Consider the following 57671-nt stretch of genomic DNA (forward strand, 5'->3'; position numbering starts at 1 on the left):
TGCGGAAGCTGCACCACCCGGGCCACCCCCAACGGGTGGGCGATGGCGAGGTTCTTCGGCACCAGTTCGCCGAACACCATGGTGGCCAGCGTCACGAGCACCAGCGCGATGGTCAGGGAAATCCCGCTCACCGCCCCGTCGCCGACGCCGACCGCGGTGAGCGGGGCGTGCAGCAGCTTGGCCACAGCAGGCTCGGCCAGCCAGCCGACGGCGAGGTTGGTGACGGTGATACCGATCTGGGCGCTGGACAGGTGGGTGGAGAGGTTCGGGAGGGCGGCTTCGAGGCTCCGTGCACCCTTCATCCCGGCCTCGGCGGCCCGCTGGACCGCGGGTCGGCTAACCGTCACCAGCGAGAACTCCGCGGCGACGAAGACACCACAGACCAGGATGAGAAGGACGGACGCCGCCACCAGCAGGGCGGTCAGCATATGTATGTCACCAGCGCTTCGCTGCCGGGCCGGCGGTCGGACGGATGTCGGTACGCCGCTCCGGCGGAGCGTTGTGAACCTGCCATGTCTCCTGTCCAGTGGACGGTGGTCGTCGGTGCGCGCCGGTGGCGGTCGGGCCCGGGGGCGGGCCCCGGCGTCCGCGGTCGGCCGCAGCCGCCGAGCCTACCCGCGCCGGAGCGGGTCCGCTTCCCGGAGGGACGGGAGGCTTCCCGGCTGACGCCTCGCCGGGCCCGACGGCCCAGGTCAGGGCGGGTCAGGACGGGGCGGGTCAGGACGGGGCGGGTCAGGACGGGGCGGGTCAGGACGGGGCGTGCCGGTCGAGGAAGGTGTAGACGTCGGTCTCGTCCACGCCCGGGAAGTTTCCGGTCGGCAGTGCGGCGAGCACGTGTGAGTGCGCCCGCGCCGACGGCCAGGCCGCGCCCTCCCAGCGGGCGCTGAGTTCGGGCGGCGGCAGGGAGCAGCACGGGCCGGTCGGGCAGCGCGACGTCGCGCGGTTGGCGGTCTCCCGGCCGCGGAACCACCGCGACTGTTCGTACGCCACGCCCAGGGTGACCGCGAAGTGGCGTTCCCGGCCGGGGTCGATGTGGGAGACGCACCAGTGTGTGCCGTCCGGGGTGTCGGTGTACTGGTAGTACGCGGAGAACCTGTCCGGCGCGACGAAGACCCGACGGCCGGCCCAGCGGCGGCACATCCGCTGGCCCTCGATCGCACCCGTCGGGTCCGCCGGAAACAACAGCCCGTCGTTCTCGTACGCCTTGTAGATCGTCCCGGCCTCGTCGTTGCGGACGAAGTGGCACCGCAGGTCGAGGTGGCGGGTGGCGAGGTTGGTGAACCGGTGCGCGGCCATCTCGTACGACACCGAGAACACGTCCCGCAGATCCTCCACGGCGAGGTCGCGATCCGCCTTCGCCTGTTGGAGAAACGGCACCGCCTGCTGTTCGGGTACGAGAACCGCGGCGGCGAAGTAGTTGGCCTCCACCCGCTGGCGCAGGAAGTCGGCGAAATCGCGCGGCTGCTCGTGCCCGAGGACGAAGTGGCCGACGGTCTGCAACAGGATGCCGCGGTGGGTGTGCATCCCGAGCGACTCCCGCCGCAGGTAGATGCGGTTGTTGCGCAGGTCGGTGACCGACCGGACCGAGCGCGGCAGGTCCTCGGCGTACCGCACCTGGAATCCGCAGTGCATCACGATCGCGGCCGCCAGCGCGTCCGACAGCGTGCCACCGCGATAGCCGACCGCCGTCAGCGTTTCCACCGCGAGGCGTTCGACGTCGGGGAAGTAGTTGCCGCGGTCCCGCATTCGCCGACGCAACTCCGCGTTGGCGGCGCGTGCGTCCTCCGGAGTGGCGGTGGGTTTGGTGTCGCGGCGTCTGAGTTCCTCGTAGAGCGCGGTGAGGTGTTCGAGTACCTCCGTGGGCACCCGCGGCCCGACGCGCAGCAGCGGCAGATCGAGTTGTTTGTAAAGGGATTCGCGTTGCGCCTCCTCCAGAGCAATCTCCAGTTGCGCGCGCCTGCTCGGCGGTGTCGGGGACAGCAGATCGTCGACGGACACGTCCAGAGCCTGGGCAAGTGCGGTGATCAGGGAGAGTTTGGGCTCGCGCCGGCCGTTCTCCAGCAGGGACAGCTGGGAGGGCGCACGGCCCACCCGTTCGCCGAGCTCGGCCAGTGTCAACTGTCGGTTGCGTCGTAGATGGCGCAGTCGCTGCCCGAATGTGGGCAGATGAAGGTCTGCCGGCACGATCTTGGACTCCTCTTCGACTCCCCCGGCCCGAAGAAAGCACTGCTTTCATCGTAGGAGAAGAACCGCGGATGTTTCCCCCGACGAACTCCTCCGCCGGCCCGTCCAGCGTCCGACACTCAGGTCGGAAGCACCCATCCGACGGAGGGGGAGCATGATGCGACCGAGCGAGACGACTCCGCGCGGGCAGGAAGATGCCGCGCCGGAGGAGCCTGCGCCCAAGCCCGAGCGGACCAGGACCGGCCGGGACACTCCAGCGCGGACCACGGCTGACCAGGGCGAAACCAACCCGATGAGCACAACCCAGCACAGTAGGCACAACAGGGCGGACCAGACCATCCCCTCGCCTCGCGAAGCCGCGGAGCAGCACAGCCCGAACGGCGACCGGCCGGTCGAGCGGCGGATCCGCGCAGCGGCACACGAACTGCGGCAGGTCTGGGAACGCGACCCGCGCTGGGCCAACGTCCGACGCGACTACACCGCCGAGGACGTCGTACGCCTGCGCGGCTCCGTGCCCGAGGAACACACCCTCGCCCGCGTCGGTGCGGAGCGGCTGTGGGAGCTGCTGCACGAGCGTGACTACGTGGCCGCGCTCGGCGCGCTGACCGGGAACCAGGCCGTCCAGCAGGTACGGGCCGGTTTGGAGGCCATCTACCTGTCCGGCTGGCAGGTTGCCGCCGACGCGAATCTCGCCGGCCAGACCTACCCGGACCAGAGCCTGTACCCCGCGAACTCCGTACCCCAGGTGGTTCGCCGGATCAACAACGCGCTCCAGCGGGCCGACCAGATCACCTGGGCAGAAGGCAACGCGGACGCGCCGTACTGGCTGGCACCGATCGTGGCCGACGCGGAGGCCGGCTTCGGCGGCGTGCTGAACGCGTTCGAGCTGATGAAGGCGATGATCGCGGCCGGTGCGGCCGGGGTGCACTGGGAAGACCAGCTGGCCTCGGAGAAGAAGTGCGGCCACCTCGGCGGCAAGGTGCTGATCCCCACCGGACAGCACATCCGCACGCTCAACGCGGCCCGGCTGGCGGCCGACGTGTCCGGCGTACCGTCGCTGATCATCGCGCGTACGGACGCCCAGGCGGCGACGCTGGTGACCAGCGACGTCGACGAACGCGACCGGGTGTTCGTCACCGGCGAGCGGACCGCGGAGGGCTTCTACCGCGTCACCAACGGACTGGCCGCGTGCGTGTCCCGGGGACTCGCCTACGCGCCGTACTCCGATCTGTTGTGGATGGAGACGTCCAAGCCGGATCTGGGGGTGGCGCGGGAGTTTGCCGAGGCGATCAAGGCGGAGTATCCGGACCAGATGCTCGCCTACAACTGCTCGCCGTCGTTCAACTGGAAGCAGCACCTGGACGACGGGACGATCGCGAAGTTCCAGCGCGAGCTGGGCGAGATGGGGTACGCATTCCAGTTCATCACGCTGGCGGGGTTCCACGCGCTGAACGAGTCGATGTTCGAGCTCGCCAAGGGGTACGCACGCGAGGGCATGACGGCGTACGTCGCCCTGCAGGAACGCGAGTTCGCCGCCGAACGCGACGGTTACACCGCCACCAGGCACCAGCGCGAGGTGGGCACCGGCTACTTCGACCTGGTGAGCACGGCCATCTCGCCGCAGTCGGCGACGACGGCACTCACCGGCTCCACGGAGGAGGAGCAGTTCGCCCCTGGCCGGTGAGAACCGACCGACCACACGAGGGGGTCGGGGCCGCCGCGGGACGTCCGGTCGACGTTCCGCGGCGGCCCTCTTACGTTGGCCGGCCACCTGGCCGACGTCGACAGGCATCATGGCCGTCGTACTTTCTGGTGCGGGTCCACCCACTCCGGTGGGATGTACTCGGGGTGGCCGTGGTCACCCATCCGTACCTGCCATCCTCGGTGGTGGACGAACGTGTGGTCCGCCCCAGCAGGCGTACGTCGTCGGGGTTACGTCGCTTGGACCAGGCGATCAGGTATTCCTCGGCCTTCACCCGTTGTTCAACACCGACGTAGGCGGGTAGGTCCTTGACCGCGAACGCGATCACCTGCGCATGCTTCAACGACAACTCACCCCGCGCCAGCGCGGCGGCGGTCAACGTGACCGTACGGTCCAGGTCCCGGGCCAGGCCGACGGTGGCGGACGCCTCGGTCTTCGACATCCGCTGCGCAGTACGCAACCACCCCGCCGTCGTCGCAGCACCCGTCGTCTTCCCCACATCACACGCCTCGGCCTGACGAACCCAGGCCAGGGTGAGCGCGTCGGTCCGTGCCTTCTCCGCCTCCAGTTCACCGATCAGCGCCCCCAGCTCACCGACCTCCACCCACGTGGTCGGCGTCGACAAAGCCTCCTCCACCCCGGCGCGGATCGTGGCCAGCGCAGCCCTCAACCGGGCGACGGCGCCACTGCCACCGGTGCCGGGAAGGTCCTGCGTCGTCGAATGCATGTTCGAAGCCTAGAGGCCGCCGCGGCTGCGAGATCCGTTGTCCACAAGGAGACCCGAGGCCCAACCGATCCGCCACCTGTGGACAAAAACGCGGTTCGAGCCAACCAGAGCCGACCAATCGGAGCCGACTGCTCAGACCCGGGCCTGGCGGCTGCCGGCGAGGCGGGTCAGTGCGGGACCGACCAGGTCGGCGTACCCACGTTGTCCGGGCCGGTTGGGGTGGTAGGACTCGGCGACCGGATTGGACAGGCCGTTGATCCATTCCGCGTCCGCGCACACCGAGTGCCCGGTGAACGGCCCCCTCGCGTCGGCGTAGCCGAACCCGTGTGCGGCCGCCCGCGCCGCGATCGTCGTGGCCAACAGGTCGGCGGTGGCGTTCAGCGCCCGCTGCTCGCTGGAACTTATCCGGGACGCGAGATTGCACTCACGGCCGTTGAAGAGCCGTGGGTATCCGACCACCAGCACCCGGGCGTGCGGGGCGGCCGCCCGGATCGCGGCGTACAACCCGTCCAGCCGAGCCGGCAGGACTGTACGGATGACGGTGTTCGCGTGGTCGATCTGGTCCCAGCAGGTCAGCGGCCACGGCAGCGCGCACCGCAACAGCACGTTGCTGAACCCCGCGTCGTTGCCGCCGGCGGAGACGGTCACCAGCGTCGCACCGGAAGGGATGTCGCCGACCTGGCCGCGCACACCCGCGACGGTCGCGCCCGCGCAGGCGAGGAACGTCAGCCTGGCGCCCATCCGGGCCGCGTCCAGCACGGGGTAGCTGTACGGCGAGCGGTAGCAGGATCCGCTGTCGGGATAGTACGAGCGGGTACCGAGCCCGGAGGAGTAGGAGTCCCCGAGGGCGGCGTAGGCCGGTGGGGCCGCCTGCGCCGGCGCGGCGAACACCAGTGAACCGGACGCGAATCCCAACAGGACAAGGATGGTGCGCAACCGCTGCCGTACGACGTTCATGTCCCGGACCCCTTTGCCGCCCGCAGGTCACGGGTCGCGCCCCGGCGTGGTGCTCGGGGCGCGCCTCGATGTGCCCACAGCGTGGCGGCGTGGGTGGGTTCGGGGCAATAGCCGAAGCTGTACTACTTATCGTGGCATCGGACACTTCCGTACGACACGAACTCCGGAAGGGATCTCAGCGGCTAAAACGGCGCCGCAGTGCGGCGCGAGATCCCCGGATCCATCCCGGGACGAGGCAGTCAGGCGGGTGGTCGATCCGCCTCAGCCAGAGGAGGAAAGTCGGGGCCGCGCCTCAGCCGGCCGTGCCGGACGCGCTCTCACCGTCGGCCGGCTGTGACGCGACGGCCTCGATCGTCCCGTCGGCGGTCACGGCGTACGAAGGAACCACAGGTGCGGCGAAGCTCAGCCGGGCGAACGCCAGCGCCTCCACCAGGTCGGCCTCCCGCTCCGTACGACCGGTGGCCTTGCGGGTGTTGACTTCCAGCACGATGCTGCCGGTGAAGCCGCGGCGGGCGAGGAGTTCGAGTACGTCGGAACAGCGCTGGCTGCCGCGTCCGGGCACCAGGTGCTCGTCCTTGTTGGAGCCGCTGCCGTCGGCGAGGTGGATGTGGGTGAGCCGGTCGCCGAGGTCGTAGGCCATTTGGTACGCGTCCACGCCGGCGGTCGCGGTGTGGGACAGGTCGAGCGTCACCTCGGCGTACTCGAAGTCCCGCGGATCCCAGCCGGGCAGGTAGGCCTGGACGCCCTGACCCGCGGCCTTCCACGGAAACATGTTCTCCACCGCGAGGCTGACCCCGGACTCCGCCTGACGACGGGCGATCCCGGCCACGAAGTCGCGGGCATAGTCGCGCTGCCACCGAAACGGCGGGTGCACGACCACCACGGACGCGCCCAGTGCCTTCGCGGCTTCGGCGCTGCGGTCGATCTTGCCCCACGGGTCGGTCCCCCAGACCCGTTGCGTGATGAGGAGGGTCGGCGCATGGATCGACACGATCGGCACCTGGTGGTAGTCGCTGATCCGGCGCAGGGCGTCGACGTCCTGGCTCAGCGGGTCGGCGCCCACCATGACCTCCACCCCGTCGAACCCGAGCCGGGCGGCCAGCTCGAACGCGGTGGCCGTCGACTCCGGATAGACCGATGCCGTGGACAGGGCGATCCGGGCGTCCGGCACGCGCACGACGGCGTCCTTGCCGCGCACGTGGGTCGAGGGCACAACGGGCTGCACGGCCCCCAGCGTACGGCTCGCGTCGCCCACCGACGCGCCGAGTGCGGATTGCCCGGCGAATACCCGGTGATCACCTGGTGTTCGCCCCGGGGATCTCCCGGCCGGGCCGGGCGTTGGTCACGCCGCGGCCGGGTCGGGGTGTCCGGGGTGTCCGGGGTCGGGGTGCACGGGCTGCGCTGGGTGGGTCACCACGCTGGCCAGGTGGGGTACGTCACTTCCGGCGGCCAGCCGGGCGGCACCGGTCATCGATCCGCCGGCCGGAGCCCGCAGAGCGGCGGCCGGGCAGGACGCGGCGAGTTCGGCGGCGAACGCCTCGAAGACGACCCGGGCGCCCAGTACGCCACCCGCCCAGGAGACCGGGACACTCCCTCCGGGCGCGTCCGGAAACGCCCGCCCGGCCGCGGTGGCCGCGCTGGTGCCGAGGTCTCCGCCCGCCCGCAGGCACAGCGCCCGGGCCACGGGGTCGTCCTCGGGCGGCCCGGCCGCCTGCGTGACCTGCGCGGAGAACGCCGCGACGTCGGCGACCAGGGATGACGAGGCGTACCACCGCTTGATCGCCAGCCGCAGCGGTGAGCCGACGAGGCGCTCGGCGCGTTCGGTGAGTACGGTCGCCGGCCCGCGGCCCTCGTAGCCCTCGAGCGCGGCCCGCATCCCGGCCAGCCCGATCGAGAAGCCTCCGCCCGCGTCGCCGAACAGGTAGCCGAGCCCGTCGACGTTGAGGAGCTCGCCACCTGCGGTGACCGCGAGGCAGGCGACGCCGGTGCCCGCGGCGATCACCACGCCGGGTGCGCCGGCCAGCACGCCGAGGTGGGTGGTCACGTCGTCACCGGTGAGCAGAACGCGACGGGCACCGAGCTGTCGGGCCACCAGCGGTGCGAGGCGCCGCCGGCTGTCCGGGTCGGACGCGCCGCCGGCCAGACCGAGGGCCACCACGTCGACCGGCGCGGGCCGGCCAAGCGCCTCCCAGGCGGCCTCCACCCGTCGGCACTGCTGCTCGACCGGGTCCTCCCCCAGCGTCCACTGGAAGCCCGGGACCGACACCTGCCGGACGAACGCGGGGTCGGCCACCTCGGAGTCGCCGGCGTCGGCGAGCAGGCCCATCCGCAGCATGGTCTGGCCGCCGTCGACGGCGAGCCGGACACTTCCGCTCACCGGACGGGTCCGCTCACGCGAAGTCCTCCGGCGGCATGGTGTCGAGGTGGCGGAGGATCACTCCCTCACGAAGTGCCCAGGGGCAGATCTCCAGCTCCTCCACCTCGAGGATGTCCATCGCCGCCTCGGCCACGAGAGCGCCGGCCAGCAACTGCGGAGCGCGGCCGGCCGAGACACCGGGCAACTGGGCGCGCTCGGAGCTCCGCATCGCGGCCAGCTTGGGTATCCACTGGTGCAGAACCTCCCGTGTCAAGGTTCGCTTGACATAGGGGCCCTCGGCGGAGGGTGCCGCACCACAGACCCGGGCGAGCTGCCGGAAGGTCTTCGACGTACCCACCACATGGTCGGGCGCACCGAACCTCAGCACCTGCCCGGCGTACTTCGCGATCTCCGCGCGGGCGTACTTCCGCAGCTCCTTCACCTCCCCCCGGGAGGGCGGGTCGGCGGTGAACCAGCCGCGGGTCAGCCGACCGGCGCCGAGCGGCACCGACAACCCGGCGTCCGGGTCCTCGTCCACACCGGTGGCGATCTCCAGCGAGCCGCCGCCGATGTCCAGCACCAGCAGCCGGCGCGAGGACCAGCCGAACCACCGGCGTACGGCGAGGAACGTCAGCCGGGCCTCCTGGTCGCCGCTGAGCACTCCGAGGTGGACGCCGGTGGACGCGTCCACCGAGGCCAGCACGCCGTCGCCGTTGGTGGCCTCCCGGACCGCGGAGGTGGCGAACGCCAGGACGGACTGGCAACCCTTGTCCTCGCCGATCTCCAGCGCCTCGCCGACCAGATCCTCCAGCGCCGAGACGCCCTCCGGCGAGATCGCGCCGTCGTCGTCGAGATGCTCGGCGAGCCGGAGTTCGGTCTTGTGGGAGAACGCCGGCAGCGGGCGGGCGCCCGGCCGCGCGTCGACCACCAGCAGGTGGACGGTGTTGGAGCCCACGTCTAGTACACCGAGCCGCATGCCCCGACGCTACCGGTTGGCGGGCTCAGACTCTCGCCGTGTCCGACACAATTCGGTACGTACGCCCCGACGGGCGCAGAGTGTGTCCCGAGCCAGGTCCCCGACACTCCGCCCGCGCGGTCGATCCACCGGGGGTCCCACGGGAGGCACCCGCCGGGGCGTAGGGTTCCGGGCGTGCCCGAGGTATCACTCGACTTTCCCCGCGCGTGGGTGGAGTTCACCGACCCGGCGGACGCCGACCAGGTCGTCCGCGCCGACCTGACCTGGCTCACGTCCAGGTACAACTGCATCTTCGGTGCCGGCTGTCCCGGCATCTTCCACGACGAGCCGGATGCCGGCTGCTGCGTACTTGGTGCCCATTTCGCCGACAAGGCGGACGAGAAGCGGGTGCGCGGCTACGCCAAGAAGCTCACGGCGGAGGACTGGCAGTACCGCGCCGAGGGACGCCGCAACGGCTTCGTCGAACTCGACGAGGACGGCGACCGCAAGACCCGCGTCGTCGACGGTGCGTGCATCTTCCACAACCGCGAGGGCTTCGCCGGCGGCACCGGCTGTGCCCTGCACCGTTACGCGCTGCGCATCGGGGTCCACCCGCTGCAGACCAAACCCGACGTGTGCTGGCAGCTGCCGATCCGGCGGCTCTACCGCGACGTCGAGCTGACCGACGGGACGACGTACACCGAGGTCACGATCACCGAGTACGACCGTCGCGGCTGGGGTCCGGGCGGACACGACTTCGAGTGGTACTGCACCGGCAACACCGAGGCGCACAACGCGCCCGAGCCGGTCTACCTCAACAGCCGCGCCGAGCTGGTCGAACTGCTCGGCCAGGAGGCCTACGACGAGCTGGTCAAGCACTGCGAGGCGCACCTGGCCACCAAACGGCCAGTCGCCCGCCACCCCGCCGACCCCGCGCGGGCGAAGGGGTCGGGCAAGCCACCCCGCAAGCTCCCCTCCACCCAGCAGCCGCTGGTCGACGAGGCCAAGTCGTAGGGACCCGTGCCCCGCATCGCCACCGGCGCCACTCCGAGCCCCAACATCTGGAACAACCCCGCGACGTACGAGCTGGAGAACGCCGCGGTCGATCCCGACGGAGTCCTCGAACGTGCGATGTCCGAGCGCCGGACCTGGGCCGGTGCACGGGTCCTCGACGTGGGCTGCGGCACCGGCTACCACCTGCCCAGGTTCGCCGCCGAGGCCGCGGGAGTGATCGGCGTCGAGCCGCACCGCCGCCTGGCCGAGCAGGCCCGCAGGCGTTGCGCCGCGCTGGCGAACGTCGAGGTCAGGCAGGGCTCCGCGCAGGCGCTGCCCGTCCCGGACGCCTCCGTGGACGTGGTGCACGCGCGCTGGGCGTACTTCTTCGGCCCCGGATGCGAGCCGGGACTCGCCGAACTGTCCCGCGTCGTGCGGCGCGGCGGAGCGGCGTTCGTGATCGACAACGACGCCACCCGGAGCACGTTCGGCGGGTGGTTCCGGGCGGCATTTCCGGCGTACGACCCCGAAGCGGTCCAGCGCTTCTGGACCGTTCGCGGCTGGTCGCGCACCCCCCTGGACATCCGGTGGAGGTTCGAGCGGCGAGCCGACTTCGAGGCCGTGGTCCGGATCGAGTTCCGGCCCGAGGTGGCCGAACGCGTGATCGCCGAACACGCCGGCGTCGAGGTCGACTACGCCGTCAACCTGTGGTGGCGGACGTTCTGAGCGGGCCGCCCGGGGTGTGGACCCGGGGGTTCGGGCCGGTCGTTCGGACAGGTCGTCAGGAGTAGCTGCTCATCAGCTGCCGGGTCCAGGCCGGCTCTCGGACCTGGCCTCGCGGGCCGTACTCCTCGAAGTACGGCTTGACGTCCAGCACGGGCGTACCGTCCACCGCGTCCAGCCCGCGCACGGTCAGCTCCAGGCCGTTGACCGCGAGCAGTTCGCACCGGGAGACCCCGAGGTGGTTGAGCCGGTGCTGCGTACGGTCGGCGAGGATGCCGACCCGCGGCCAGTGCGGGTTGCTGCGTGGGTGGGCCGCCCCGGATCTGACCCGGGTCGACCGGTGAAAGTGGAAGATCACCTCAAGATGGGAGAACGCCCCGAGCCCCTGCGTGGCCGACGGCTCCAGCAGGTCGGCATCGAGAACGATCCTCGCCGTCTCCTGGTCCCAGCTGTCGTCGCGGATCTCCTGCCGCCCACCCCGGACGTACCCGATGGGTACGAGGGTGATCTGTGCGCTCAGTGCGCTCCGTGTGCTCACGTTCGAACTGGTCTCGGTGCTCACATCTACCGAGCGTAGAACCCCGGGCGCGGTCCACCCAAGGATTTGCGGTCGGGTCGGCGCGCCTGTCCGCAACCTGCCGCCGGACCGGCGGAGTCCGGCCGCACCGCGACCCGCGCGTGACGAAAGCGTGACCGAAACTCGATCTTGCGCGCCGCACCCTCGTGCTGTCGGGCGGTTGGTTCCGGTTGCCAGCCTTTGCCAGGTGGTTGTCGGGTGGTTTGTCGGTGGTGACCTCTAGCCTCGCGGGCATGGCGAAAACGTCGACGTCTCGTGCCCTGCGCCCCTCCTACCGTTGCGGCGAGTGCGGCTGGCAGACCACCAAGTGGGTCGGCCGGTGCGGTGAGTGCCAGGCCTGGGGCACGGTCGAGGAGTCCGGGGTCGGCGCGGCCCGGGTGACGGTGACCAGCGCGCAGCCGGTCACCCAGCCGGCCGTCCCCATCGACGAGGTCGACGTCGAGGCCGCGCGCGCCGAGCCCACCCGGATCGGCGAGCTCGACCGGGTGCTCGGCGGCGGGCTGGTGCCCGGCGCGGTGGTCCTGGTGGCCGGCGAGCCCGGCGTCGGCAAGTCCACCTTGCTGCTGGAGACCGCGGCCGAGCGGGCGCGCGCGGGAGGGCGGAGTCTCTACGTCTCCGGTGAGGAGTCCGCCGCCCAGGTGCGGCTGCGGGCAGAGCGGGTCAACGCTCTCGCGCCGCGGCTCTTCCTGACCGCCGAGACCGACCTGGGCGCGGTGCTCGGCCAGATCGACGCCGTACGCCCCGACCTGATCGTGCTCGACTCCGTCCAGACGGTGGCGTCGGCCCAGGTCGACGGCGCGCCGGGTGGGGTCACGCAGGTACGCGAGGTCGCCGGGGCGCTGATCCGGGTGGCCAAGGAACGCAACATCGCCACGATCGTCGTCGGCCACGTGACCAAGGACGGCTCCATCGCGGGCCCGCGCGCCCTGGAGCACCTGGTCGACGTGGTGCTGCACTTCGAGGGCGAGCGGCACTCCCGGCTGCGGCTGGTCCGGGCGGTGAAGAACCGCTACGGCCCGACCGACGAGGTGGGCTGCTTCGACTTCGCCGACGGCGGCCTGCAGAGCCTGCCCGACCCCAGCGGCCTCTTCCTCACCCGCCGGGCGGTCCCGGTGTCCGGCAGTTGCGTCACGGTGACACTGGAGGGCAAGCGGCCGCTGCTGGCCGAGGTGCAGTCGCTGGTGGCGGCCAGCGCCCTGGGCACGCCCCGGCGAGCCACCTCCGGGCTGGACTCCAGCCGGATGGCGATGATCCTCGCCGTGCTCGAACGCCGCTGCAACCTGCGCATCGGCAACCAGGACGTCTACGCCTCCACCGTGGGCGGGGTGAAGCTGCGCGAGCCGGCATCCGATCTGGCGGTCGCGGTCGCGGTGGCCAGCGCCACCATCGACCAGCCGTTGCCTCCGTACATGATCGCGATCGGCGAGGTCGGCCTGGGCGGCGACATCCGCCGGGTGACCGGTGTCGAACGCCGGCTGTCGGAGGCGATGCGGCTGGGGTTCACGGACGCGATCGTCCCGCCCGACAGCGGCACCCCGCCCGAGGGCATCCGTGCCTGGGAGGCGAGCAACGTGAGCGAGGCGCTGCGCGCGGTCAGCCGGTTGGTCAAGGTGGTCCGCCTCGAGCAACCGGACGAGCCGAAGGAGCACTGGGAGCCACAGGAGCCGCAGGAGCCGTGGGAGAAGTGGTAAGCGCCGCGACCGACGCGACCCGGGGCTGGTCAGGACTCCAGGGTGTGCCGCCCCGGCCCGCACTCCTCCACCAGGTGCCCGCCGCCGGACGTGGGGACGTGCACCTCGGCGGTCACTCCCGGCGGCAGATCCACCCGGACGCTGTAGCCGGCGCCGCGACGTTCCCAGCCTGCGGTCACACGTCCGCGCACGGTGTCCAGATCGACCCGGGCCCGGCCGAGTTCGCTCGGCGGCAACGGCCGCATCCGTAGCCGGGTGAAGCCGGGCTCGGCCGGGGTGACCCCCACCAGGTCCTCGATGAACCACTGGTCCACGTGGCCGAAGAAGTGGTGGTTGCGGGACCGCGAGTCGGCCTGCCAGTGCTCGTACAGCGACGTCGCGCCCTGCTCGATCCAGAAACCGTAGCCGGGGTAGGTCCGCTGCGTCGCCACGGTGAACGCCAGGTCGGCCAGCCCGTTGCGGCTGAGCAGCGGCAGCAGGAACTTCGTGCCGATGACGCCGGTGTCCAGGTGGTCCTCGCGCTCGTGGATGTCGGCGACAAGCCGATCCAGGACCTGGTGGTACCTCTCCTGCGGGACCAGCCCGAAGGCGAGCGCGACCACGTTGGCCGACTGCCGGTATTCCGTGGGGCGTTCACCGTGGTAGGTCCCGGACTTCGCGTCGTAGAACGCGCGGTCGAAGCCGGCGGCGAGCCGAGCGCGGAGTTCGGCGTACCCCGCGAGGTCCTCCTCCCGGCCGACCACCCGCGCGATCCGGTCGAGCAGGTCCACGAACCGCACCGTGTAGGCGGTCTCGTAGATGCCCGGCCCCTCCGGCGGCATTCCGTGCGAGCCCGGGGGCAGCCAGTCACCCAGGCCGGCGAGCACGATGTCGTCGTTCAGGTAACCGTCGACGAGGAAGTCGAGGTAGCGCCGAGCCGGGTCGTAGTGCCGGCGCAGGATCCGTTCGTCGCCGTAGTGCTGGTACATCACCCAGGGGATCTCGACGTACGCGACGTCCCATGCCGGGATCGGCCCGACGATGCCGGCCTCGGTGTCGTGGTGGTAGCCCCAGCCGGCGGTCGGCACGATCGGCGGGAATTCACCGCTCGGCAGTTGCGCGTCAACCCAGTCTTGCAGCCACTTGGTGTAGAAGCGTGGCATGTGGAAGTTGTAGGCGGCGACGTCCGCGGTGAGGTGAGCGTCACCGGTCCAGCCGTTCTTCTCGAACACCGGGGTGTCGGTCGGGATGCCGTGCAGGTTGTTCAGCACCGCCCACCGGGTCGCCGTGTGCAGCCGGTTGACGATCGGGTGGTCGGTGTCGAGTTCGGCGGTGGACGCGACGGCGGTGTGCACGACGACCCCGCGCAGGTCGCCGAGCTCCGGCCGACCGGGGTGTCCGTCGATCTGTACGTACTGGAAACCCTTGTAGGAGAAGGAGGGTTCGAACGCCTCCGTACCCTCACCTGCCAGTGTGAAGAAGTCGGTCTGGATGTCGCCGTCAATGTGAACCTGACGGATGTCGACGGTGCCGTCGGGAAGCAGCCGCTCGCCGTGACGCAGCCGTACGGTCGCTCCGGCGGGACCCGTGACGTGCAGCCGTGCCCATCCGGTGACCTGCTGGCCGAGGTCGTAGACGTACACACCTGGCTGGGGTTCGGAAAGGCCGACCGGCTCCAACTCCCCGATCACCTCGATCGGCTCCAGTTGCTGCGAGCGCAACTGCCCGCGTGGCGGGGTCGCCGCCACGACCTCCGGCCAGTCGCTGTCGTCGAAGTCGACGGTCGTCCAGCCGCGGCGGGCGTGCCGGGCGTCGTAGTGCTCCCCGGAGTACAACGAGTCCGACCGGGTGGGCCCGTCCACGCCACGCCAGGTCAGGTCGCTGACCACCCGGACGACCCGGCCGTCGGTGTAGGTCACCGCCAGGTGGGCCAGCAGCTTGGGGTGGTCCCACCAGGGCGCCTTCTGCCAGTACCACACGTTCGGTGTGGGGTCGCCGTAGCGCCCGCGGCCGAGCGCCGCGGCCAGCACGTGGTCGGTGTCGGAGGCGCCGGCCCGGACCTGTGCGGTCAGGTCGTACGTCGAGTACAGAACGGTCGCGTCGTAGTTGGTCGGCGCCGGGTCGAGCACCGACCGGCCGATCCGCTCGCCGTCCAGGAAGAAGTCGCCGTAGCCGAGGCCGCTGACGTACAGGCGGGCGTGCGCGACGTCGCCGGTAGGCAGCCGGAACACCTTGCGCAGCAGGGGCGCCGGGGGCTGGCCGTCGGTCTGCAGGGCCGCGGCCTGCCCGATCCACATCGCACCGCCCCAGCCCTGCGGGTCCGCCGGGGCCGTGACGAAGGTGACCGGCTCGGCCCAGTCCGACACCTGGCCGGAACCGTCCCAGACCCGGACAGTCCACACGTGTCCGGTGTCGGGAGCCAGCGCCTCACCGACGTACTCCACCTGGCCGGTACGCCCGGACTCCACCCGCCCGGAGTCCCAGACCGGTCCGCGCCCGGCGTCCAGGTCGGCCAGGTCGGTGGCCACGATCACCTGGTAGGCAGTCTGCGCCGCGGCCGCGCCGGACAGGTCGGACCCGGAAGCACTGGAGCCGGAAGCACTGGAGCCGGAAGCGCCGGAGCCGGAAGCCCCGGACGACTCCTGCGGGGCCGGGCGGAGCAACCAGGACAGTCGCGGCCGGGGTTCCTCCACGCCGAGCGGGTTCTCGGCGTACTCGGTGCGGAGGGCGTACGGGATCAGGACACCGGTGGCACTGGCGGCACTCATGCGGGGCGTACTCCACTAGGGTTCGGCGATGCCGGCGCGAACAACCCGCCAAATACCGGGAACGCCGCGCCAACGGGGACGGACTGCACCACAATTGCGTGTCACACCCGATCTGCCTATACCCAGGTGGCGTCACACCGTCCGCAAGCGGTCACATCCAGCGATCCCGGGGGCTGGCCGTGCCGGCTTCGACGTCCAATCGGGCGATTCCGCGCCGGGGAGCAGTGCATGGCGCGTGGCGCGTCCCGGATTCCGGGACCGTAGACTTTGCTGCCGAGCAAGCTGACCATCCCAGGAGAGTTGTGGCTGCAAGTGACAAGGGCCCGGACGCGAAGTTCCGGGCCACGCTCGCCGCGGTCGCGCCAGGTACCTCTCTGCGCGACGGGCTCGAGCGTGTCCTCCGGGGGCGCACGGGCGCGCTCATCGTCCTCGGATACGACCGTACGGTGGAAAGCCTGTGCACCGGCGGGTTCACCCTCGACGTGGAGTTCAGCGCCACCGGGCTGCGCGAGCTCGCCAAGATGGACGGCGCGATCGTCGTCGACCGGGAGTGCACGCGCATCGTCCGGGCCGCCGTCCATCTGATGCCCGATCCCTCCATCCCCACGGTCGAGACCGGCACCCGGCACCGGACCGCCGAGCGGGTCGCCAAGCAGTCCGGTTTCCCGGTGGTGTCGGTGTCGCAGTCGATGCGGATCATCGGCCTGTACGTCGACGACATCCGGTACGTCCTGGAGGACACCGGGCAGATCCTTTCCCGCGCCAACCAGGCTCTGGCCACCCTGGAGCGTTACAAGCTTCGCCTCGACGAGGTGTCCGGCACGCTCTCCGCGCTGGAGATCGAGGACCTCGTGACCGTCCGCGACGTCGCCCAGGTGGCGCAGCGGCTGGAGATGGTCCGCCGGATCGCCAACGAGATCCACGGGTACGTCGTCGAGCTGGGCGTCGACGGCCGGCTGCTGTCGCTGCAACTCGACGAGCTCGTCGCCGGGGTCGACCCCGAACGCAACCTCGTCGCCCGCGACTATCTCCCCCAGGTTCCCGGCCGGCGCGTACGCGGCGTCGACGAAGTGCTGGAGGAGCTCGACGCGCTGTCCGCCTCCGACCTGCTCGACGTCGGTGCGGTGGCCCGCGCGCTCGGTCACGGCGGCGACACACTGGACGCCGCGGTCAGCCCGCGCGGCTACCGCCTGCTGGCGAAGGTGCCGCGGCTGCCGGGCACGGTCATCGACCGGTTGGTCGACCACTTCGGCAGCCTGCAGAAGCTCCTCGCCGCCAGCATCGACGACCTGCAGGCCGTCGGCGGCGTCGGCGAGAACCGCGCGCGTTCGGTCCGCGAGGGCCTGTCCCGGCTGGCCGAGTCGAGCATCCTCGAACGCTACGTCTGAGCCGCCGCCGACCGAACGGCCCAACCACCGAAGAGCGCCGCCGACCGAACGGCTGGTCCGTGCCGTCCGGTCGGCGGCGGCTTCGGAGTCGTGCCCCGAAGTCGGGCCCGGCCGACGTCGGCCGACCCCGACCTCAGGCCTGGTCGTCGAAGTACGCCGTGACCTCCGAGGCGACCTCGGGCACGCGTACCGGCTTGCTCCCCGACCGCAGCGACTCAGCACCCGCGCACCCGGCCGCCACCGCGTAGCGCGCGGCAACCGGCGAGGTGTCGGTCTGCCCGCCCTCGCGGACGTAGCGCAGGAACTCCGCCACGATCCGCGGGTCCGCGCCGCCGTGCCCACCGGTCTCCTCGCCGAGGGACACCTCGTGGTCGCCCTGGGCGGCGTAGTCGTGGCGCTGGTTCCACAACCGGATCACGGTGCCGGGCTCGCCGTTGCCGAAGTTCTCGATCCGGCCCTCGGTGCCGATGATCGTGTAGTTGCGCCAGTAGTCGGGCGTGAAGTGACACTGCTCGTACGACGCCAGGATGCCGTTCTGCAGCCGCATCGTCATCATCGAGACGTCCTCGACGTCCATCTTCGGGTTGAGCCCGGTGAGCGACTTCGGCGGCCAGCGCTTGAGGTTGCGCTCGCCCTGCCACCACGGGTCCTCCTCGCCGCCCTGGTCGGCGCCGTAGACCATCCGGTCGCCCATCGCGGTGACCTCGCTGGCGTAGGAGCCACACAGCCAGTGCAGGACGTCGAGGTCGTGCGCACCCTTCTGCAGCAGCAGGCTGGTGCCGTACTTGCGCTCGGCGTGCCAGTCGCCGAAGTAGAAGTCGCCGCCGTTGCCGACGAAGTGCCGGCACCACGCGACCTTCGGCTCACCGATCGCGCCGGAGTCGATCAGCTTCTTCATCTCCCGGACGAACGGCATGTGCCGCATGTTGTGGCCGAGGTAGAGGCGGCCGCCGTTCTTCTGCGCGGCTCGCAGCAGCCGGTCGCAGCCCTCGGTGGTGATCGCCATCGGCTTCTCGAGGTAGACCGGGATGCCGGCGTCGAGCAGGGCGAGAGCGTGTTCCTCGTGCAGGAAGTCGGGGCTGAGCACGAACGCCGCGTCGAGGTCGAGCTTGAGGAACTCGTCCAGGTCGGTCGTGGCGGCGAGGTCCGCGCCGAACGCCTCGCGGAACCGCTGATGTGCCGCGACGTCCGGGTCGTACACCGCGACCAGCTTCGAGCCTTCGCCGGGCCGGTGCGCGTGCCGTGCCAGGCTGCCCCGCAGCCCGTAGCCGATCACGCCGATCGCAAGGTCCGCCATGCTGTGCCACTCCGTTCGTTGTCCCCGGCCGATGCGCCCGCTCGCCGAGAAGTCTCACCACCGCCCCGAGCGGCTTGCGCAAAGCTGTGCGGAACGGCGGAACGACAGGCGAATTTGTGCAGGCGCTGATGGGCACGCTAGTACCCCGCACCCGCAGTGTCACGAGCGCGTCAGGGCAATCTCAGGAACCGGTCGCCCACGACAGCCGCTCTGAACGTCGGCTTCGGACAGCGCTCGGCGAAGAATCGGCCGGCGAAGAACTTGCCGGCCAGGCAGACCCCTAGCTGAGGCGGAAGCGCGTACGGACCGGGCCCACCCCGCCGACGGTGACGGCCGCCGCGTAGTAGCCGGGCTTCGCCGCGGGTTGCCCGCTCGGGCAGCCCGCGCGGGAGCGCACTCCCGGCCAGCGCACGGCGAGGTTGCGCTCCTCCTTCGCCTTCAGGACGACCGGCACCTCGGGCAGACCGCGGCAGTCGGCGGTGTCCCAGATGTGGTCGCTGCCGGAGGTGACGAGCACGCGCAGCGTCGTGGAGTCGATCGTCAGCCGGCACGGGTCCGATCCGCTGTTGAGCAGTCGTACGGTGACCACCACCGGCTTGCCGGCCTCGACCGGGCTCTGGTTCACCTCGGCCTTCACACCGAGCCAACCCGGCTCACAGGCGACCGGCCGGGCGGACTTGCCGGGTGTGGGCTTCGGGCTCGCCTCGCGGGTCGGTGTCTCCGACGGCTTCGGAGACGTCGAGGCGGTTGGTGACGGCGAGGGCGTCTCGGACGGCTTGCCGTTCGACGCCGGCGTACGCTCCACCTGGCCACCCTTGTCCGCGCCGCCGGTAGGCCCGATCGTCGGTCCCGGCGACGGCGTGGGACCGGCCGTCGGTGCGCCCTGCGCGGTGCCACGACTCGGCCCGTCCGGAGTGAACAACGCCACCAGCGCCCACACCAGCGCAACGACCACGGCGAGCAGGACACCGCGCCGAAGCCAGTACGCCGAAGCAGGCAACGGCCCGACAGGACGTAGCAGCGGGCGGATCATAGGCGGAGGCTAACTGCCGGCCGCGGGATGTCCGGGTTCCCACGCCGCGTCGACGTGACCGGGTACCGCGGGCGGGTACGGCCGGCAGGTACGGCTGCCGTACCCGTGGCAGGATCGGAACCGCCATGCCGAAGTCGCCGCTGCACACTCCCGTTCTCGCGTGGTACGCCACCAACGCCCGTGACCTTCCCTGGCGCCGGCCGGACGCCTCGCCGTGGTCGGTGCTGGTCAGCGAGGTGATGCTGCAGCAGACGCCGGTAAGTCGCGTGCTGCCGGCGCACGCCGCGTGGCTCGGTCGCTGGCCGACGCCGCGCGCGCAGGCCGCGGACCAGCCCGGTGAGGCCGTACGCCAGTGGGGCCGGCTCGGCTACCCGCGCCGCGCCCTGCGACTGCACGCCGCAGCGACCACGATCAGCCGGCGGCACGGCGGCGAGGTTCCCTCCGACTACGACGAGCTTCGCGACCTGCCCGGCATCGGCGACTACACCGCCGCCGCGGTCGCGTCGTTCGCGTTCGGCCGCCGGCACGTCGTCCTGGACACCAACGTGCGCAGGGTGTTCGCCCGGGCGGTCGACGGCGTGCAGTACCCGCCCACCGCGACCACCGCCGTCGAACGCCGCACCGCGCTCACCCTGCTGCCCGACGAACCCGCGACCGCCGCCCGATGGGCGGTGGCCACGATGGAGCTCGGCGCGCTGGTGTGCACCGCGGCCGGCCCGCGGTGCGCGGACTGCCCGATCCGGCGCCAGTGCGCATGGCGGCTCGCCGGTCAGCCGGCGTACGACGGACCGCCCCGCCGCCGGCAGTCCTACGACGGGACGGACCGGCAGTGCCGTGGCCGGCTGCTGCGGGTGCTGCGCGAGGCCAGCGGGCCGGTCACCCGATCTGACCTGGAGGCCGTCTGGTCCGCGGCACCCCAACGCGAACGCGCCCTCGACACACTGGTCGCCGACGGACTGGTGGAGCCGTTGGCGGACGGGACGTTCCGGCTCCCGGTCAGCGCGCCGGTGTTCCCGCCCACGCCCTGACGCCCACGCCCTGACGCCCTCGCACACGCCCTGACGCCCGGGTTCTGACTCTGACGCCTGGCGGTTTTCGGTCGACCGATCTCGCCCGGTTTCCTTCACTTCGTCCACATCCGCGCCTAGACACGAAGGTCGTCCAGGTCGAGCCACCGGCTCGCCGACGCTCCGAACGACGAACGGAGACCGACCTTGAACGACGCGGGAAACCCCGAGAGTCCCCGGCACGTCCCGTTGTCCCGACGACATGCGCTCCACCTCGGCGCGCTCCTCGCCGGTACGGGCCTGATGGGCCTGGGGAGCGCCCACCCGGCCCGGGCCGGCACCACCGCGGCGGATGGGGCCTCGGCCACCGTCGCTGCCGTCACGGCCGCCGGCGCCGCGCAATCGGCCGCCGCCGACGACGACTTCGCCCGGATGCGCGCCCAGTGGCGGGCTGCCTACGTGGGCAGCGACTACGACCCGGCAGACCCGGCGATCGCCCCCGGCCTCGCCCAACTCGCCGCGGAAGCGCACCAGTGGTGGTCGACGATGGAAACCGGGGCGGACCGGGCGTACCTGTGGCCGGACGCCCGGCTCGAGGTGCAGATCTCGTTCGCCATCTCGATCTCGTTCGGCCGACTGTCCCGGATGGCGCTCGGCTGGGCCACCCCCGGCACCGACACCTACGGCGACCCGAAGCTGCTCGCCGACGTGATCGCCGCGATGGACTGGATGGTCGCGCACTATTACCGCGAGGACGGGCAGATCATCGGCAACTGGTTCGAGTGGATGATCTCGGGGCCGCAGCCCTTCAACCTCGCGGCGGTGCTGGTCTACGACCACCTGAGCGCGGACCAGATCGGCGCCTACACCCGGGCGGTGGCCAACTACACGCCCGAGCCCATCGCCACCGCGGCCAACCGGGTGCTCACCGCCGACGTGGTGATCGGCCGCGGCATCCTCGCCGGGGACGCCGCGGCGGTGCGGCTCGGGGTGGACGGGCTGGCGCCGGTGCTGGCGTACGCCGACTCAGGCGACGGCTTCCACCGCGACGGGTCGTTCATCCAGCACGACCACTACCCCTACAACGGCTCCTACGGCGTCGGCCTGGTGGCCACGCTGCCGGGCATCTTCCAGCGGGTCGCGGGTACGCCGTTCGCGGTCAGCGACCCGATCGTGTACGAGTGGATCCGGGACGCCTACGACCCGCTGATCTGGCACGGCGGGCTGATGGACCTGGCCAGCGGCCGGGTCATCGCCCGCTACAACGAGCAGGACCACCACGCCGGGCACGCCGCGGTCGACGCGGCTCTGGGCCTGTGGGTGGCCGCGCCGGCCGGGACCAGGGCCTGGCTCGGGCCGATGCTGAAGGAGTGGATCCTGGCCGACACCCAGGACGACCCGCTGGCCGGGCGCAGCGTCCCGGCCCTCCTGCAGGCGCGCACGCTCCTCGCCGACGAGTCCGTGCCCCGACGTGGGCCGCTGGTGACCAGCCACGTCTTCGCCGCCATGGACCGGGTGGTGCACCGGCGTACGAACTGGGCGTACGGCATCTCGATGTACTCCCGGCGGATCGCGAACTTCGAGTCCATCAACGACGAGAATCTCCGCGGCTGGCTCACCGCGGACGGCGCCACCTACCTCTACGACCACCAGGTCGACCACTACAACGACGCGTTCTGGCCCACGGTGGACCCCTACCGGATCCCCGGCACGACCGTCGACGTGCGCGAACGGACCCCGATGGAGGGCCGCGGCTACCTCAACCCGCAGGACTGGGTGGGCGGCACCACGCTCGCCGACCGCTACACCGCGGCCGGGATGTGGCTGCGCTCGCAGGGCAGCTCGCTGGTCTCGCGGAGGTCGTGGTTCTGTTTCGACGACGAGGTGGTCGCGCTGGGCACCGGCATCACCGCACACGACGGCCGCCGGGTGGAGACGGTGGTGGAGAACCGCCGGCTGGCGACCGGGACCGAGGCGGTGGTGGTGAACGGCACGACCGCGGTGCCCGGCCTCGGCGACGAGACCACGGTGCCGGCCGCCCGGTGGGTCCACCTCGCCGGAACGGGCGGGTACGTCTTCCCCGACGGTGTCCGGGCGCACCTGAAACGCGAGCACCGGGTGGGCCGCTGGTCCGACATCACCCAGCACCCGTCCTGGAAGGACGACACCCCGCTCCCCCGCGACTACTTCACGCTCTGGCTCGACCACGGTGTGGATCCCGACGAGGCAGCCTACGCCTACGTCCTGCTGCCGACCGCCGACGCGGGGACGACCAGTCGGTACGCCGAACGGCCCGGGACCGCGGTGATCGCGAACACCTCCCGCGTCCAGGCCGTACGAGCGCTGGACTCCGGCGTGCTCGGCGTGAACGTGTGGGCGCCACTCGGCGCCGCGTCGATCGTGTCCACCAGGGCACCGGCCGGCGTGGTGGTGCAGGAGGGTGACGAGGAGGTCGGGCTCGCGGTGTCCGATCCGACCCGCTCCGTCGCGAAGGCCTGGGTCAGCGTGGGGGTGCCGGCGAGCAGGGTGCTGGCCGCGGACGAGGGCGTACGGGTGATCTCGCTGGACCCGCTGACCGTCGAGGTGACCCTCAGCGGAGCCAACGGCACCAGCCGCGGCCTGCGGGCCGCCTACCGCCCCTGGAGCGTCCCGGACCTGCAGCGGGTCCTGGCCGGGATGGACGCGACCGAGGTGGCGCCGAACGCCCGGAATGCCCTGAGCCAGGCCCTGGAGTCCCTCGCGGACCTGGCCGAACGCGACCGCCCGGCTCACGCCCAGCTGTGGGCCCTGCGGCGCAAGATCGCCGCTCTGCGCGGCCACGGTGTCAGCCCTGAGGCGGCCACCGTGCTGGACGACGGAGCGCAGCGGCTGTTCGCCCGCCTGCGCCCCTGAAACCCGTCCGAGCCGACCCGCTTGCGGACACACGAAGGGGGCGGCCGCTGTGCGCGGCCGCCCCCTTCGATGCCCGTGGAGCGGTTACTCGGTGCTGCCTACCCGCTTGCTACTCGGTGCTGGCCTCGATCGTCGGCAGGTCGGGGACCGGAGCCTTGGACGTACCCGTGAAGGTGAACGTCGCCTCCTTGCCCTCGCCCTGGACGTCGACGAGCACGATCTGGCCGGGAGTGAGCTCGCCGTACAGCAGCTTCTCCGCCAGCGTGTCCTCGATCTCGCGCTGCAGCGTCCGCCGCAGCGGCCGGGCGCCGAGCACCGGGTCGTAGCCGCGCTTGGCGAGCAGGAGCTTGGCGGGCTGCGTCAGCTCGATGCCCATGTCCTTGTCGCGCAGCCGCTCCTCGACCTTCGCGATCAGCAGGTCGACGATGTCGACGAGCTGCTCCTCGGTCAACGGCGGGAAGACGATGATGTCGTCGACCCGGTTGAGGAACTCCGGCCGGAAGTGCTGCTTGAGCTCTTCCTGGACCTTCGACTTCATCCGCTCGTAGGAGCCGCCGGCGTCCTTCGACTGAGTGAAGCCGAGGTTGACGCCCTTGGCGATGTCCTTCGTGCCGAGGTTGGTGGTCATGATGATCACGGTGTTCTTGAAGTCGACCACCCGACCCTGCGCGTCGGTGAGCCGGCCTTCCTCGAGGATCTGCAACAGGGAGTTGAAGATCTCCGGGTGGGCCTTCTCCACCTCGTCGAAGAGCACGACGGAGAACGGCTTGCGGCGCACCTTCTCGGTGAGCTGTCCGCCCTCGTCGTAGCCGACGTAGCCAGGCGGGGAACCGAACAGCCGCGAGACGGTGTGCTTCTCGGAGTACTCGCTCATGTCCAGCTGGATGAGCGCGTTCTCGTCACCGAACAGGAACTCCGTCAGCGCCTTGGACAGCTCGGTCTTACCGACTCCGGACGGGCCGGCGAAGATGAACGATCCACCGGGACGCTTCGGGTCCTTCAGACCGGCACGGGTACGCCGGATCGCCTTGGACAGCGCGCGAACCGCGTCCTCCTGGCCGATGTAGCGCTTGTGCAGCTCGTCCTCCATGCGGAGCAGGCGCTGCGATTCCTCCTCGGTCAGCTTGAAGACCGGGATGCCGGTCGCGGTGGACAGGACCTCCGCGATCAGCTCCTCGTCGACCTCGGCGACGACGTCCATGTCGCCGGCCTTCCACTGCTTCTCCCGCTCGGCCTTCTGCGCGATGAGCTTCTTCTCCTCGTCACGCAGCGACGCGGCCCGCTCGAAGTCCTGAGCGTCGATGGCCGCTTCCTTGTCGCGGCGGACGTTGGCGATCCGCTCGTCGAACTCGCGCAGGTCCGGCGGTGCCGTCATCCGGCGGATGCGCAGCCGCGAACCGGCCTCGTCGATGAGGTCGATGGCCTTGTCCGGCAGGAACCGGTCGGAGATGTAGCGGTCGGAAAGCTGTGCAGCCGCCACGATCGCCGCGTCGGTGATCGTCACGCGGTGGTGTGCCTCGTAACGGTCGCGCTGGCCCTTCAGCATCTCGATGGTGAGCGCCATCGAGGGCTCCTGGACGTGGATCGGCTGGAAGCGGCGTTCCAGCGCGGCGTCCTTCTCGAGGTACTTCCGGTACTCGTCGAGCGTGGTGGCGCCGACGGTCTGCAGCTCACCCCGGGCCAGCATCGGCTTGAGGATGCTCGCCGCGTCGATCGCGCCTTCGGCCGCGCCGGCACCCACCAGGGTGTGCAACTCGTCGATGAAGAGCACGATGTCACCGCGGGTGCGGATCTCCTTGAGCACCTTCTTCAGGCGTTCCTCGAAGTCACCGCGGTAGCGCGAGCCCGCGACCAGGGCACCCAGGTCGAGGGTGTAGATCTGCTTGTCCTTGAGCGTCTCGGGCACGTCTCCGCGCACGATCGCCTGGGCGAGACCCTCGACGATGGCGGTCTTGCCTACGCCGGGCTCGCCGATGAGCACGGGGTTGTTCTTGGTGCGGCGGGACAGCACCTGCATGACCCGCTCGATCTCCTTCTCGCGCCCGATCACCGGGTCGAGCTTGCCCTCGCGCGCACCCTGGGTGAGGTTGCGCCCGAACTGGTCGAGAACGAGCGATCCCTGCGGCGAACCCTCGCCACTGGCACCGGCTGCCGCGCCTGCGGTCTCCTTGCCCTGGTAACCGGACAGCAGCTGGATCACCTGCTGCCGGACCCGGCCGAGGTCGGCGCCGAGCTTCACCAGCACCTGGGCGGCCACGCCCTCACCCTCGCGGATGAGACCGAGCAGGATGTGTTCGGTGCCGATGTAGTTGTGACCGAGCTGGAGGGCCTCACGCAACGACAGCTCGAGGACCTTCTTGGCCCTCGGCGTGAACGGGATGTGCCCGCTGGGTGCCTGCTGACCCTGGCCGATGATCTCCTCGACCTGGGCGCGCACAGCCTCCAGCGAGATACCGAGGCTCTCGAGCGCCTTGGCGGCGACGCCCTCACCCTCGTGGATGAGGCCCAAGAGGATGTGCTCGGTCCCGATGTAGTTGTGGCTGAGCATCCGGGCCTCTTCTTGGGCCAGGACGACAACCCGCCTCGCGCGGTCGGTGAACCTTTCGAACATCTTTCGCTCCCCGGGCTGGAGACGGCGTGGGAGTCCGGATCTACCCGGCCCCTGCGTTTCATGCTAGTCCCCGCTCCCGACACAGCCTCCTCCCACCATGTTGCGAGTGGGGATCGAACTGCCGGCGAGCGGTGAGCAGTACGTAACTGTGTAACTCGTCGACCTACCACTGTGTTCCATGCCGGGCCCGCTGGCGAGGCGTTACGCCCGAAGCGAACGCCGGGAATGGGGCGGACCGGCCATACCGCAACGGGCGGGTCCTGGTCCGGCCCGGGCATGGCCTCATGTGGCCGGGCTCGGACGGACCCTACCCGGGCCCCGGCACGGAACACCCACGGGACCGTCCGGAACGAGTGCCCGTGGGGAGTCCCACGGAAGGCCCCGGACGGAGTGCCGGAAGTAGGGCGAACAGAAGAGGACGAACCAGGCGACGGTACGTGACGACCTGTCACTGTCCGAAACAGGCGGAAGCGACCGTGGCAGGCAGTCGGCAGGCGGGCCGCAGCCGGACTCGGATCGACACGCACGACGAGACCCCCGGGGACGAATCCCCGGGGGTCTGCGCCGAGAGCCGGGCTCGGAGCCAGTGCGGCACACCTACACCGACGGCGTACCTGAGGACCGTGGCGACATGGTCATCGACGGTGTGGTGCGGTCGGCTGGTGGCGGATCATGCCTGCTCGTCCGGCCTGAACGGCCCGAGCCGGCGGGAGCCGCCGTCGCCGGACTAGCGCCGGCCCTTCTGGTAGGCCTCGATGATCTCGGCCGGGATGCGGCCGCGATCGCTGACGTCGTATCCCTGGTCACGCGCCCACGCCCGGATCTCGGCGGTCTCCGGCTTGCGGGCCGATCCGCCGGCCGGACGGCCGGCCCGACCGCGGGCGGCGCGGCCACCGACCCGACGAGCCGAACCCACATAGGTGGCGAAGGCGTTACGCAACTTGGTCGCATTTTTGGTGGACAGGTCAATTTCGTAGGACACACCGTCCAGGCCGAACTTCACGCTCTCCTCGGCCTCGGAACCATCGAGGTCGTCGATGAGAACGACGTTGGTCTTCGTCGCCACTGCTGTTCCCTTCTCAGAATTTAGGGGGCTGGTGACAACAATAGAGCCAAGCGACCTGCCCGGGCAAACATGGAATAAGCGCCAGTTGCGCAAAAGTCAGTTGCTCACGCCGCGCCACGCCGCAATCGCAGCGGGCACCGCCAATGAAGACCTGGCGAACACCGGGGCAGAGACGTAGCCGAGTACGAACAGAGACCGAGCAGAGTACGACCGGATAGCAGCGTAGTGCGGGCACAGTAGTGCGGGCTCAGTACTGCCGACCTGGCCTACTGCCGGCGCCCAACCGGACTGCCAACCGCGCCTTGCGTATTGCCCTGCACGGTTGGCGTCACGACTCACACGTCGGGCTTCACCAGAGGGAAGAGGATGGTGTCGCGAATGGAGCGGACACCGGTGAGGAGCATGACCAGCCGGTCGATTCCCATCCCCATCCCACCGGTCGGCGGCATGCCGTATTCGAGGGCGCGGAGGAAATCCTCATCGAGTTGCATCGCGTCGACGTCTCCGCCGGCCGCGCGTACGGACTGCTCGACCAGCCGCTCGCGTTGTTCGACGGGATCGACCAACTCCGAATAGGCCGGGGACAACTCGACGCCGGCGGCGACGAGGTCGAACGCCTCTGCCAATCGGGGATCCTTGCGGTGCGGGCGGGCCAGCGGACGAACCTCTGCGGGATAGTCGCACACAAATGTGGGCTCGATCAGCGTGTGCTCGACCAACTTCTCGAAGAGTTCGAGCACGACCTCGCCTGCCCCCCACCCCGGCTGCAACTCGACGTCGAAACGAGCGGCGTGGTCGCGGAGTTCCTTTTCGGTGGTGTCCGGCGTCACTTCTGTTCCGACCGCCGCGGAGACCGCCTCGTGAATGGGCAGCCAGTGCCACTGGGCTTCCAGGTCGATCTCACCGCCACGTCCGTCCGGTACGACGGTCGACCCCAGCGCCCTGGCCGCGTCGACGACGAGAGTACGGACGAGCTCGGCCATCGTGTGGTAATCGCCGTAGGCCTCGTAGGCCTCCAGCATCGTGAACTCCGGGGAGTGCGTGGAGTCGATGCCTTCGTTCCGGAAATTGCGGCCGATCTCGAAGACCTTGTGGGCGCCGCCGACAACCAGCCGCTTGAGGTAGAGCTCGATGGCGATGCGGAGGTAGTACTCCCGGTCGAAGGCGTTGAAGTGCGTGGCGAACGGGCGCGCGGCCGCACCGCCGTGGATCGCCTGCAGGATCGGGGTTTCGACCTCGAGATAACCGCGATCGATCAAGGTGCGCCGAATCGAGGTGACCACGGTCGAGCGGGCCAGCATCAGTTCGCGCGCACGCGGGCGCTGGATGAGGTCGAGATAACGCTGGCGAACCCGGGACTCGTCGGAGAGGTCCTTGTGCTCGACTGGAAGCGGGCGCAACGCCTTGGAAACCACGAACCACCGGGTGGCCGCGACCGAGAGCTCACCCCGGCGGCTGGTGACGACCTCGCCCTCGACGCCCACGTGGTCGCCGATGTCGACGGTGGCCTTCCAGTCGGCGAGGGAATCCTCGCCCACCCGGTCGAGGGAGATCATCGCCTGGACCTCGGTGCCGTCACCGTCACGCAGTCTGGCGAAACACAACTTGCCGGCGATCCGCGAGAAAATGACCCGGCCCACGATCGTCACCGTGTCACCGGTGGCGTGGTCGACCGGAAGGTCGGGGTAGGCCGAACGCAACTCGGCAAGGGTGTGGCTTCGGGTTACCGAGACCGGATAGGGGTCGACCCCGCGACCGATCAGGCGCTCACGCTTCTCCCGCCTAATCCGCATCTGCTCGGGAAGATCGTCTTCCTCTCGGGCGGGGTTTGTCGCCGGTGTCTCGGTCATGGCTCACAAGATTATGGGGTGCGGGGGTTCTCCCCTTTGTTGGGGTGCCGGCAAAAAGTTCGTCTCCGACGACGGGTCACCCGCGGGCCTTCCGGTCCCGTCGCGACGTTCCGTGAGAGGCTCCGATACACCCAGGTACACCGTTCGTACGCATCTCACCGAACGCCGAACGACGAACGAATCCGAACGGACAGGACGGACGCAGTGACCTTCACGCTCATCGGACACCGCGGGGCCATGGGCCTCGAACCCGAGAACACCCTGCGATCATTTCGCCGCGCGGTCGCCGAAGGTGCCGACGCCATCGAACTCGACCTGTGGGTCAGCCGCGACGGCCACCTGGTGATCCTGCACGACGGAGACGTGAGCCGGACCACCGACGGAAACGGCAACGTCGCCGACCTGACATTGGCCGAACTCAAGGAACTCGACGCCGGCCTGGGAGAAACCATCCCGACCTTCGACGAGGTCCTCGATGCGGTGGACATACCGATTCAGGCCGAGATCAAGGCGTTCGCTGCGGGCCGTGCCGCCGTGGACACAATTCGCGACCGGAAACTGCTGGACCGGGTTACCGTCACCTCATTCTCCGTCGACGTCATCGCCGACGTCCGGGACTACTTTTCCGGCGTACGCACCGGACTCATCTCCTCCCGCGCACCACAGGATTTCCTCGACAAGGCCCGCGAAGTCGGTGTCGAAGTACTCTGCCTCGGCCTGGCCCACCTCGACGCGGAATTCGTCGGCGAGTGCGATCGGCGGGGACTCGAGGTCATCGGCTGGCCGGCCAACGACGCCGACCGCCTGCTGCACGCGCTGCGACTCGGGATCGCCAGCGTCACCTCCGACTTTCCCGACCTGCTCCGTACGTCCCTCGCCGAGGTTCCGGAGGTGGCCGACCTCCTGGCCGCGCGCCCGGCGGCTCGCTGACTCCGGCGCCTCGGTCGTCCGTCGTAGCGTGGTGGGCAGGGGGTGCCTGCCGACTGCCGGGAGGAGGTACGAAACCCCATGGGCGACATCGAGATCCACGACCACGGAGACCGGGAGATCCTGGTCCATCTGCATGGCCGGATCGACCAGGCGCTCCGCCCGCGGCTGGACGTGGGGGTCGAGGAGATCGCATTGCTCGTCGACATCGACGGCCACGACCGGGTGATAGTGGACGTCCGGGAGGTGACGGCTCTGGAAGACGCCGGCCTGTGCTTCCTGTCCGCCCTGGTCCGCCAGGGTGAGCGGCGGGGCCACGACGTAGCACTGGCCATGGTCAACGAGCAGACCAGGCGGGCGCTGGAGGCCGCGCACTGGCCGCACCAGCCGATCATGTCCGGCTCGCGGTGACCAGCCGGGGAAGGATCAGCCGGGGAAGGATCAGCCGGCGGGCTGGTTGCGGTCGAAGACCAGCCGCAGGCCGTGCAGCGTGAGCCACGGCTCGTGTGCGTTCACCGTGTGGCACTGCTCGACCACGACCGGAGCCAGTCCTCCGGTGGCCACCACCGTGACGGCCTCCGGGTCGAGACCGAGCTCGTCGATCATGCGGGTCACCAGCCCGTCGACCTGGCCGGCGAAGCCGTAGACGGCACCGGACTGCAGCGCCTCGACCGTGTTCTTGGCGATGACCGTGCGCGGGCGGAGGAGCTCGACCCGGCGCAGTTGCGCGCCCCGGCGGCCCAGCGCCTCCAGCGAGATCTCGATCCCGGGAGAGATCGCCCCGCCGACGTACTCCCCGCGTTCGCTCACCACGTCGAACGTCGTGGCGGTGCCGAAGTCGACGACGATGGCGGCGGTGCCGAACTGCTCGTACACCGCGAGCGCGTTCACGATCCGGTCCGCGCCCACCTCGCGGGGGTTGTCCATCAGGACGGGTACGCCAGTTCGTACGCCCGGCTCGACGATGACGCTCGGTACCTCGCCGTAGTAACGCGCGACCATCTCCCGGAGCTCGTGCAGGACCGTCGGCACGGTCGAACAGACCGCGACCCCCGTCACGCCCTCCTCACCGGTGTGCCCGGCGAGCAGCCCGGCAACGAGCACCGCGAGCTCGTCGGCGGTCCGCCGGTCCTCGGTGGACACCCGCCAGTGCTCGACCAGCCGGGTACCGGCGAACAGGCCGAGCACGGTGTGGGTGTTGCCCACGTCGACAGCGAGCAGCATGGGCCGGGCCTCTCCGTCCTCGATGATCCGCGGCGATTCGGTGGCGATTCGGTAGGGATCCGGTGTCGATTCCGTCGCGGTTCCATGGCGATTCCGCGGCGTCGCCGGGAGTTCGTACGAGACCGGTTCCGCGGCGTGGCCAGCGTACTGGTGGCGTACAGGCGTATCCGTACTCATCCGTCACTCATCCCGGCCTGTGTAGGCCGTGGTCACCACACCCCTGCCGAACGGCCGGGAGCGACGTAACCTGATCCAAGATCGCACCGCACGGGCAGCGGGGCCTCGAAGCCGCCGAGGGGGGCGCATGAACCACTGGCACACGATGCGCGCGTCCGACGCCGACCGTGAGCGCGCGGCGGACATCCTCAAGGCGGCGTTCGCCGAGGGCCGCCTCAACCCCACCGAGCACCGCACCCGTCTGGACGCGGTCATGCGGTCCCAGACCTACGGCGAGATTCAGCGCCAGGTGGCCGACCTTCCGGCCGGGCCGGCGCCGTTCATGCCACCCTCCTTCGACGCCGCCAACCAGGCGCTCCAGGCCAACCCGTGGGGAACGAACGCGATCGTCCCGACGCGGCGGACCGAGCCACTGGCCAAGGCGTCCCTGATCATGGGGGCGGTCGCGCCGCTGACCTGCGGCCTGTCCGCCATCCCCGCCATCGTCACCGGCCACCTCGCCCTGGGCCGCATCGCCAACTCCGGCGACGAGGGCCGCGGGATGGCCATCGGCGGGCTGGTCCTGGGCTACCTCCAGGCCGTCGGCGGCACGTTGTTCATCCTGGCGGGGATCATCGCCGGCCTCGGCCACTGACGACCTGCCAGGCCACCGGACCCGACCGTCCAACCGTCCCGAACCGTTCAAATCTCCCCGGCGACACCACGCGTCCCGGGGCATTCGGGAGCTACGGGGAACGACCGACCTCACGGGCGGTCTGGATGAGAGAGCGGCCATTCCCCGGATCCGGCGGCACAATGGCGAGAGGGGAAGGTACGCCGGGCCGCCTCCAGCGTGGGCCGGCTCCCAGAGGCTGGGGGTGACATGAGCACCGACTGGCACTCGATGCGGGCGTCCGACGCCGACCGGGAACGCGCGGCCGACGTGCTCAAGGCAGCCCTCGCAGAAGGCCGGCTCGACTGGGGTGAGCACCACGACCGCGTCGATGCTGTGATGGAAGCCCGTACGTACGGCGAACTCGCCGAGCTCATCGCCGACCTCCCCGTCGGTCCCACCCCGTTCCCGATTCCCCAGCAGCAGTCGGCGGAGCAGCTGCCGGCCGCGCAACCGGCCCAGGCGATCCCGCCGACGATGCCGTTCGGCGGGATCGGCCAGCACCCCGGGCAGCCCCGGCTGCCAGGCGTACGCGGCATGTATCCCGGTGCGCTTCCGGGCGCGCTCCCCGGCACGCACCCGGTCAACCCCGGCTATCCCGCGAACCGGCTGCCGCCCGCACCACCCGCACCCCTGGCCAACCCGTGGGCCAACTACGTGCCCGCGCCGGTACGCGCGACCGAGCCGCTGGCGAAGGTGTCCGTCGCCTGCGCGGTCCTTGGGCTGTGCACCACCGGCATGAGCGCCGTACCGGCCATCGTCACCGGGCATCTCGCCCTGGCCCGCATCCGGCGGACCAACGGCGACGGCATCGGGCTCGCGGTCACCGGCCTGATCCTGGGTTACCTCGAACTCGCCGTCGTGGCGCTGGTGTTCGTGCTGTCGGTGGTGCTGGGCCTCGGCCGCTGAACCCCTGAGCTGCCGGCTCGTCCTTCCGCCTCACTCGGTGCCGATCGCGGCGGCCGGGGGCACCCGTACCGCACGTCGCGCCGGCAGCACCGACGCGGCCAGCCCGGCCGCCAGCGCGACCGCCGCCACCAGCACCAGCCGGGCGAACGGAACGCCGAGCTCGATGTGCGAGGTCACCTCGCCCAGCAGAATCCGCGTACCCGCGAAGCCGTACGCGGTGCCGAGCACCAGCCCCGCGACCACCGCGGCCGCGGCGATCAGCAACGCCTCACCGGCTAGCATCGCCCGCAGCTGGCCCCGGGTGAGCCCGAGTGCGCGCAGCATCGCCTGTTCGCGGGTGCGTTCGAGCACCGACAGGCTGAGCGTGTTGCCCACGCCGACCAGCGCGATCACCACCGCCACGGCGAGCAGGCCGGTGGCCACCAGCAGCAGCACGTTCAGGACCTTGTCATAGACCGCTCGTTCGGGTGCGGCGCCGCCGAGGTGGATGGTGTCGTCGTTCCCGACCACCTCCTGGGCCCGGCTGACCACCTGGGTGCCGTCGGCGGTGTCGGCGATCCTGGCCCAGACCGTGGTGATCGGTGCGTTCGGGGCGAGCCGCGCCAGGTCGGCCGAGCTCACCAGCACCTGCGGGAGGGCGTCGCTTCGCGTCACCTGTGCCCGCAGCTCGAGCCGGGACTTCCCCGTATCGAGGACGAGCCGGCCGCCGTTGTCGACGCCGATCGAGTTCGCCGTGGACGGCCCCATGATCGCCGTACGATCGCCGAGGCCGCTGAGCAGTTTCGGGTTGCGCAGCACCGCGTTCGCCGCCGAGGGGTCCACCGCGGTGACCGACGTCTCGATCGACTGCCCCGGCGCCGACCGACCCGTCGACCGACCGGATGCGGCGACCCGGACCTGCGCGCTGGTGAGGGTCGCCGTACGCGAGACACCCTCGACCCTCGGCACGCCCCTCACCACCGCGTCCGGCAGGGCACCGGTCGAGACGTCCACGCTGAGGTCGAGGGGGTACCTGCTGTCCAGCGAGGCGTGGAACGACTTCTGCACCGACGCCGCGCCGACGCTCATCATCGCGATCAGGGTCACGCCGACCAGCAGGGCCGCGGCGGTGGCCGCGGTGCGCCGCGGGTTGCGAACCGCGTTGCCGACGGCCAGCCGGGCCGGCGGGCCGCCGAGCCCTCCGGTCAGCGCGCCCAGGAGGCGTACCAACGCGGGCACCAGCAGGGGTGCGCCGAGCAGGATCCCGACGAACGACAACAGCCCGCCGCCGATCCCGACCGCGAGCGCGGCCAGGAAGCTGGTCAGTTTCATCGCACCGAACAACGCGGCCGCGCCGGCCAGCACGCACAGCACCGCGAGCGTGGTCCGGACGATCCCGGCCCGGGACCGGGCACCGGCCGCGAGTTCCGGCCGCAGCGCCGCCAGCGGCGACACCCTGGTCGCGCGGCGGGCGGGGGCGAGTGCGGCCAGCACGGTGGTGACCAGACCGACCACGAGGGGTACGAGAATCCCGGCCGGGGTCACCACCAGCCCGCCGGTCGGGATGCCGAGCGGCGACCGGCCCAGCAGGACCACCGCGAGCCCGGCCAGCCCGGTGCCGACAGCGATCCCGGCGATCGAGGCGGCCAGGCCGAGCAGCAGCGACTCGACCACCACCGACCCGAAGATCTGCCGGCGAAGGGCGCCGACGCAGCGCAGCAGGGCGAGCTCCCGGGTGCGCTGGGCGAGCAGGATGGTGAACGTGTTGGCCACCACGAGCGTGGCCACGAAGACCGCGATGCCCGCGAAACCGAGCAGGAAGCCGCCGAGCACGTCGACGCCGTTGGTGAACGACGCGACCTGGTCGTCGGTGCGCTGCTCGGCGGTCTGCACCGTCGCACCCTTGAGGTCCTTGCGCAGCCGGTCGGTCACGGCGGCCTGGTCCGCACCGGACGTGGTGCGCACGAGCACCTCGCCGTAGGTCACCTCGCCGGACCAGGCGGCGATCGCCCGGTCGTCGGCCACCAGCGAGGAGCTGTCCAGCAGCGTCCCACCGCTGACCACGCCGACCACCCGCACCGCACGGGCCGGGCCCTTCTCGGGGTGAACCCGCAGCACCGAGCCGACCTTCAGGCCCCGGTCACGAGCGAGGTCGCGGGGAACGGCCACCTCGTCCGGTCCGGACGGCAGCCGGCCGGTGTCGACCCGGTGCCAACGGAAGGACGGGTCGGCGGGCAGTCCGGACACGCCCGCGAAGGTCGGCCGGGACGCGTCGGGGAACGTCACCCGGACACCGGCACCGGCGAGGCCGGCGACGCCTGCCACCCCGTCGAGGCGGTCGAGCCGGTCGACCACCGCCGGGGTGATCGGCTCCTCGGAGTTGGTGACCACGAGGTCGGCCCGGGCGTACTGCGCGCCCGCGGCCTGTGCCATCGCGGCCTGGGCGGAGCTCAGCACCATCAGCGCGGTGGCCACGAACGCGACGCCGAGCATGATGGCCAGGCCGCCGGCGACGTACCGTCCGGCGTGCCCGCGAAGGGCGGCGAGGATCATCCGGCGCATCGGTCAGGCCCCCAGCTCACGCATCGCGTCCAGCACCGCGTCCGCGGACGGCCGGTCGATCTCGCCGACCACCCGGCCGTCGGCGACCAGCACCACCCGGTCGGCGTAGGACGCGGCCACCGGGTCGTGGGTGACCATGACGATCGTCTGCCCGAACTCGCGTACCGACTGGCGCAGGAACGACAGCACCTCCGCACCGGTCCGGGAGTCGAGGTTTCCGGTGGGCTCGTCGGCGAAGACGACGTCCGGGCGGGACGCCAGCGCGCGGGCGATCGCCACCCGCTGCTGCTGGCCGCCGGAGAGTTCGGACGGGCGGTGCCGCAGCCGGTCGGCGAGGCCGAGCACGTCCACCAGCGTGGTCAGCCAGTTCTCGTCCGGCCGGCGGCCGGCCAGCTCCAGCGGAAGCGTGATGTTCTGCCCGGCGGTCAGCGTGGGCATCAGGTTGAACGCCTGGAAGACGAAACCGACCCGCTCCCGGCGCAGCACCGTGAGCTGCCGGTCGGACAGCGAGGTCAGGTCGGTGCCACCGAGCATGACCGAACCCGACGTCGCCGCGTCCAGTCCGGCCAGACAGTGCATCAGCGTCGACTTGCCCGACCCGGACGGGCCCATGATCGCGGTGAACTGCCCCGCGCCGAACTCCAGCGAAACGCCGTCCAGTGCCCGGACCGCAGTGGGGCCGGAGCCGTAGGTCTTGACCAGGTTGACGGCGCTGGCGGCCGGTTGGACGCCGACCGTCGATGGCGCGGATGTCATGCGCGGACTCCTTCGTGGAGCAGGGGTCCGCCCCCGTGGCGAACCATCGTCGAGCCTAGGTTCCCAGGCCTTCGGCGGGCGTCCGCCGCGATGATGGCCGTCGATGGTTCGTACGTACGGCCTGCGGTGTGGCGGGTACGACCTGCGGCGTACGGCACACCCCTACGGGCCGGTTGCCGTCGACCAGTGACAGCCCTCCAGGAAACCGCACCTCAGCGGCCGGCGCGGACCAGGCCGTTCTCGTACGCGAAGACCACCAGCTGCACCCGGTCACGCAACCCCAGCTTGGCGAGGATCCGGCCCACGTGCGTCTTCACGGTCGCCTCGGCGAGGTGCAGCCGGGCACCGATCTCGGCGTTGGACAGGCCGCGGGCCACCTCCAGCAACACCTCGCGTTCGCGTTCGGTGAGGCCGGTGACCCGCTCGTCGGGGCGTTCCTCCCGGTCGGGCAGATGCGGGGCGAAGCGTTCCAGCAGTCGGCGGGTCGTGCTCGGCGCGACCACCGAGTCACCGGAGTGCACCGCCCGGATCGCCGAGAGCAGGTCGTCCGGTGGCGCGTCCTTGAGCAGGAACCCCGCCGCACCGGCCTTGAGCGCGGTGAAGGCGTACTCGTCCAGGTCGAAGGTGGTGAGGACGATCACCCGGGGGGCCGCCTCGCCGCGCGTCCGCAGCCGACGGGTCGCCTCCACGCCGTCCATCCGGGGCATGCGTACGTCCATCAGAACGACGTCGGCGCCGACCACGCTGAGGCGTTCGAGAGCCTCGGCGCCGTTGCCCGCCTGGCCGACGACCTCCATGTCCGGCTGGGAGTCGACCACCATCGTGAAGCCGGTACGGACGAGCACCTGGTCGTCGACCAGGAAGACCCGGATCTTCACGTGCCCACCCTCGTCTCGTCTCCGCTGAGCGGAATCTCCGCCAGCACCTCGAAGCCGCCCCCGATCCGCGGGCCGGCCCGCAGCAGGCCGCCGTAGACCGCGACGCGTTCGCGCATGCCAAGGATGCCGTGCCCGTTGCCGTCGCCGTGCGCCGCACCGCCGCGACCGTCGTCGAGGACGTGGACCCGCAGCCGGTCCCGGTCGTAACGCAGCCGGACGCTGGCGCTGGTGTGCGGCCCGCCGTGCTTGAGCGTGTTGGTCAGCGCCTCCTGCACGACGCGGTACGCCGCGAGCTCGGTGCCGCCGGCGAGCGGACGCTCGTGGCCGTCGACCTCCACCTCGATCGGCAGGCCGCTGGCACGCACCTGCTCGATCAGGTCCGGGAGCTGGGCCAGGCTCGGCTGGGGGGCGAGCTCGGGTCCGGCGGTTTCGGAGGCGACCGGCTCCCCGACGGTTCTGCCCGGCCCGAGGTCCCGGCGGGGATTCGAGCGTGGGCCCGAGCGCGGGTCCGAGTGGACCTCCGGCCGTCTGTCCGGCCGGGCGTACGGCAGCTCACCGGACCCGTTCGAGGCCAACTCGGCGGGGACGACCGAGGGCGCGGAGTCGGTCCGGAGTACGCCGAGGAGCCGACGCATCTCCGCCAGCGCCTGCCGGCCGGTCTTGCCGATGGTGGCCAGGGCGGTCCTGGCCGCCTCGGCGTCCTTGGCCCCGGCGTACAGCCCGCCGTCGGCCTGGGCGACCACGACCGACAACGAGTGCGCGATCACGTCGTGCAGCTCGCGGGCGATCCGGGCCCGCTCGGCCGAACGGGCCAGCCTGGCCTGCTGGTCGCGTTCGAACTCCAGCCGCCGGGCGCGCTCCTCCAGCTCGCCGACGTACGCCCGGCGGGTGCGCATGAGGTCGCCGAACGTCCACACGAACGCGACCACCGCCAGGAGGACGAGACCTGGCAGCAGCACGTCCAGCGCGCCCCGCCGGGAGTAGGTGAACAGGCCCCAGTCGACCGGCCCCAGGAACGACCCGATCGCACCGACCAGGAGCGCGCCGATCCGGGCCGCCGTCTGCCGGGAGTAGGCGCTGGCGGAGTAGAGCGCGAAGAGGAACGCGACGTCGGCACCTATCGGCGACCTCATGAACACCACCTGGGCCAGGCAGGCCAGGGTGACCACGAGGAACACGCGCATCGGGTAGCGGCGCCGCCACACCAGCGGGACGGTCATCGCCGCGCTGACGAGAAGGCCGACCAGCTGGTCCACGGCGTAACCGACCGGCAGGCCGAACGTCGCGATCGAGGCGGCCAGCGCGCCGTCCACGAGATAGGGCCGGCGACGCGGCCAGTCGTAGAGCTGGTGGAGGCGCACGAGCCTGAGCGTACGTCGGGTCACGACGGCGAGCGTCCACCCTGGGTAGGACGAACGACCGTCCCCGGGCAGGACCCCAACACCCCGCGAACGACGGTCGGACCGCATAGGGTCGCCGCCATGGGGGACGCGAGACGGGACTGGCGGACGTGGCGGGCCGCGACCGAGGAGGCGTTGTACGGCGCGGAGGGGTTCTTCCGTACGCAGGCGCCGGCCGCGCACTTTCGTACGTCCGTGCACGTCTCCCCCGCCTTCGCCGCGGCACTGCTGCGGCTGGCCCGGACCGTCGGCGCGCGCACCGTGGTCGACGTCGGCGCCGGGCGGGGCGAACTCCTGCGCGCGCTGCACGACCTCGACCCGGACCTCCAGCTGGTCGGGATCGAGGTGGCCGAGCGGCCCGCTGGTCTGCCCGCGTCCGTGCGGTGGTCGGCCGACCTTCCGGAGGAGCTGGACGGGCTGCTGGTCGCGAACGAGTGGCTGGACGACATCCCCGTCGACGTCGCCGAGCTCGACGACGCCCGGGTGCCCCGGCTGGTGGAGGTCGACGCCGCCACCGGCGACGAGCGCCTGGGCGACCCCGTGGGCGCGGAGGACCTCGCCTGGCTGGCCGACTGGTGGCCGTTGGCCGACGGACCGCCCGGCGCCCGCGCGGAGATCGGCCGGCCGCGAGACCTGGCCTGGGCCGAGGTCGTACGCCGGCTGCGGTCCGGGCTCGCACTCGCCGTCGACTACAGCCACGTGCGGTGGCGACGCCCACCGGCGGGCACCTTGCGGGGCTACCGCGCGGGGCGACCGGTCGCGCCGGTACCCGACCGCTCCTGCGACATCACGGCCCATGTCGCGGTGGACGCGGTGGCCCGGGCGGGCGAACGCGCCGGTGCCGACGAGACGCTGCTCACCTCCCAGCGCGCGGCGCTGACCGCGCTGGGCGTGGACGGCGCCCGGCCGCCGCTCGCGATGGCCGGCTCGGACCCGGTGGGCTATCTGCGTGCGCTGTCCCGCGCCGGCGAGGCGGCCGAGCTCGTCGCGCCCGGCGGGCTCGGCGACTTCTGGTGGCTGGCCCAGGCGAAGTTCGCCCCGGCAGGCACGCGGGCAGGCTCCCGGACGGTCGACCTGCGTCAGGCGCTGGGCGAGCCGGATCCGCCCACGGCGCTGTCACCGTCGCCCTCCAGCCGTACGCCACCTTCCGCGTCCTCCGTCGAGTGAGGCTCGACCGGCGCCGCCGATGGGACCACGGCGACCGTCGTCCGGTGCTGCATCCAGCGCTCGGGCCCGGCGGTGCGCCTGGCCAGCCGGGAGCGCTCGGCCTGGTCGCGCAGCAGGTCCAGGGCCACCTCGGGAGCACGGTGCAGAGCGACCGCGTTCACGGGGCCGACGGGGGTGTCGACGTGCACGCTGGCCAGTCCGAGCAGTCGCTGGTACGGCCCCTGGGTGACCCGCACGCTCTGCATCTTGACGTGCGGCACGACCTCGGTACGCCGGGTCAGCCAGCCGGCGTCGCTGACGAAGACCCGGTCGTCCGCACCGTGCCGTAGGTAGCGCCAGCCGATCGGGCGCAGCCAGCGGGCCCGCCGCGGCGCGCCGGCCCGGACCACGGCGTCCACGTCCACACCCGGCAGGACGCGTTCCAGCAGCGCCCGGGCCACCGGCCAGGGCGCGACCGGCAGCAGCGTGGACGACGTCTGGCCCTCCGAGCCCTTCCCGCCGTACCCCGCCACGTCGACCGACAGCTTCACCCAGCCCTTCGGCCGCCACAGGAACTGCTGCTCGATCTCCACGCCCTGCACCCGGCCCGGCGGGACCGTCTGCGCCCAGGTGTCCAGCAGGCCCTTGCGGATCCGCAGCCCGTCCGGCGACTGGCTCACGGTGAAGCCGAACTCGCCGACGAACTGCCGCCACACCACCCCGAGCCCGCCGAGCGCCCACGGCAGCAGGAACGCCAGTCCGACGATCTCGCCCGCGACCACCGACGCGATCGCGACCACCACGAACCCCAGCACGGCGGTGAGGAACGGCGCGCTCACGACGGTGGACGCCAGCAGGACACCCGGTGGCACGGCGACCAGCTGGTGCTCGGGCGCCTCCGGGGTGTCCGCGTCGAGGCCGGCCGCGCGGGCCAGCAGCTCCGCCCGCAGCCGCTGGGCGCCGGGTTCGTTCAGGTACGCCAGCGGGGCCTCGGTCTTGCCGCCACCGGCGACCTCCAGCCGGAGTTCGGCCACCCCGAGGAACCGCGCCAGCACCGGCCGCACGATGTCGACCGCCTGCAGCCGGTCGATCCGGATCCGCCGCGACCGCCGGAACAGGAAGCCGCTCTCGATCCGCAGCTCCTCGCCCTCGATGCGGTACTTCGTGAACCACCACGAGAACGTCCCCAGCACCACGCCGAGGACCAGCGCGGCCAGCACCTGCAGCCCGAACAGTTTGTAGTTCAGGTCCCGGACGGCGTTCTGGCCGATCGCCGCGATCGCGAGCGCGAACCACTTCCAGCCGTTCAGCACCGGGGTGGCCGGGTGCAGCCGGCGCAGCGCGGTGACCGCGGCCGGGTCGCGGCCGTCCGGCAGCGGTGTCCCGGCGGCGAGCGGCTCGCGGTGCGCCTCCTGCTCGCTCACAGGCCCGCTGCCCGCGCCTCGCCCAGCGCGGCCAGCCGGTCACGCAGGCGCTCGGCCTCCTCGGGTGGCAGCCCGGGGATCTCGGCGTCGGTGGCCGGGGTGGCGGTGTGCAACTGCACCTTGGCGATCCCGAACTTCCGCTCTGCCGGGCCGGCCGTGACGTCGACGAACTGCATCCGGCCGTACGGCACCACCACCAGCGTCCGGAACAACACACCGTGGGTGACCAGCAGGTCGTCGCCCCGCTCGGCGTACCCCCACGAACGCCAGTTGCGCCCGACCACCCACCAGCCCCAGCCGAAGACGACGGCCGCCACCGCCACCACCGCCGCGGCGTAGCCCCACCCCAGGAGCAGGCCCGCGGCCGCCGCGCCGGCCAGGCCCAGCAGGCCGGTCCAGAACCCCAGGATCACCCGCCGTAGCTGACACAGCCGAGGGGACACCGGTTGCCACCGCTCCCCTGGCGGCGCGAACAACGTGTCCATAGCCATGGAGATTAGCTGAGCGAAGGGGGCCCGCCGAGCCTGTGGCCGAGGGGACTTGCCGGGCCGGCCGCCGAGGCGTGCTGATCGACCGGCCGCCCGCGTGCGAGCATGGTCGACGTGACGACCGAACGGATCGTGAGCCTCGGCGCGGGAGCCGCCGGCCTGTCCGGTGGGACGGAACGCTACGAGCGGGGCGGCGGGGACGAGCTCGCCACCCAGGACATGATCCTCAACATCGGCCCCCAGCACCCGGCCACCCACGGCGTGCTGCGACTGCGGATCACCCTCGACGGCGAGCGGATCGTCGGATGCGAACCCGTCGTCGGCTACATGCACCGCGGCGCGGAGAAACTGTTCGAAGTACGCGACTACCGCCAGATCATCATGCTCGCCAACCGGCACGACTGGCTGTCGGCGTTCGCCAACGAACTCGGCGTGGTCATCGCCGTCGAGCGGATGACCGGCATCGAGGTGCCGGTCCGTGCGGTGTGGGCACGCACCCTGCTGGCCGAGCTCAACCGCGTCCTCAACCACCTGATGTTCCTCGGCAGCTACCCGCTGGAGGTCGGCGCGATCACGCCGATCTTCTACGCCTTCCGCGAGCGGGAGACGCTGCAGCAGGTCATGGAGGAGATCTCCGGCGGCCGGATGCACTACATGTTCAACCGGGTCGGCGGCCTGAAGGAGGACCTGCCCGCCGGCTGGCTGGACCGGGTGGACGCCGCGGTCGGCGCGGTGGCTCACCGGCTGCCCGACCTGGAGGACCTGATCTTCGGGAACGAGATCTTCCGGGCCCGCACCCGTGGTGTCGGCGTGCTCTCGGCCGACCTGGTGCACTCCTACGGCGTCTCGGGGCCGATCGCCCGGGCCAGCGGTGTCGACATCGACCTGCGCCGGGACGAGCCGTACCTCGCGTACGGCGAACTCTTCGGACCAGGTGGCCCCGGCCGGGTGGTCACCCGCACCGAGGGCGACTCGTTCGCGAGGTTCGACGTGCTGCGGGAGCAGATCCACGTCTCCCTCGACCTGGCGCGCGCCTGCGTGGACCGGCTGCGCTCACTGCCGCCAGGTCCGGTCAACGTCCGGCTGCCGAAGATCCTCAAGGCGCCGGAGGGACAGACGTACGCCTGGACCGAGAGCCCCCTCGGCCTGAACGGCTACTACCTCGTGTCGCGCGGTGAGAAGACGCCGTGGCGGCTGAAACTGCGCTCGGCGTCGTTCAACAACATCGCCGTCCTGCCCGAACTCGTACCCGGCTGTGTCGTCGCCGACCTGGTGGCGATCCTGGGGTCGCTGTTCTTCGTGGTCGGCGACATCGACAAGTAGCCCGGCCGGTCGACCAACTGAGAGCGGGCCGGCCGAGACTCGCTCGGCCGGCCCGCTTCCTGGCTGTCGTTCGTACTCTCGGATGGTCGGCGGTCAGGCGCCCTTGCGCTCCTGGACGGGGGTTTCCTCGCGGGCGTCGGCCTCGACGGCCTTCGCCGGCGCGGCCTTCTCGGCGGCGTCACCGTCGGCGGGCTGGTCGCGCTTGGCGTCCTGCTCGGCGTCCGAGGACCTGCCCTGGGCCTCCTGCTGGGCGGCGCGCTCCTCTTCGGCGATCCGGGCGCGTACCTCCCACGCCTTGAGGTCGACGACCGTGGGTGCCTCGGGGAGGCTCTTCCACAGCTCCGGCGCCGCGGATTGCCCCTCCTCCTCCGGCTTGTCGGCCTTCTCGGCCGCCGGCGTGTGCTCGGCCTCGGGCTTGTCGACCTTCTCGGCGGCCTTGTCCTTGTCCGCGGCCTTGTCCTTGTCCGCGGCCTTGTCCTTGTCCGCGGGCTTGTCGGCCTTCTTCGCGGGCTCGGCCTTCTTCGCGGGCTCGGCCTTCTTCGCGGGCTCGGCCTTCTTCGCGGGCTCGGCCTTCTCGGCGGCCTCCGCCTTCTCCGCAGCGGGCTTGGCCTTGTCCGCGGGCTCGGCCTTCTCCGCCGGCTTGACCGTTTCGGCGGATGCCTCGGACCGGACCCCTTCGCCGGCACCGGCGAGGCTGTCCCACTCCACCTGGTTTCCGCTGCCGACAGCACGCCGCTGGGTGCGCACCGGCGTCACCGCGCGGGCCACCGTGGTGACCTGCCCGACCTTCGCGGGCGGCGCGGCCTTCGGCGTACCGGCGGCCTCGTCACCCGTGGACTTGCCGGGGACCTCGAGCCGCTGGCGGTTGTTGGCGAGCGTGAAGCCCTGCGCCATCACCCGGACGTGTGCGGCGTACATCGCGGCGTAGGAACGCGCCTGGGCGGCCCGGTCGGCGCCGTGCGCGCGCCGGGCACGTAGTAGTTCGACGTCGTAGACGGCCACCGCGACGACTCCGGACACGAGCGTGGTGATGGCAGCACCTGCCAGTAGCGCCGGAGCGCCCTGGGTGAGAGCGAACAACACCAGTGCGGCGCTCAGCACCAGCACCGGAGTCGCCACCCACCTGGCGAGATGACGTACGCGGTGATCCCCCTGACGTGGCATGGGAGGAGATTACGGTTTGTCGCTGTCGATGTGTGGCATATCCGGCATTTACCGAGTGTCGACTACCTCACGTCACGAGGGCGACACGGGATCGGGACGAAACCGGCAGGAGCGCGCCCGTAAGCAGGCAGTCGGCCCCATGCGGCGCCGCAGGAACACGACGCGGACGTCAGGACTCGCGGCCGTTCCCGCCGCGCCGCGCGGCGCGCTCTTCCTGGTCGGGGTCCTCCGGCACCTTGCAGGCGCGTTCGAGCAGCAGCCCGCCGACCATGACGGCCACGGCGGCGACGACGGTCACCGCCGCCCGGATCACCCGGGTGCGGACGTCGGGGATGTCGGCGCTGGGAAGGAACCGGATCGCGATCCCGGCGTAGACCCCGGTGGCGAGCGCACCCACGAGCGCACTGGCCTTGGCCAGGGCGAGCAGCCGGACGGCGGTCAGCCCGTCGACCGAGCGCTGCTTGCGGTGGATCCGGTCGTACATGTACCACGCGCCGAGCAGCAGCAGGGCGGCGAAGAACGCCAGCCCGCCGGGCGCGGACCACGGAGTCCGCCCGACCGTCTGCCCCATCGCCTGCAGGATGCCGACACCACTCCAGGCGACCGCGCCACCGATCAGGATCAGGGCGACCAGTACCGCTGGCCGCGTCGTACGCACCGGTCTCACTCGATGCGCAGCTCGAGGCCGTGCACACGCGTGATCGTCGTGGTGTCCACCTCACCGGCGAGGTCGCCGACCCGGCCCTGGCCGGGAATCACGCCGTCGGCGTCGACCGACGCCCACGGGAGGACCACGAACGCCCGCTCGTGCGCGCGGGGGTGCGGGAGCACGAAGTCGTCCTCCTCGATCACCTTGTCGCCGACCACTACCAGGTCGACGTCGAGGGTGCGGGGAGCGCCCGGCTCGGTGCGAACCCGGCCGAAGGCGTCCTCGATCGCCAGCGCCCGCTCCAGCAGGGTGCGGGCGTGCAGCGTCGAGTCGACCACCACCACGGCGTTCAGGAAGTCGGGCGAGCCCTCGGGTCCGCCGACGGCCGCACTCTCATAGACCGGCGACACCCCGACGACCTCGAGGTCCGGGGTGTCCGCCACCGCGTTCAGGGCGCCCTGCAGGTTGGCAACCCGGTCGCCCAGGTTGCTGCCCAGCGCGACCACGACCCGCCGGATCGGGCGGAACCCACCGGTCAACGTGTCGGCGTCGATGATGTGCGGGTTGGGGGTCTCGTTCACGTACGGCTCCGGTGGATGGTCACGGCGACGTCGTCGAGCGAAAGCCCGACCGGCGCCTCGGGCTTGTGCAGGGTGACCTCGACGTGCTCGACCCGCGGGTGGTCGAGGCAGAGGTCGGCGACGCGCTGCGCCACCGTCTCGATGAGGTCAACGGGTTGCCTGCCCACGGCGTCGGCGACCTGGGTCGCCAGCAGTGAGTAGTCGAGTGTCTGCGACAGGTCGTCGGCCAGGGCCGCCGGCCGGGTGTCGACGCCGAGTGCCACGTCGACCACGAAGGTCTGACCCTGTGCGCGCTCTTCCGGGTGGACACCATGGTGGCCGAAGACGCGGAGCCCACGCAGGGTGATCAGATCAGCCACTATGTCCTCCTCCCGGTCGAAACATCCCTGGCCAGACAGTACCGGCGCGCCCAGTCATAACGACAACCCGAGGGGCCTGTTTGTTTCGTTCGCGGCACGGCTGATGGCAGGGCGGGTGAGCGATCCCCACAGTGTTCACCACCCGCTCACGGCCTGGTCACAGCGTGTTCGCGGGGGTCGCCAGGTGGTGATCACGTGCGGGTTTCGGGTCGGTCGCGGCCGGTGTCGTGCCCTGTCGGGGCCGCACCCCAGGCGGCGGCCACCTTGACACCGTCCAGAGTTGGCCGGACGGCGTGAGACCGGACACACCACGCACCGGCCGCCGCCGCCAGCACCGCGACCGCCGCGCTGGCGTCGTCGCGGCCGACGGTGCGTCGCCGTTGCCCGGTCTCGGGGTCGGCCAGCAGGTTTCCGAGGAACGTCTTGCGGGAGGCGGCGACCAGCACCGGGCGGCCGAGCGAGGCCAGCCGGTCGAACCCGGCCAGCAACGCCCAGTTGTGCTCGCCGGTCTTCGCGAACCCCAGGCCCGGGTCGATCGCCAGCCGCTCCGGCGCGATGCCCGCGGCCTCGGCGGCCGCCAACCGGTCACCCAGCTCGGTGACCACCGTCTCCACCACGTCGTCGTAGGTCGCGTGCTGCTGCATCCGCGCCGAGTGCGCCCGCCAGTGCATACAGATGTACGGGACCCCCGCGCCCGCGACGAAGGGCAGCATCCGCGGATCGGCCAGGCCGCCGGACACGTCGTTGACCATCACCGCGCCGGCCTCGACCGTCTCCTGGGCGACCCGCGAGCGCATGGTGTCGACCGAGACCAGCGCACCGGCGCCGGCCAGCGCCCGCACGACCGGCAGGACCCGGGCCAGCTCCTCCTCCTCAGAGGGCCGGTCGGCGCCGGGACGGGTCGACTCACCGCCCACGTCGAGCAGGTCGGCGCCTTCGCCGAGCAGCTCGTGGCCGTGGGCGATCGCCTTGTCGGGCTCCAGCCACTGGCCGCCGTCGGAGAACGAGTCGGGCGTGACGTTGATGACCCCCATCACCAGCGCGCGGCGGGGCTGGGGCAGGCCAGGGAGGTATGCCGTGGGTACACCGCTCACCCGCACGACCTCACCTCACTTCGTCTCGTGGCGCCCGGCGCCGGTGGCCAACGTCGGCGGCAGGCCTTGACGCGCAGTCAGGCCACCACGACCTTCAGCGCGACACCAACTCGGCATTCAGCTCGGCATCAGCCCAGCCATCTGCCCAGCCACCCCGAACCGGGAGGTCACCGGATGTCCTTCGACCCCACCAGATCCGCGGCGCCGGCCGGCGTCGCCCGCGCGGCGATCGTAGAGCCTCGCTCCGACACCCGTCGCGTCGCCGTCCTCCTCGCCGCGTTCCTGCTCGCCCTGTCCGCCGTGGTCACCGTGGCACTGCCGGCCCGGACGGCTCGGGCGGCCGCGCCGGGCACACCGGCGGAGGCCACCACCGCCGACACCACCGCCGCGGCCGGTGGTGCCCGGGTCGTCGACGAGGAGCAGGTCGCGCCCCGCCAGGTCGACCTGACGATCGACTCACCGGCGCTCGGTACGACCGCCAAGGTCCGGTTGCTGACGCCGGACGGCTGGGAGCACCGGAGTCCGGGGCAGCACTGGCCGGTGCTCTACCTGCTGCACGGCTGCTGCGGCGACTACACCAGCTGGACAGCGCTCACCGACGTGGCCACCATCCCCGGGCTGCGGAACGTTCTCGTGGTGATGCCGGAGGCGGGCAACGTCGGCTTCTACAGCGACTGGTACAACGCCGGGCAGGCAGGTCCGCCCGCCTGGGAGCGGTTCCACCTGACGGAGGTACGCCGGATCGTCGAACGCGACTACGGCGCCGGCAACCGCCGGGTGGTCGCCGGGCTGTCGATGGGCGGCTTCGGCGCGTTGTCGTACGCCGGCCGGCACCCGGGGATGTTCCGCGCCGCCGCGTCGGACAGCGGCGTCGTCGACACCCGGTACACGCCCGGCGCGACGCAGTTCGTCCTCGACCTGGCCGGCGGCTACGTCGACGACCCGCTGAGGCTGTGGGGCGACCCGCGTGCCCAGGCGAGCGTGTGGGCCGCGCACAACCCGGCGGACCTGGTGCCCCGGCTGCGGCACCTCCCGCTCTACCTGTCCTGCGGCAACGGCCAGGCGGGTCCGCTCGACCCGCCGGGGCGCACGAGCGCGTACGAGACGCTCTTCGAGTCCGAGAATCGGGTGCTGGCCGACCGGCTGCGGCAGGCCGGGGCACATCAGCTGGAGACCCACTTCTACGGGCCCGGAACCCACAGCTGGCCTTACTGGCAACGCGAACTCCACCGCTCGCTGCCCATGCTGCTCGACGCCCTGCGCTGATTGCCGGGGATTGCCGGGGAAGGGCCCGAAAGCCGGGGACCTTTGGTACGTTGACTGCGGGTGAGGGATGGGTCACAGCTCGAAAGGGCGGCGGAGATTCCGGCCGCCCACGTGAAAGGAGAGTCATGAGCCCCGCCACCGCCGACGTCACCGTCATCCCCCCGGCCGACGTCGCGCCCGCCGAGCCCGTCACCCGGGTCGAGATCCTGGAGATTCTCGACGACGCGTTCGCGACCGGCCCCGCCTCCCGCGGCCAGCTCGTCCAAACCGCACGTGCCCAGGGCGCCCGACGTGAGGTCGTCTCGCTGCTGGAGCAGATCCCCGACCGGCACTACATCCACCAGCGCCAGCTGTGGGTGCACATGCCGCACGTCCCGGTCGGGTTGTAGGACGAGGCGACCGGCCTCGAGGCACCACCCGAGTCCCCTTGCGCAGGCCGGATCCGCCCGCGCAGTACGAATCCCCCAGGTGAAGTTCGAATCCCTCTGTTCAGTACGACGGTGCCGGCGGCTCTCCCTGCCAGGAGGGCCGCCGGCACCGCTCGGGACAAAGTCGGGGCGTGGCCGCGTGCCAGGCGCCGGAGTCGGGGGCCCCGCTCAGGCGCCGATGATGAGGCTCATCGCCTCGGCCCGGGTCGTCGGGTCGCGCAGCTGTCCGCGCACCGCCGACGTCACGGTCTTCGCGCCCGGCTTGCGTACGCCCCGCATGGTCATGCACAGGTGCTCGCACTCGATCACCACGATGACGCCGCGGGGAGACAGGATGCGCATCATCGCGTCCGCCACCTGGGTGGTGAGCCGCTCCTGCACCTGTGGCCGCTTCGCGTACACGTCGACCAGCCGGGCCAGCTTGGACAGCCCGGTGATCTGCCCCTCGGCGTTCGGGATGTAGCCGATGTGCGCGTTGCCGGTGAACGGCACCAGGTGGTGCTCGCACACCGACCACACCTCGATGTCCTTGACCAGGACCATCTCGTCGTGGCCGAGGTCGAACGTCGTGCTCAGCACCGACTCCGGCGACATCCGGAGGCCGGCGAACATCTCGGCGTACGCCCGGGCGACCCGGGCCGGGGTGTCGCGCAGCCCCTCGCGGTCGGGGTCCTCCCCCACCGCGAGCAGCAGCTCACGGATGGCGCGTTCGGCCCGGCCGTGGTCGAACGGCGGTATCTCGGCGGCTTCGTGCAGATCTCTCACGTCAGTCACGCCACTCGCGTCTGCGGTCACGGCAGTCCTGTCGTCGGTCCCTGTGCCTCGTGGATCCCCGTTGGCCGGTCGTCGCCGGTCGTCGTCGGCCCGTCGATCCCGGCCGGGCGTCACGACGGCTCGGCGTGGTCCCCCGGAGTCGGGCGTCCGCCCTGCACGTCGGACTCGCCCTCCGGCGACGGTGCGATCACCAGGCCACCCTCGGGCTGGTTGCCGTTGGGCGACAGCGCCACCGGTGCGTCGACCGGCGGGATGTCGGACGGCCGGCGGGTGGGCGACCCGGTCCAGGCGGGCCGGATCGGACGGCGGCGGATCGGCTGGAAGACCGTCTCGATCTCGCCCTTGTCCAGGGTCTCGTGCTCGAACAGCTCCAGCACGAGGCTGTCCAGGACGTCGCGGTTCTCGACCAGGATGTCGAACGCTTCCTGGTGGGCGTTGTCGACCAGGCGGCGGACCTCCTCGTCGACCAGGGCGGCGACCTCTTCGGAGTAGTTGCGCTGGTGGCCGATGTCGCGACCCAGGAAGGGCTCGCCGTTGTTCTCGCCGAACCTGATGGCGCCGAGGCGTTCGGTCATGCCGTACTGCGTGACCATCGCCCGGGCCAGCGCGCTCGCCTTCTCGATGTCGTTGGCCGCACCGGTCGTCGGGTCGTGGAAGACGAGCTCCTCGGCGGCCCGGCCACCCATCATGTACGCGAGCTTGTCCAGCATCTCCGACCGGGTGGTGGAGTACTTGTCCTCGTCCGGCAGCACCATGGTGTAACCGAGCGCCCGGCCGCGCGGAAGGATCGTGACCTTGTGCACCGGGTCGGTGCCCGGCAGCGCCGCCGCCACCAGGGCGTGCCCGCCCTCGTGGTAGGCGGTGATCTTCTTTTCCTTGTCGCTCATCAGGCGGGTGCGCTTCTGCGGACCGGCGATCACCCGGTCGATGGCCTCGTCGAGGGAGTCGTCGTCGATGAGCTTCTTGTTCTGCCGGGCGGTGAGCAGCGCCGCCTCGTTCAGCACGTTGGCCAGGTCGGCACCGCTGAATCCGGGCGTGCGCCGGGCCACTGCCAGCAGGTCGACCTCGGGCTGGACGGGCTTGCCGCGCGCGTGCACCTGGAGGATCTTGTGCCGGCCGAGCAGGTCGGGCGCCTCGACGCTGATCTGCCGGTCGAAGCGGCCCGGGCGCAGCAGTGCCGGGTCGAGGATGTCGGGCCGGTTGGTGGCCGCGATCAGGATGACTCCGCCGCGTACGTCGAAGCCGTCCATCTCGACCAGCAACTGGTTGAGGGTCTGCTCGCGCTCGTCGTGGCCACCGCCGAGGCCGGCGCCGCGGTGGCGGCCCACCGCGTCGATCTCGTCGATGAAGACGATGGCGGGCGCGTTGGCCTTGGCCTGCTCGAACAGGTCGCGCACCCGGGAGGCGCCGACACCGACGAACATCTCCACGAAGTCCGAACCGGAGATGGAGTAGAAGGGGACGCCGGCCTCACCCGCGACCGCGCGGGCCAGCAGGGTCTTACCGGTGCCGGGCTGGCCATAGAGGAGAACGCCCTTCGGGATCTTCGCTCCCACGGCCTGGAACTTCGCCGGCTCCTGCAGGAACTCCTTGATCTCGCCGAGTTCCTCGATCGCCTCGTCGCAGCCGGCGACGTCGTTGAACGTGGACTTCGGGGTGTCCTTGCTGATCAGCTTGGCCTTGGACTTGCCGAAGTTCATCACGCGGCTGCCGCCGCCCTGGAACTGGTTCATCAGGAACAGGAACAGCAGGGCGATCAGCACGAACGGCAACAGGGTCGACAGCAGCGACCCGAACAGGCTGGGCTGTGCGATCTCGACGTTGTAGCCCTGGGGCAGTTGCTTCTGGTCGGCCTTCTGCTGGAGCAGCTTCTGCAGCTCGAGGTCCTGGCCGTTCACCCAGGCGGCGCGCAACTTCTTGCCGTCCTTGGTGGTGATCCGGATCTCCTGGTCGGTGCCGCCGACGATGACGGCGGAGGCGACGCGGTTGGACCGGATCTGGTCGACGACCTTGTAGGTGTCCTCGGCCTGGAAACCGCCCGACCGCGAGGCGATTTCACCGACGAACAGGATCGCGATGATGAGTACGGCGATCCAGAAGATCGGCCCGCGGAAGAATCGCTTGACGTCCATACTCCCGGGGCTTTAGGCCCCGTCCCTCCTGCTCATCGTTCCGCATCGCCAGTGGGCGCTGCGGTGCTTCAGAACGACCGTCCCTCGAACGGTGATCGCACCGCTCTTGCCCCACGACGTGAGGAGAGTACGACGGTACACCGGCCACTCGGCCGACACACCACGGCGTACTCTGGCCCGTCTATCTCAACAGACGCAACGTCGCAGGTCAGGTCGAGTGTTCCCAGCCGCACCCGTTAGTGGTGCGGATCTGGGCGAAACAACCCCGAACCGGCACGCCGAGCGACGCGCCGACCTCGTGCGGTCGTGGCGGCTGCCTCCCAGTCGGCCTCCCTTCGGCGCCTCTCCTACCCGATGCCCGCCCGGTCGGCTGCTCAGTCCGGTGCCCGATCCGGGTGGTTCGGGCCGAGCCGTTCAGTCGGAGTACACGTGTGGTGCGAGCGTGCCGACACAGCGCAGGTTTCGGTAACGCTCGGCGTGGTCAAGGCCGTAACCGACGACGAACTCGTCGGGAATGTCGAAACCGACATACTTCACCGAGACGGCCATCTTGGCCGCCTCCGGCTTGCGCAGAAGGGTACAGATCTCCACCGACGCCGCACCCCGGGACCGCAGATTGGCCACCAGCCAGGACAGCGTGAGCCCGGTGTCGATGATGTCCTCGACGATGAGCACGTTGCGCCCGGTGATGTCGGTGTCGAGGTCCTTGAGGATTCGCACCACACCCGAGGAGCGCGTGCCCGAGCCGTAGGAGGAGTACGCCACCCAGTCCATCTCGGCGTGCCGGGTGAGCGCGCGGGCGAAGTCGGCCATGACCATGACCGCGCCCTTCAGCACGCCGACGAGCAGGAGCTCCTTGCCGTCGTAGTCGCGTTCGACCGCGGCGGCGAGCTCGAGGATCTTGCTCTGGATTTCCTCCTCGGTGAGGAGGACGGCCTTAAGGTCCTGACTGATGTGCTCGGGGTCCACCGCGCAGCTCCGCATCTCGAACCGGGCATCTGGCGTCAGCGTCCCACACCTGCCCGGCCTCGGGGACCCGCACCCCGCGCCGCGTCACCGCTCCCGGCGTAGGCGAATCTCTCCGTCACCCCGGGTGACCCGAACGTCGCCGGGCACCTCCACCCACGCCTGGCCGTGCCAGTCGGTGACCAGGGCGTCGAGCGCGCAGAGGTGGCCCGCGGTGAGGTCGGTGCCGGGGCAACCGGCCGCCAGGGCCGCGTGCCGCAGCACCCGGCGCCGGATCGCCGCCGGCAGCACGGCGAGCACCTCGACGTCGAGCGAGACCGCACTTCCGCCCTCCCCCGGACCCGTCAGCCGGGGCGTACGACATTTCGCGTACGCCTCGCCGGCCCACTCGTCCAGCGCGTCGGCGTCGTCTCGGAGCAGGTCACCGGTACGGGCCAGGGCGGCGGCGACGCCGGGGCCGAGCTCGCGTTCGAGCATCGGCAGCACCTGGTGGCGTACCCGGGAGCGGGTGTACGCCGGGTCGGTGTTGTGCGGGTCGGACCAGAACCTCAGCCCCTCCGCCGTACACGCCGCCTCGGTGGTGGCGCGGGTCAGGCCGAGCAGGGGGCGGCGGTAGCGCCCGGCCTCGGCGCCGCCGGGCGACATCCCCGCCAGCGAACGCGTACCGGAGCCGCGGGCCAGGCCGAGGAGCACGGTCTCGGCCTGGTCGTCGAGGGTGTGCCCGAGCAGGACGGCGGCCGCGTCGTGCCGGTCGGCCACCTCGTCCAGCGCGGCGTACCGGGCCCGCCGGGCGGCCGCCTCGGGTCCGCCTGCTCCCTCGACTCGTACGGTCGCCGTCTCCACCGGCGACAGGCCGAGGGTCCGGAGGAACGCCTCGACCGCGGCGGCGCGCTCGGCCGACCCGGCCTGCAGCCCGTGGTCGACTGTCACAGCGCCGGCGGACCAGTCCGCCCGCGCGGCCTCGAACGCCGTGGCCGCGGCCAGCGCGGTGGAGTCGGCGCCGCCGGAGCAGGCCACCAGCACCCGCGCCCCCGGTGGGAGGTCGGCGAGTGCCCGGCGGACCGCCAGCCGGACCGACGCGACGGCGGGGTGCGGCCCCATGGATCAGCCTTCGCTCCGGTTCTTCGGTGCTGGTTCGGTGCGCGTTCGGATGCCGGTCGGTGCAGGTCGGTGCCGGGTCAGTTCGGGAAGCCGTGCACCCGCCGCACCCAGGCGTCGGGGTCGGTGATCTCGGTCTTGGTCGGCAGCGCGTCCGGACCGGACCAGACCTGGTTGAAGCCGTCCTGGCCCACCCGGCTGACGACGGTGCGCACGAACGCCGCGCCGTCGCGGTACTGCCGGAGCTTCGCGTCCAGGCCGAGCATGCGCTTGAGCAGCTGGTCGAGCCAGTTGCCACCGCCCCTGCGCTGCTGGAAGCGGTCGCGGATCGTGGCCACGGACGGGATGACCTCCGGGCCCACGCCGTCCATCACGACGTCGGCGTGACCCTCCAGCAGGGACATGACGGCCGTGACCCGGTCGAGCACCTCCCGCTGTTCGGGGGTCTGCACCAGGTCGAGGAACGACATACCCTGCTCGCCGCCGCCGCGGGCCATCCGGCCGACCTGCTCCAGACCCTGGCGCAGCTGGCCGAACACCGCACTCGGGTCGAGGTCGGTGTGCTCGAGGAACGACCTGATCTGGCCACGGAGGTGGTCGCGCAGCCACGGGACGGCGGTGAACTGCACGCGGTGGGTCTCCTCGTGCAGGCACACCCACAGGCGGAAGTCGCGCGGGTCGACCTCCAGCTCGCGTTCGATGTGGGCGACGTTGGGGGCGACCAGCAGCAGCCGGCCCACCGGCGGCGCGGTCGCCGCCACCTCGGCGGAGTGGCCGTCGGGGCCGCCCACGGGCTCGACGAACGCGCCGGTGCCGGCGTCGTGGGGCTGCTCCGCGCTGTGCCGCGGCTCGGGCACCGCCGCCGGGGTGTCGTCGGACCAGAACGGGTCGAACTGCCCGAGCACCTTGCTGGACAGGAACGCCAGCAGGGCACCGGTCTCCACACCGGTCACCCGTGAACCGAGGGCGCCCATCGGCGAGTCGGACCCGCGCCGCTCGGCCAGCTTCTCGGCCAGCGGCTCGAGGATCTGCCGGAACGCGTCGACGTTGGCCTGGGTCCAGCCGGCACGGTCGACCACGACGACCGGAGCCCGGGCGCCGGTGGCCCGCAGTCCGGTGTAGGCGCGCACGTGTCCCTCGGCCTGCTGGGCGAACTCGCGAAGGTCGGCGACCACCCGTCGCGCCTCGTCGACGCTGACGTCGGGTCCGGGTCGAAGAAGACGGCGTGCGGTCGTGAGCGCGAGGTCCCAGTCGACCATGGAGTCGATGCCGTCAGCTGCCTCGGTTTGACTCATTCCCCCACCGTACGCGCTCCCGCCGACGCTCCAGCGAGCGATGCGAAAGCTCCGGGCCCGGCCAGGGCAGGTCCCTGCGGGTCTCCCGGGGACTGCCCAGGAGATTGCCCGGGAGATTGCCCGGGAGATTGCGCAGGAGATTGCGCAGGGCAGTTGCGGGGGGTCGGTCCACGGCCCGGGGTCCGGGTCGAGCGGACCGGGCTCGCCCCCGAACCGGTTTCCGGTCAGCGGCAACCGCAGGTGGCGAGCTTGGCCGCGAGGTTGTCGATCGCCCCGTGGGGGTCGTATTTGGTGGCCTTGTCCGACATCACGGCGAAGGCCAGCGTGGCACCGTCCCTGGTGGTCGCCAGGCCGGCCAGCGACGACACTCCACTCAGCGTGCCGGTCTTGGCCCGCACCAGGCCCACACCGTCGGACCCGCCGAACCGCCGGGCGAGGCTGCCGGTGAAGCCGGCGATCGGCAGGCTGGTGAGGAGCGGGCGAAGCTTCGGGTTCTGCGACCGGGACGCCACCACGAGAACCTTGCTGAGTACGTCGGCACTGATCCGGTTGTGCCGGGACAGCCCGCTTCCGTCATACAACGAGATCTTGTCCGCCCCCGCCACGCCGAGCCGGGCGAGTTCCGCCTTGACCGCCGCGGCCGCTCCGGCGGACGTCGCCGGCTTCCCCGAGGCCACCGCCACCTGCCGGGCGAGGATCTCCGCGCCGTCGTTGTCGCTGACCAGCAGCACGTGTTCGATGAGGTCGGCCAGCGGCGGTGACTGCACCGACGCGATGGTGGCGGCCTTCGCAGGTGCCCGGCCGTGCGCCGGCTCGCCCGTGACGGTGATGCCGTTCTTGCGCAGGGCGGCCACGAACGCGTCGCCGGCCGCCACCGCCGGATCCTTGGCCCGCGGCAGCTGGGAGGGCCAGGACAGCTTGTTCTCGTCCACCCACAGCGCGGAGACCCGGGCCACCACGCCGGTCGGGACGTACTGCTCCTCCCACTCGGGGTTGACCTGCTCGGAGAACAACGAGTCGTCCACGAGGACGCCCACCGACGTGGTGCCGGCGGCGCGGAGCGCCTTGGCGGTACCGGCGGCGAGGCCGTCCACCGTCGGGGCGTCGCGGAAGCTGTGCGCGGGGTCGACGATCCGGCTCCTCGCGGCGGCGGTCGCCAGCGACGGGTCGCCGCCGCCGACCAGGACGATCTGCCCCGCCTTGGCGCCGCGGACCACCTTCGTGGTGAACCGGTGGTCCGGGCCGAGCAGGCCGAGCGCGGCGGTGCTGGTGAGCAGCTTCGTGGTGGACGCCGGGATGAAACCGGTCGACTGGTCCTTGCCGTAGAGCAGCCGGCCCGAGGTGACGTCCCGGATGGCGACCGAGGTGGGCTGCTTGGCGAGTTCGGGTACGCCGAGCGCGGACTTCAGGGCCGCCGCCAGGCCGGAGGCCGTGGGAAGCACCTCGGAGGGGGGCGGAAGGACGGCCCGCGCGGCCGGTCGGGTGGGCGTGGGTCTCGCCGTCGGCGAGGACGAGGAGGAGCTACGGCCGGCTCCTGGCGACTGCGCGACGCCGGTCCCGAAGCCACCCAGGCGTACCGCACCGGTCGCCACCGCGGCGACACCGGCGGCCACCAGGGCGCAGACCAGCAGGATCGCCACCCCCACCGCGCTCAGGCGCCGGCGAGGCCCGGGGATGCCGGTCTCGATCAGGGACCCGCCGGCCGGGGTCCGCGGGTGGTCGGCAGCCGGGTCGTCCGCGGATCGGTCTTCCGCGGATCGGTCGTCCGCGGATCGGTCGTCCGCGGATCGGTCGTCCGCGGATCGGTCATCCGCGGAAGGGTGGTCGGCGGCCGGGGTGTCCTCGGCGTCCCGGGCGCGTTCGGCCTGACGCCGGCGGCGCTCGTCCGCCCACCAGTCGGCGCTCGGGTCGGACACGGCGCCCTCCCTCCCGTGCCCCCCGCGGCCGGTCCCCTCGGGTTCGCCGCCGTGGGCATGCCTGTCGTCTCGTCGATCCGGCACGTGTCGTTCCTCCCCGATCCGCCGGCGGCGGGTGGGTGACTCCCCGGCGCGGCACGGAAACCGTGCGACAGCACCGAAGGGGCCGACCCCCGAAAGCCCACCGTCCAGATACCCCGACCTGCCGGGTGACCTTACGTGTTGGACAGCACCGACCTGCCGAGACCCTCCCACGGCCGGCCCTCGTCGAGGGGCCGATCCGCAACGATCGGGCGTTCCGAGCAGTTCGCCGAACGCCCTGCCACCGCCAACTCCGCACGTGCGGGACACTGTGCGGGCAGTCCTTGAGACGAAAGGCAGGCGTTGTGGACGTCGACGTGACGATCGAGATCCCCAAGGGTCAGCGCAACAAGTACGAGATGGATCACGTGACCGGCCGGATCCGGTTGGACCGGACCCTCTTCACCGCGACGCAGTATCCGGCCGACTACGGGTTCGTCGATGACACCCTCGGCCAGGACGGCGACCCGCTCGACGCCCTCGTCCTGCTGCAGGAACCCACCTTCCCGGGCTGCCTTATCTGTGCCCGGCCGATCGCGATGTTCCGGATGCGCGACGAGAAGGGCCGCGACGACAAGGTTCTGTGTGTCCCGTCCAATGACCCGCGACTGGCCCACCTGCAGGACATCAGCGACGTGCCGGAGTTCGACCGGTTGGAGATCCAGCACTTCTTCGAGGTCTACAAGGAACTCGAGCCGGGCAAGTCGGTGGAGGGCGCCACCTGGGTGGGCCGCGCCGAGGCCGAGGAGGAGATCCTCGCCTCCATCCAGCGCGCGAAGGACAACGGCGGTCACTGACCCCGCCGCTGACCCCACCGACCGCGCCGACCGCGCCGCTGACCGTCGGTGCCGCCGTCGGCTCCGAGTGGTGACGTTCGGAGCCGGCGGCTGATCACCCTTCCGCCGGCGCGCCGACGGTGACCGAAGAGCCGCCGCGCACCCGCAGCCTGGCCGCCGCCGAGCCCTCGTTGACCGCCAGGGCGAGCCGCCGGTCGGAGTCGAGGTAGGCGAGGAGTTCACCGGCCGGCACGTCGCCGAACGCCCGGCCGACCCGCGCGCGGTCGCGTACTCCACCCGGCCCGCCCGGCTCGCGTGACTCTTCCGGCTCCCCCGGCCCGGCCGTCGCCACGTCAACCCAGCCTTGCGCCGCCCACTCGGCCAGCACCGCGAGGTCGGACTCGTCTCCCGCCAACTGCACGTTGCCGTAGTGGTCGACGTACGTCACCTCACAGGTGAGTGACGCGGCCGTTCTGGTCCTCGCCGGCGCG

Annotated in this window: 49 protein-coding genes (2 of these 49 running past the window's edge); 16 read left to right on the top strand and 33 right to left on the bottom strand. The window is 71.4% G+C overall.

What is annotated here, in order from left to right; genetic code table 11:
- On the bottom strand, nucleotides 1-428 hold the 5' end (the start) of the coding sequence (locus F4554_RS26075) for a hemolysin family protein (RefSeq protein WP_179790023.1). The gene continues 979 nt to the left of window position 1, outside the view; the window shows 428 of its 1407 coding nt (coding positions 1-428); it begins with the start codon at nucleotides 426-428; its stop codon lies beyond the left edge, outside the window.
- Between the two features lie 319 nt (nucleotides 429-747).
- Nucleotides 748-2184, bottom strand: coding sequence for a helix-turn-helix domain-containing protein (locus tag F4554_RS26080; protein ID WP_179790024.1), 1437 nt, complete (start codon nucleotides 2182-2184; stop codon nucleotides 748-750).
- Nucleotides 2185-2476: 292 nt separating this feature from the next.
- Between F4554_RS26080 and aceA the strand changes: the two genes are divergently transcribed.
- A complete protein-coding gene (gene aceA / locus F4554_RS26085) occupies nucleotides 2477-3868 on the top strand; it encodes an isocitrate lyase (protein ID WP_179790025.1) in 1392 nt (463 codons plus the stop codon).
- A 70-nt stretch (nucleotides 3869-3938) separates the two neighbouring features.
- On the opposite strand, the gene F4554_RS26090 is transcribed toward aceA, so the two are convergent.
- The 5 genes from F4554_RS26090 to F4554_RS26110 all read right to left on the bottom strand — a co-directional run bounded on the left by F4554_RS26090 (nucleotide 3939) and on the right by F4554_RS26110 (nucleotide 8902).
- Nucleotides 3939-4613, bottom strand: coding sequence for a DUF222 domain-containing protein (locus F4554_RS26090; protein ID WP_179790026.1), 675 nt, complete (start codon nucleotides 4611-4613; stop codon nucleotides 3939-3941).
- Between the two features lie 132 nt (nucleotides 4614-4745).
- On the bottom strand, nucleotides 4746-5570 hold the full coding sequence (locus F4554_RS26095) for an SGNH/GDSL hydrolase family protein (RefSeq protein WP_179790027.1): 825 nt from the start codon (nucleotides 5568-5570) through the stop codon (nucleotides 4746-4748).
- Nucleotides 5571-5862: 292 nt separating this feature from the next.
- Complete coding sequence (locus F4554_RS26100; protein ID WP_179791779.1) at nucleotides 5863-6741, bottom strand: TIM barrel protein; 879 nt, start codon at nucleotides 6739-6741, stop codon at nucleotides 5863-5865.
- A gap of 171 nt (nucleotides 6742-6912) precedes the next feature.
- Nucleotides 6913-7947 (bottom strand): BadF/BadG/BcrA/BcrD ATPase family protein, encoded by a 1035-nt coding sequence (locus F4554_RS26105; protein ID WP_179790028.1) that lies wholly within the window; start codon nucleotides 7945-7947, stop codon nucleotides 6913-6915.
- Nucleotides 7948-7960: 13 nt separating this feature from the next.
- A complete protein-coding gene (locus F4554_RS26110) occupies nucleotides 7961-8902 on the bottom strand; it encodes a Ppx/GppA family phosphatase (protein WP_179790029.1) in 942 nt (313 codons plus the stop codon).
- A gap of 174 nt (nucleotides 8903-9076) precedes the next feature.
- On the opposite strand from F4554_RS26110, the gene F4554_RS26115 reads away from it, so the two are divergent.
- Nucleotides 9077-9895, top strand: a complete 819-nt coding sequence (locus F4554_RS26115) for a DUF3109 family protein (protein WP_337796204.1) — start codon at nucleotides 9077-9079, stop codon at nucleotides 9893-9895.
- Nucleotides 9896-9901: 6 nt separating this feature from the next.
- On the top strand, nucleotides 9902-10600 hold the full coding sequence (locus F4554_RS26120; protein ID WP_179790030.1) for a methyltransferase domain-containing protein: 699 nt from the start codon (nucleotides 9902-9904) through the stop codon (nucleotides 10598-10600).
- A gap of 55 nt (nucleotides 10601-10655) precedes the next feature.
- On the opposite strand, the gene F4554_RS26125 is transcribed toward F4554_RS26120, so the two are convergent.
- Nucleotides 10656-11135, bottom strand: a complete 480-nt coding sequence (locus F4554_RS26125; protein ID WP_337796205.1) for an SAM-dependent methyltransferase — start codon at nucleotides 11133-11135, stop codon at nucleotides 10656-10658.
- Between the two features lie 272 nt (nucleotides 11136-11407).
- Here F4554_RS26125 and radA point away from each other — a divergent pair, with 272 nt between their 5' ends.
- Nucleotides 11408-12865 (top strand): DNA repair protein RadA, encoded by a 1458-nt coding sequence (gene radA / locus F4554_RS26130; protein ID WP_179790031.1) that lies wholly within the window; start codon nucleotides 11408-11410, stop codon nucleotides 12863-12865.
- Between the two features lie 29 nt (nucleotides 12866-12894).
- Here radA and F4554_RS26135 read toward each other — a convergent pair whose 3' ends face one another.
- Complete coding sequence (locus F4554_RS26135; protein WP_179790032.1) at nucleotides 12895-15612, bottom strand: alpha-L-rhamnosidase; 2718 nt, start codon at nucleotides 15610-15612, stop codon at nucleotides 12895-12897.
- Nucleotides 15613-15914: 302 nt separating this feature from the next.
- Between F4554_RS26135 and disA the strand changes: the two genes are divergently transcribed.
- On the top strand, nucleotides 15915-17000 hold the full coding sequence (disA, locus tag F4554_RS26140) for a DNA integrity scanning diadenylate cyclase DisA (RefSeq protein ID WP_179790033.1): 1086 nt from the start codon (nucleotides 15915-15917) through the stop codon (nucleotides 16998-17000).
- 133 nt (nucleotides 17001-17133) lie between these two features.
- Here the strand turns inward: disA and F4554_RS26145 are convergent, their stop codons facing one another.
- A complete protein-coding gene (locus F4554_RS26145; protein ID WP_179790034.1) occupies nucleotides 17134-18297 on the bottom strand; it encodes a Gfo/Idh/MocA family protein in 1164 nt (387 codons plus the stop codon).
- A gap of 280 nt (nucleotides 18298-18577) precedes the next feature.
- Nucleotides 18578-19330, bottom strand: coding sequence for a hypothetical protein (locus F4554_RS26150; RefSeq protein ID WP_179790035.1), 753 nt, complete (start codon nucleotides 19328-19330; stop codon nucleotides 18578-18580).
- A 125-nt stretch (nucleotides 19331-19455) separates the two neighbouring features.
- Here F4554_RS26150 and F4554_RS26155 point away from each other — a divergent pair, with 125 nt between their 5' ends.
- On the top strand, nucleotides 19456-20358 hold the full coding sequence (locus F4554_RS26155; protein ID WP_179790036.1) for an A/G-specific adenine glycosylase: 903 nt from the start codon (nucleotides 19456-19458) through the stop codon (nucleotides 20356-20358).
- Nucleotides 20359-20544: 186 nt separating this feature from the next.
- Nucleotides 20545-23229, top strand: coding sequence for a polysaccharide lyase 8 family protein (locus F4554_RS26160; protein ID WP_179790037.1), 2685 nt, complete (start codon nucleotides 20545-20547; stop codon nucleotides 23227-23229).
- 109 nt (nucleotides 23230-23338) lie between these two features.
- On the opposite strand, the gene F4554_RS26165 is transcribed toward F4554_RS26160, so the two are convergent.
- The 3 genes from F4554_RS26165 to lysS all read right to left on the bottom strand — a co-directional run bounded on the left by F4554_RS26165 (nucleotide 23339) and on the right by lysS (nucleotide 28756).
- Nucleotides 23339-25840 (bottom strand): ATP-dependent Clp protease ATP-binding subunit, encoded by a 2502-nt coding sequence (locus tag F4554_RS26165; RefSeq protein ID WP_179790038.1) that lies wholly within the window; start codon nucleotides 25838-25840, stop codon nucleotides 23339-23341.
- 727 nt (nucleotides 25841-26567) lie between these two features.
- Nucleotides 26568-26906: an Lsr2 dimerization domain-containing protein gene (locus F4554_RS26170; protein WP_179790039.1), complete on the bottom strand. Its 339-nt coding sequence runs from the start codon at nucleotides 26904-26906 to the stop codon at nucleotides 26568-26570.
- Between the two features lie 335 nt (nucleotides 26907-27241).
- Nucleotides 27242-28756 (bottom strand): lysine--tRNA ligase, encoded by a 1515-nt coding sequence (lysS, locus tag F4554_RS26175; RefSeq protein WP_179790040.1) that lies wholly within the window; start codon nucleotides 28754-28756, stop codon nucleotides 27242-27244.
- 204 nt (nucleotides 28757-28960) lie between these two features.
- Between lysS and F4554_RS26180 the strand changes: the two genes are divergently transcribed.
- Together F4554_RS26180 and F4554_RS26185 are read left to right on the top strand one after the other, a co-directional pair.
- Nucleotides 28961-29686, top strand: a complete 726-nt coding sequence (locus tag F4554_RS26180; protein WP_179790041.1) for a glycerophosphodiester phosphodiesterase family protein — start codon at nucleotides 28961-28963, stop codon at nucleotides 29684-29686.
- A gap of 78 nt (nucleotides 29687-29764) precedes the next feature.
- A complete protein-coding gene (locus F4554_RS26185; RefSeq protein ID WP_179790042.1) occupies nucleotides 29765-30094 on the top strand; it encodes an STAS domain-containing protein in 330 nt (109 codons plus the stop codon).
- 30 nt (nucleotides 30095-30124) lie between these two features.
- Here F4554_RS26185 and F4554_RS26190 read toward each other — a convergent pair whose 3' ends face one another.
- Complete coding sequence (locus F4554_RS26190) at nucleotides 30125-30907, bottom strand: type III pantothenate kinase (RefSeq protein ID WP_179790043.1); 783 nt, start codon at nucleotides 30905-30907, stop codon at nucleotides 30125-30127.
- Nucleotides 30908-31211: 304 nt separating this feature from the next.
- Here F4554_RS26190 and F4554_RS26195 point away from each other — a divergent pair, with 304 nt between their 5' ends.
- Nucleotides 31212-31718 (top strand): DUF1707 and DUF4190 domain-containing protein, encoded by a 507-nt coding sequence (locus F4554_RS26195; RefSeq protein ID WP_179790044.1) that lies wholly within the window; start codon nucleotides 31212-31214, stop codon nucleotides 31716-31718.
- 228 nt (nucleotides 31719-31946) lie between these two features.
- Nucleotides 31947-32645 carry a DUF1707 and DUF4190 domain-containing protein gene (locus F4554_RS26200; protein ID WP_179790045.1) on the top strand — a complete coding sequence of 233 codons (699 nt, stop codon included), beginning with the start codon at nucleotides 31947-31949 and terminating at the stop codon, nucleotides 32643-32645.
- A gap of 30 nt (nucleotides 32646-32675) precedes the next feature.
- Here the strand turns inward: F4554_RS26200 and F4554_RS26205 are convergent, their stop codons facing one another.
- The 4 genes from F4554_RS26205 to F4554_RS26220 form a co-directional block, all read right to left on the bottom strand.
- The gene (locus F4554_RS26205) at nucleotides 32676-35186 is read right to left on the bottom strand and encodes an FtsX-like permease family protein (RefSeq protein ID WP_179790046.1); all 2511 of its coding nucleotides are present in this window, start codon (nucleotides 35184-35186) and stop codon (nucleotides 32676-32678) included.
- 3 nt (nucleotides 35187-35189) lie between these two features.
- The gene (locus F4554_RS26210) at nucleotides 35190-35942 is read right to left on the bottom strand and encodes an ABC transporter ATP-binding protein (RefSeq protein ID WP_179790047.1); all 753 of its coding nucleotides are present in this window, start codon (nucleotides 35940-35942) and stop codon (nucleotides 35190-35192) included.
- A gap of 212 nt (nucleotides 35943-36154) precedes the next feature.
- Nucleotides 36155-36820, bottom strand: a complete 666-nt coding sequence (locus tag F4554_RS26215; RefSeq protein WP_179790048.1) for a response regulator — start codon at nucleotides 36818-36820, stop codon at nucleotides 36155-36157.
- Nucleotides 36817-38181, bottom strand: a complete 1365-nt coding sequence (locus F4554_RS26220) for a DUF7134 domain-containing protein (RefSeq protein WP_179790049.1) — start codon at nucleotides 38179-38181, stop codon at nucleotides 36817-36819. The genes F4554_RS26215 and F4554_RS26220 overlap by 4 nt, the downstream gene beginning before the upstream one ends.
- Nucleotides 38182-38301: 120 nt before the next feature.
- Between F4554_RS26220 and F4554_RS26225 the strand changes: the two genes are divergently transcribed.
- On the top strand, nucleotides 38302-39387 hold the full coding sequence (locus F4554_RS26225) for an SAM-dependent methyltransferase (protein ID WP_179790050.1): 1086 nt from the start codon (nucleotides 38302-38304) through the stop codon (nucleotides 39385-39387).
- Here F4554_RS26225 and F4554_RS26230 read toward each other — a convergent pair.
- Together F4554_RS26230 and F4554_RS26235 are read right to left on the bottom strand one after the other, a co-directional pair.
- Nucleotides 39300-40790 (bottom strand): PH domain-containing protein, encoded by a 1491-nt coding sequence (locus F4554_RS26230; protein WP_179790051.1) that lies wholly within the window; start codon nucleotides 40788-40790, stop codon nucleotides 39300-39302. The two genes, F4554_RS26225 and F4554_RS26230, sit on opposite strands and share 88 nt — an antisense overlap.
- The gene (locus F4554_RS26235; protein WP_238341407.1) at nucleotides 40787-41281 is read right to left on the bottom strand and encodes a PH domain-containing protein; all 495 of its coding nucleotides are present in this window, start codon (nucleotides 41279-41281) and stop codon (nucleotides 40787-40789) included. Before F4554_RS26235 ends, F4554_RS26230 begins: the two co-directional genes overlap by 4 nt.
- 102 nt (nucleotides 41282-41383) lie before the next feature.
- Between F4554_RS26235 and F4554_RS26240 the strand changes: the two genes are divergently transcribed.
- Complete coding sequence (locus tag F4554_RS26240) at nucleotides 41384-42601, top strand: NADH-quinone oxidoreductase subunit D (protein WP_179790052.1); 1218 nt, start codon at nucleotides 41384-41386, stop codon at nucleotides 42599-42601.
- A 93-nt stretch (nucleotides 42602-42694) separates the two neighbouring features.
- Here the strand turns inward: F4554_RS26240 and F4554_RS26245 are convergent, their stop codons facing one another.
- The 5 genes from F4554_RS26245 to folP form a co-directional block, all read right to left on the bottom strand.
- On the bottom strand, nucleotides 42695-43765 hold the full coding sequence (locus tag F4554_RS26245) for a hypothetical protein (protein WP_179790053.1): 1071 nt from the start codon (nucleotides 43763-43765) through the stop codon (nucleotides 42695-42697).
- A gap of 169 nt (nucleotides 43766-43934) precedes the next feature.
- Complete coding sequence (locus F4554_RS26250; protein ID WP_179790054.1) at nucleotides 43935-44423, bottom strand: DUF3180 family protein; 489 nt, start codon at nucleotides 44421-44423, stop codon at nucleotides 43935-43937.
- 5 nt (nucleotides 44424-44428) lie between these two features.
- A complete protein-coding gene (folK, locus tag F4554_RS26255) occupies nucleotides 44429-44995 on the bottom strand; it encodes a 2-amino-4-hydroxy-6-hydroxymethyldihydropteridine diphosphokinase (RefSeq protein WP_179790055.1) in 567 nt (188 codons plus the stop codon).
- Nucleotides 44992-45354 carry a dihydroneopterin aldolase gene (gene folB / locus F4554_RS26260; RefSeq protein ID WP_179790056.1) on the bottom strand — a complete coding sequence of 121 codons (363 nt, stop codon included), beginning with the start codon at nucleotides 45352-45354 and terminating at the stop codon, nucleotides 44992-44994. The genes folK and folB overlap by 4 nt, the downstream gene beginning before the upstream one ends.
- Nucleotides 45355-45545: 191 nt before the next feature.
- The gene (gene folP, locus F4554_RS26265) at nucleotides 45546-46388 is read right to left on the bottom strand and encodes a dihydropteroate synthase (RefSeq protein ID WP_179791782.1); all 843 of its coding nucleotides are present in this window, start codon (nucleotides 46386-46388) and stop codon (nucleotides 45546-45548) included.
- Nucleotides 46389-46622: 234 nt separating this feature from the next.
- Here folP and F4554_RS26270 point away from each other — a divergent pair, with 234 nt between their 5' ends.
- A complete protein-coding gene (locus F4554_RS26270) occupies nucleotides 46623-47714 on the top strand; it encodes an alpha/beta hydrolase (RefSeq protein WP_179790057.1) in 1092 nt (363 codons plus the stop codon).
- Between the two features lie 125 nt (nucleotides 47715-47839).
- Nucleotides 47840-48103, top strand: a complete 264-nt coding sequence (locus tag F4554_RS26275) for a DUF2795 domain-containing protein (protein WP_179790058.1) — start codon at nucleotides 47840-47842, stop codon at nucleotides 48101-48103.
- Nucleotides 48104-48310: 207 nt separating this feature from the next.
- On the opposite strand, the gene folE is transcribed toward F4554_RS26275, so the two are convergent.
- The 6 genes from folE to dacB form a co-directional block, all read right to left on the bottom strand.
- Nucleotides 48311-48907, bottom strand: coding sequence for a GTP cyclohydrolase I FolE (gene folE / locus F4554_RS26280; RefSeq protein ID WP_425546753.1), 597 nt, complete (start codon nucleotides 48905-48907; stop codon nucleotides 48311-48313).
- A gap of 119 nt (nucleotides 48908-49026) precedes the next feature.
- Nucleotides 49027-51048, bottom strand: coding sequence for an ATP-dependent zinc metalloprotease FtsH (gene ftsH, locus F4554_RS26285; RefSeq protein ID WP_179790060.1), 2022 nt, complete (start codon nucleotides 51046-51048; stop codon nucleotides 49027-49029).
- A 414-nt stretch (nucleotides 51049-51462) separates the two neighbouring features.
- Entirely contained in the window at nucleotides 51463-52032 is a 570-nt protein-coding gene (hpt, locus tag F4554_RS26290; protein ID WP_202889467.1) for a hypoxanthine phosphoribosyltransferase, read from the bottom strand.
- A 69-nt stretch (nucleotides 52033-52101) separates the two neighbouring features.
- Nucleotides 52102-53115 (bottom strand): tRNA lysidine(34) synthetase TilS, encoded by a 1014-nt coding sequence (gene tilS, locus F4554_RS26295; RefSeq protein WP_179790062.1) that lies wholly within the window; start codon nucleotides 53113-53115, stop codon nucleotides 52102-52104.
- Nucleotides 53116-53192: 77 nt separating this feature from the next.
- Entirely contained in the window at nucleotides 53193-54407 is a 1215-nt protein-coding gene (locus F4554_RS26300; RefSeq protein ID WP_238341408.1) for a zinc-dependent metalloprotease, read from the bottom strand.
- Nucleotides 54408-54631: 224 nt separating this feature from the next.
- Nucleotides 54632-56323 (bottom strand): D-alanyl-D-alanine carboxypeptidase/D-alanyl-D-alanine endopeptidase, encoded by a 1692-nt coding sequence (gene dacB / locus F4554_RS26305; RefSeq protein WP_179790063.1) that lies wholly within the window; start codon nucleotides 56321-56323, stop codon nucleotides 54632-54634.
- 386 nt (nucleotides 56324-56709) lie between these two features.
- On the opposite strand from dacB, the gene F4554_RS26310 reads away from it, so the two are divergent.
- Nucleotides 56710-57201, top strand: coding sequence for an inorganic diphosphatase (locus F4554_RS26310; RefSeq protein ID WP_179790064.1), 492 nt, complete (start codon nucleotides 56710-56712; stop codon nucleotides 57199-57201).
- Nucleotides 57202-57295: 94 nt separating this feature from the next.
- Here the strand turns inward: F4554_RS26310 and F4554_RS26315 are convergent, their stop codons facing one another.
- A protein-coding gene (locus F4554_RS26315; RefSeq protein ID WP_179790065.1) for an SAM hydrolase/SAM-dependent halogenase family protein crosses the window boundary here: on the bottom strand, nucleotides 57296-57671 show its final stretch. 485 nt of this gene lie beyond the right edge of the window; the window shows 376 of its 861 coding nt (coding positions 486-861); the start codon falls outside the window, past its right edge; it ends in the stop codon at nucleotides 57296-57298.

It is taken from the genome of Actinopolymorpha rutila (genome assembly GCF_013407855.1).
GTDB classification, from domain to species: domain Bacteria; phylum Actinomycetota; class Actinomycetes; order Propionibacteriales; family Actinopolymorphaceae; genus Actinopolymorpha; species Actinopolymorpha rutila.

Bases quoted from the DNA above. Each gene is read 5' to 3' on its own strand.
- aceA (WP_179790025.1), top strand. From the start codon at position 2,477: ATGAGCACAACCCAGCACAGTAGGCACAACAGGGCGGACCAGACCATC.
- F4554_RS26090 (WP_179790026.1), bottom strand. From the start codon at position 4,613: ATGCATTCGACGACGCAGGACCTTCCCGGCACCGGTGGCAGTGGCGCC.
- F4554_RS26095 (WP_179790027.1), bottom strand. From the start codon at position 5,570: ATGAACGTCGTACGGCAGCGGTTGCGCACCATCCTTGTCCTGTTGGGA.
- F4554_RS26110 (WP_179790029.1), bottom strand. From the start codon at position 8,902: ATGCGGCTCGGTGTACTAGACGTGGGCTCCAACACCGTCCACCTGCTG.
- radA (WP_179790031.1), top strand. From the start codon at position 11,408: ATGGCGAAAACGTCGACGTCTCGTGCCCTGCGCCCCTCCTACCGTTGC.
- F4554_RS26135 (WP_179790032.1), bottom strand. From the start codon at position 15,612: ATGAGTGCCGCCAGTGCCACCGGTGTCCTGATCCCGTACGCCCTCCGC.
- F4554_RS26145 (WP_179790034.1), bottom strand. From the start codon at position 18,297: ATGGCGGACCTTGCGATCGGCGTGATCGGCTACGGGCTGCGGGGCAGC.
- F4554_RS26150 (WP_179790035.1), bottom strand. From the start codon at position 19,330: ATGATCCGCCCGCTGCTACGTCCTGTCGGGCCGTTGCCTGCTTCGGCG.
- F4554_RS26155 (WP_179790036.1), top strand. From the start codon at position 19,456: ATGCCGAAGTCGCCGCTGCACACTCCCGTTCTCGCGTGGTACGCCACC.
- F4554_RS26165 (WP_179790038.1), bottom strand. From the start codon at position 25,840: ATGTTCGAAAGGTTCACCGACCGCGCGAGGCGGGTTGTCGTCCTGGCC.
- lysS (WP_179790040.1), bottom strand. From the start codon at position 28,756: ATGACCGAGACACCGGCGACAAACCCCGCCCGAGAGGAAGACGATCTT.
- F4554_RS26185 (WP_179790042.1), top strand. From the start codon at position 29,765: ATGGGCGACATCGAGATCCACGACCACGGAGACCGGGAGATCCTGGTC.
- F4554_RS26190 (WP_179790043.1), bottom strand. From the start codon at position 30,907: ATGCTGCTCGCTGTCGACGTGGGCAACACCCACACCGTGCTCGGCCTG.
- F4554_RS26195 (WP_179790044.1), top strand. From the start codon at position 31,212: ATGAACCACTGGCACACGATGCGCGCGTCCGACGCCGACCGTGAGCGC.
- F4554_RS26200 (WP_179790045.1), top strand. From the start codon at position 31,947: ATGAGCACCGACTGGCACTCGATGCGGGCGTCCGACGCCGACCGGGAA.
- F4554_RS26205 (WP_179790046.1), bottom strand. From the start codon at position 35,186: ATGCGCCGGATGATCCTCGCCGCCCTTCGCGGGCACGCCGGACGGTAC.
- F4554_RS26210 (WP_179790047.1), bottom strand. From the start codon at position 35,942: ATGACATCCGCGCCATCGACGGTCGGCGTCCAACCGGCCGCCAGCGCC.
- F4554_RS26225 (WP_179790050.1), top strand. From the start codon at position 38,302: ATGGGGGACGCGAGACGGGACTGGCGGACGTGGCGGGCCGCGACCGAG.
- F4554_RS26235 (WP_238341407.1), bottom strand. From the start codon at position 41,281: ATGGCTATGGACACGTTGTTCGCGCCGCCAGGGGAGCGGTGGCAACCG.
- F4554_RS26240 (WP_179790052.1), top strand. From the start codon at position 41,384: ATGGTCGACGTGACGACCGAACGGATCGTGAGCCTCGGCGCGGGAGCC.
- F4554_RS26245 (WP_179790053.1), bottom strand. From the start codon at position 43,765: ATGCCACGTCAGGGGGATCACCGCGTACGTCATCTCGCCAGGTGGGTG.
- folP (WP_179791782.1), bottom strand. From the start codon at position 46,388: ATGGGGGTCATCAACGTCACGCCCGACTCGTTCTCCGACGGCGGCCAG.
- F4554_RS26270 (WP_179790057.1), top strand. From the start codon at position 46,623: ATGTCCTTCGACCCCACCAGATCCGCGGCGCCGGCCGGCGTCGCCCGC.
- F4554_RS26275 (WP_179790058.1), top strand. From the start codon at position 47,840: ATGAGCCCCGCCACCGCCGACGTCACCGTCATCCCCCCGGCCGACGTC.
- ftsH (WP_179790060.1), bottom strand. From the start codon at position 51,048: ATGGACGTCAAGCGATTCTTCCGCGGGCCGATCTTCTGGATCGCCGTA.
- hpt (WP_202889467.1), bottom strand. From the start codon at position 52,032: ATGCGGAGCTGCGCGGTGGACCCCGAGCACATCAGTCAGGACCTTAAG.
- tilS (WP_179790062.1), bottom strand. From the start codon at position 53,115: ATGGGGCCGCACCCCGCCGTCGCGTCGGTCCGGCTGGCGGTCCGCCGG.
- F4554_RS26300 (WP_238341408.1), bottom strand. From the start codon at position 54,407: ATGAGTCAAACCGAGGCAGCTGACGGCATCGACTCCATGGTCGACTGG.